Raw genomic sequence first — 57,671 nt, 5'->3', positions numbered from 1 at the left:
GACCGGGGTCGGCTTGCCGTCCGCGTCCGCGGTGATCACCTCCACGCCGGGAATGGCCCGCCCCGAGGTGGACGAGATGACCTCGGCCGAGTCGCCCTGCCGGCACATGGTGGCCGTACCGCACGACTCGGTCAGCCCGTACGCGGTGAGTACCGAGTCAAAGCCCAGTTCCTCCGCCATCCGGGTCACCAAGGACAACGGCACCGCCGCCGCGCCGGTGACCGCGAGCCGCAGCGAGGACAGGTCGTACCTGCCCGCCCCCTCGCGCGCCACCGCGTCCAGGAGCGAGGTGTAGATCGTCGGCGCGCCCGGCAGCACGGTGACCCGCTCCTGCTGGATCACCGCCATCGTGGCGTCCGGGTCGAAGACCGCCTGCGGGATCATCGTGGCGCCCTTGATCAGGCTCGCGATGATCCCCGCCTTGTACCCGAAGGTGTGGAAGAACGGGCTGACGATCAGGTACTTGTCGCCCTCGACGACTCCGACCACCGACGCCCACGTGTCGAACACGCGCAACGTCTGCGATTGGGTGGTCATCACGCCCTTGGGCTGCCCGGTGGTGCCGGAGGTGAAGATGATGTCGCCGATGTCGTCGGGGGTGACGCTCGCCTTGCGGGCGTCCACCTCGGCCGCGGTGACCCGGTCGCCGCCGGCCAGGAAGTCCGACCACGCGACGCAGTCGTCCGGCGCGGTGTCGGCCAGCACGACCACTCGTTCCAATTCGGGCAGGTCCGCGAAGACCCGCCCCTCGGCCGCGCCGCCGGCCGCCTGGCGGAGCATGCCGACGTAGGACGAGCCGAGGAACGTACCCGAGACGAACAACAGCTTGGCGTGCGTCTTGGCCAGCACGTACTTGGCCTCGGCGCCCTTGTACCGGGTGTTCATCGGCACCACCACCGCGCCCGCGGTCAGCGCGCCGAGCGCGGACACGATCCAGTCCAGCGAGTTCGGCGCCCAGACGCCGACCCGGTCGCCCTTGTGCACGCCCGCCGCGATGGCGGCGCCGGCGGCACGCCGGACGCGGTCCCGCAGTTCGGCGTAGCCGACCCGTACATTGCCGTCCACCACGGCCTCACGGTCACCGAAGCGGTCCGCCGCGCTGTCGACGAGAGCAGGGATGCTCCCCCACTCAAGATCCCCTTGCATGATCGCTCCCGGAGAGGCCAGAGGTTGATAGAACCTGACGGTACGTCAGATCATGGCGGCGTGGGAAGCGGCATCACGGCGATCGAGACGCAGACCACCGAGACGTGGTGGTCACCGATGATTGAGGGCTGAGGCATGCGCAAGTTCGAGACGCTGGGCTACGAGCAGGAGAACGGCGTCGCGTGGGTGACGTTGAACCGCCCGAACCGGCACAACGCGTTCGACATCACCATGATCGACGAGCTGCACTCGTTGTGGCGTGAGCTGCGGCACGACGACGACGTGCGGTGCGTGGTGCTCACCGGCGCGGGCGACAAGGCGTTCTGTACCGGCATCGACCGGGGTGTGGACATCCCCCAGCCGTCGTCGCCGTACATGATGGACGACCCGATGCTCAAGGTGGGACCGAAGTTCTCCGACCTGTGGAAGCCGGTCATCGTCGCGGTGAACGGCATGGCCTGCGGCGGCGCGTTCTACCTGCTCGGCGAATGCGAGTTCGTGATCGCGGCGGAGGAGGCGACCTTCTTCGACCCGCACACCACGTACGGCATGGTGTCCGGCTTCGAGTCGATGCACCTCGCGCAGCGCATGCCGCTCGGCGAGGTCATGCGGCTCACCCTGCTGGGCAACGCCGAGCGGATGAGCGCCAAGCGCGCCTACGAGACGGGACTGGTGTCCCAGGTGGTGCCGGCGGCCGAGTTGCTCGACACCGCCCGGTGGGCCGCCGAAACCATCGCCTCCTACCCCCCGCACGGCGTCCAGGGTTCCGTGCGCTCCATCTGGGCGGCCCGCGACCTCACCCGCGCCCAGGCCCTGAGCATGGCCCCCCACATGATCGAGCTGGGCAACCTCGACTGGTCCGAGCAGGCGGGCCTGTTCCAAAACCGCGGCAAGGACTTCCGGGTGCGCTGACACGCGCCGAGGGCCCCGACCCACCGAGGTGGGTCGGGGCTCGGTCGGACGACGGCCGCCTCTTGCGTCGTCCGGGTCTCGGGCGTCAGTACGAGGGCGTGGTGGGTGCCGGTGCGGCGCCGAGCAGGTCGGTTGCGATCCGGTCGCGGTGTTCGCCCGGGTCGCCCCACGCGGCGCCCAGTGCCCAGGCGCGCTTCATGAACAGTTGGAGGTCGTGCTCCTCGGTGTAGCCGATCGCGCCGTGCACCTGGAGGCAGTTGCGGGCCGCCAGGTCGGCCGCCTCGCCCGCGTAGATCTTCGCCATCGACACGTCGCGGTCCGCCGAGGGCAGGTCGCGGGCGAGCGAGTAGGCCGCACGCAGCACCACCGGGCGGGCGAACTCCAGCTTGATCAGCACGTTGGCCAGGTGGTGCTGGACCGACTGGTGGGTGCCGATCCGCACGCCGCGCTGGACCCGCTGCTTGGCGTAGTCCACCGTCATGTCGAGCATCCGCCGGGTCAGGCCCAGGAGCTGTGCCGCCGCGCCGAGCGCGCCGCGGTTCGCCGCCCGGGACAGCGCCCGTTGTGCGCCGGCGGCCACCAGGGTCTCCGGGGTCGGTTGGAAGCCGACCGTGTAGAGCTTGCGACTGCGGTCGACGGAACGTTGTGCGGTGAGTTCGCAGTCGCCCGGGTCGGTCACGTGCAGGTCGCCGTTGGCCAGCCCGATCACCAGCACGTCGGCGGCGGCGGCCTCGACGGCGAGTCGCCGACCGGGCAGCAGTACCGAGGCGGTGGCCCGGCCCGCCGCGATCTCGGCAAGCCATCCGGCGTCGGCGGCGAACTCGGCGAGCAGGCCGGCCGCGACCGCGGATTCGAGCAGCGGTTCGGGCAGCGCGGCGTAGCCGGTCTCCACCAGCACGGCGGCCAGCTCCTCGTCGCCCATGCCCAGGCCGTCGTGCTCCTCGGGGACCACGATGCCGGTCACGCCGATCTTGGCGAGTTCGGCCCAGCGTGCGGAGATCGCGCTGTCGGCGGCCCAGGCGGCGCGTACGTCCGAGCCGGTGCACCGGTCGGCGAGGAAGTCGCGGACGGTGTCGCGGAACAGTTCCTGGTCTTCGGTGTATGCGAGGCGCATCGTCGGATTCCTTCTACTTCGCTCGGGGCAGGCCGAGGATGCGTTCGGCGATCGTGTTCCGCTGGATCTCGTTGGTACCGGCGTAGATCGGTCCGCCGAGCGCGAACAGGAAGCCGTCCAGCCAGCCGCCGTCGCCGTCGTCCAGCTCGCCCGCCTCGCCGAGCAGGCGCAGCGCGGTCGCGTGCAGTTCGACGTCCATCTCGGACCAGAAGACCTTGTTGATCGAGGAGTCCGCGCCGATCGCGCCGCCCGCCTGGAGCTTGGTGACGGTGCCGAAGGTGAACAGCCGGTACGCCTCGGCGTCCATCCACGCGCGCACCACCGCGTCCCGCTCGGCCGGGCGCGGGTCCTGCTTGTACAGCTCGATCAGCCTGTTCGCGGGTGCCACGAAGCGGCCGGGGCTGCGCAGGTTGAGCCCGCGCTCGCTGCCGGTGGTGGCGATCATGATCTTCCAGCCCTCGTTCACCCCGCCGAGCACGTCGGCGTCCGGTACGAAGACGTCGTCCAGGAAGACCTCGGCGAAGCCCGGCTCGCCGTCCAGCTGCGGGATCGGCCGTACGGTCACGCCCGGGGCGGCGAGGTCGACCATGAAATAGGTCAGCCCGCGGTGCCGCTGTGCCTCGGGGTCGGTGCGGAACAGGCCGAACAGCCGGTGTCCGTACGTGCCGCGCGAGCTCCAGATCTTCTGCCCGTTCAGCAGCCACCCGCCGCGCTCGTCGTCGCGGTCGGCCCGCGAGCGCACGTTCGCCAGGTCGGAGCCGGCCTCCGGCTCGGACCAGCCCTGGACCCAAATCTCCTCGCCGGAGGCCATTTTCGGCAGGTAGCGGTCCTGCTGCTCCTTGCTGCCGAATTCGAAGACGGTCGGCGCGAACAGGAAGATGCCGTTCTGGCTGACCCGGCCCGGGGCGCCCGCGCGGTAGTACTCCTCCTCGAAGATCAGCCATTCGGTCAGACCGGCCTCGCGCCCGCCGTACTCCTGCGGCCAGGACACCACCGCCCAGCGCGCGTCGAAGAGCTTGCGCTCCCACGCCTGGTGGGCCAGGAAGCCCTCCCGCGTGTCCATCGACGGCAGTGGCTCGGCGGGCACGTTGGCGGCCAGCCAAGCGCGCACCTCCCGGCGGAACTCCTGCTCCTGCTCGGTGAATTCGAGATCCACTGGGCGACTCCCTCGACGGGTGTGAGACCGAGGACACACAGGTCGAAACCCGGTCGGACACGGGTAGCATAACTGACGGGTCGTCAGGTTAACCGTTCCGTGCGGTGTGGCGACACCGTGGACGGCGTGCGATCGGACACGCGGGCGAGCGAAATCGTCGGTCGAACGTAGGTCATCGGTCGTACGTCGCCGGTCGAACAATCGTCGGTCGAATACTCGTGAGTCGAACACTCGAGGATCAAAGGGGGCCCCAGTGGCCGAGGCATACATCGTCGACGCGGTTCGCACACCGGTCGGCCGCAAGAAGGGCAGCCTGGCCGGGGTGCACCCGGCCGACCTGGGCGCCCACGCGATCAAGGCCCTGGTCGAGCGCAGCGGGATCGACCCGGACGTGGTCGAGGACGTGGTGTTCGGCTGCGTGGACACGATCGGCCCGCAGGCCGGCGACATCGCCCGCACCGCGTGGCTCGCCGCGGGCTACAGCGAGGCGGTGCCCGGGGTCACCATCGACCGGCAGTGCGGCTCCTCGCAGCAGGCGATCCACTTCGCGGCGCAGGGCGTGATGTCCGGCACCCAGGACGTGGTCGTGGCCGGCGGCGTGCAGAACATGAACCAGATCCCGATCGGGTCGGCGATGACCTCGGCCGTGCCGCTCGGCTTCAGCGACCCGTTCTCCGGTTCCAAGGGCTGGGTGGCACGCTACGGCGACGAGCCGGTCGACCAGTTCTACGGCGCCGAGCTGATCGCCAAGCGCTGGGACATCTCCCGCGAGGAGATGGAGCGCTTCGCGCTCGCGTCGCACGAGCGCGCCCTGCACGCGATCGACAACGGGTGGTTCGAGAAGGAGATCGCACCGATCGACGTGGACGGCACCGTGGTCTCGGTCGACGAGCCGCCGCGCCGGGGCACCACGTTGGAGAAGATGGCGGAGCTGAAGGTGCTGATGGAGGGCGGCCGGATGACCGCCGCCGTCGCATCGCAGATCTCCGACGGGGCGGCTGCGCTGCTGATCGTCTCCGAGCGCGCCCTCAAGCAGTACGGCCTCACCCCGCGCGCCCGGATCCACCACATGAGCGTGCGCGGCGCGTCGCCGATCGAGATGCTCTCCGCGCCGATCCCGGCCACGGAGTACGCGTTCGCCAAATCCGGCCTGGGCATCGACGACATCGACGCGGTCGAGATCAACGAGGCGTTCGCGCCGGTGGTGCTGTCCTGGATGAAGGACATCAAGGCCCCGCACGAGAAGGTCAACCCCAACGGCGGCGCGATCGCCCTGGGCCACCCGCTCGGCGCCACCGGCGCCCGCCTGATGACCACGTTGCTCCACCACCTGGAGCGCACGGGAGGCCGCTACGGCCTCCAGACCATGTGCGAGGGCGGCGGCCAGGCCAACGCCATCATCATCGAACGCCTGGGCTGAGCACCCGGTCGACGCGAACGAGGCCCGCCGGTGCGCCGGCGGGCCTCGTCGTACGTGGGTCGGTCCGGATCAGGGCAGCGCCACCCGCAGGTCGCCGTTCGGGGAATCCACGTACTGGTAGAGGTCGTACATACCGACGATCTGTCCCGCGGATCGCCCGACGTGTTCGCTGACCACATCGGTACCGCCGACCACGACGAGGCGGTCGAGGCCGGTCCCCTTGCGGGCGATCAGGTAGTCGAGGGTGGCCACCGGCAGCGTGGTGGCATTCGCGAGCAGCAGCGGTCCGTGGCCGGCGATCAGGGCACCGCCGGTGAGGGCGTCCTGCCAGGTCGCCATGGTCGCCAACGCGGCGGCCTTGGGCCGGGCGAAGGAATGCTCGGCGAGCAGCCTGGCGGTGTCGGGCGCGGTACGACCGTCCGCCGTCGCATCGATCCGGATCGACGCCGAGTTCAACGCGACCACGGCCGGGCCGCCCACGGCGGTCACCTTGGTCTTCGTCCGGTCCAGGCCGCGCAGGTAGTTCGCGGTCGCGGCCGGCAGCGTGTCGCCCCATGAGAACACGACCGTCGCGGCCGGTGTCGAACCGGCCGCGGCGCCGGCGGCGAGGGCGTCGTAGTACTCGGCCGCCGTAGCGACGAACACCTCCTTCGGCGCCATGGTCAGCTCCTTGGCGATGGCAACACCCGTCTCCGCGACCGTGTTGCCCGCGAGCCGCTTCGGCGTCAGACCCAGCGCACGAATCTGCGTGTCCACCGCCGCGCTCACGACACCCTCGTCACCGAGCACGTACACCGTCGCACCCGGCGACAGAATCCGCGCCAACTCCGCCGACACCGCAGGCGCCAGACCCTCCTTCGGCGTGAGCAACATCGGGCCACCCTTGGCACCCGCAAGCCCCGCACCCGCAAGACCGTCATAGAACGCGTCCGAACGCGTCAACACCGCAACATTCGCCTTGCGCGCACCCGACGCCGACGCAGCCGCGTCGAACTTGAACCGCGACGTCGCCACACCCGTCGTAATCGCATTCGAGCCGTAGACCTGCGTCACGACCGCCCGCGAGACCGGAATCGGCCGCCAGATCGGGGTCGCGCCCGAGCCCAGATTGTTGATCTCGCCGGTGGCGATGTCGACCGTGCCGACCAGGCCCCCCGACGAGTCGCGGTAGGCGAGCGTACGGCCATCCGGCGACCAGTCCAGGCTGTCGGGCTGGTAGCGGGTGGCGGGCACCGTGGTCCGCGTGCGCGAGGCCAGGTCGAACAGTTCGAAGCCGACCATGTGCCCGGGAGCCGGCACCGTGAGCGCGATCCGGGTGCCGTCGGGCGAGATGTCGGGCTGCTTCTGGCGCACCGGCACCGAAGACCCGTCGGCGGCCGGTTCGGTGACGGGGGTGACCCCGCCGGACTGCGCGTTGTAGAGCATCACAGCAGGATCAAGACTCAGGTCGCACTCGCCGTTTGTGGTTCTGGGCACCCTGGAGAACGCGTAGAGCCCCACCTTGGAGGCGGATATGTCGAAGTCGCAGAAGGCGCCCGAGTAAAAGAACAACGGGCCGGGCGGACGGCCGCCGTCGACCGGCGCCTCGTACAGCCTCGCGCCGTTCGCCGCATCCCGAAGGGTCATCAGGATTCGGGTTCCGTCGGAGGAGAACTCCGGGGCGTCGTATCGCGCGGCCGTACCACTGCCGAAGTCGACCGGATACGCACCGTCCGGGCGTACCACTCGCACCCGACCGGACGGTCCACCGTCCCGAGGCTCCCCCGCCAGCAGGGTCACGTCCGGCGAGACGGCACTCACGGCGAAGTCGCGTACCGCGAGCTCGCCGCGCTGCCCCGGAACACTCGGTCGGGTGATGACGACTCGGTTCGCCGTCCCCGTCCCGGTGGAGTCGGTGTTCAGGTAGACCACGTCCACGGGTGGCAACAGCGGCGCGTCGGCGGCGGACGCGGGTGCCCCGACAAGTACCGCGCCCAGTACCAGCGCGGCCGAGGTGCCGATCACGACACCGGCACGCGCGGAAAGACGTCTCGTGTTGGTCAAGATGCCGCATCCTCGGATCGAGGCGGGGTCTCGGGCAGGCCCGGAACGGGGGCGTCCGACGGACGCCCCCTCATCGGGCTCCGCACACGAACACCCTCGACCCCTTGCCCCAAGGGCGTCCCGCCCCACCCCTCGGGAAGGCCCCGCCGCAGGCTATCGCCAGGTGACGACAACTCACCGAGGCGGAACGCCCCGTCGGATCGAGCGCGGCCACGCCGCAATCGAACAGGCCGCACGAAGCCCGAGTAGGGCTTCGTGCGGCCTCGGTGTTTTGTCGGGACATGGGGACCGGCCCGGCGATGCTCGGTCAGTTGAACGGGACGCGCACATCCCCATCCGGCGAGTCGACGAACCCGTGCAACCCGTACAGGCCCGTGAGCGCGACGGCCTGGTCGGCTACGCCGTTGGACACCACGTCGGAGCCGCCGACCACGATCACTCGGTGCAGCGGGTCGGTCTCGGCCCTCAGATACGCGGCCGTGGGCTGCGAGAGGGTCTGGTTGGCGGTGAGGAGCAGGGGCCCTCGACCGGCGATCAGCGCGCCACCGGTCAGCGCGTCCTGCCAGGTGCTCACGGTGGCGATCGCAACCGCCTCGGGGTGGGTGAACGACTGGCCGGCGATCAACTGCGCCGTGTCCGCGGCATCGCGGCCATCGGCCGTGGCGTCGGCCCTGATGCCCGCCCGGTTCAGCGCGACGACCGCCGGGCCACCGACTGCGGTGACCTGGGTCCTCGTCCGATCCAGACCGTTCAGGTAGGCCGACGTCGCGGCGGGCAGCGACTCGCCCCACGAGAACACCACGGCGGTGTCCGGCGTGGAGCCCGCCGCCGCGCCGGCGGCGAGCGCGTCGTAGTACTCGGCCGCCGTCGCGACCAGGACCCGCTTCGGGGTGGTCGTCATCTCGTTCGCGATTGCGATTCCGGTCTCCGCGACCGTACGTCCGCCCAGCCGCTTCGGCACCAGTCCCAGTGTTGCGAGTTGCCGGTCGACGAACGCGCCGACCACACTCTCGTCGCCCAAGACGTACACCGTCGAGCCCGGCGTCAGCACCCGGTGCAGTTCACTGAGCACGGAGGTCGGTACACCCTCCTTGGGCGTGAGCAACATCGGGCCGCCCTTGGCTCCCGCAAGCCCCGCGCCCGCGAGGCCGTCATAGAACGCGTCGTCGCGGGTCAGCACGGCGACATTCGCCCTGCGCGGCCCGACGGGTGTGTACGACGAGTCGTACTTGAAGCGCGATGTGGCGACTGCCGTGTCAATCGCGGTCGATCCGTAGACGCGCACGCCGATCGAGGGGCGAACCGGTCGGGGCAGCCATACGGGGGAGTGCACGCTTCCGCTGCCCGTGCTCCCGATGGTGGCGAGGACTCGCCCGGTCTCGATGTCGAGCCGTGCCATCTGCCAATCGGGCATCGCGAGCGCAACCGAACGACCGTCGGGCGCCCAGCTCAGATACTCGGCCAAGACCGCTTCCCCGGTGACCGTGCGCGCCCGCTTGGTCGTCAAGTCGAGAACGCGCAGCCCCGATCCCTTCGCCGGGAAATAGGCGAGCTGCTTCCCATCCGGGGAGAGCGCGTATGTCTTGGCGGTCAATGGGATCTCGGCGCCCTCGGCATCGATTTCGACGATCGGTGCGAGCGTGCGGGTGCCTACGTCGTAGGACATGATCGGGGACTCCGGGCGCACACCCCCTTGGCAATCGCGAGCCCGGCGGAAGACGAGTCGATCGGTTTCCGAGACCGACAGCGCGCCGTCACATGTCTGCGCCTGTTCCGGGAACATCGGTGTAGGCACGGCGCTCCCGTCGAGGGATGCCGAGACCAGCCGGCTGTCGACTCCGAACTCACCGGACCTCACCAGGTAGATTCGGCTGCCGTCGGCCGAGAACGCGCCCTCCGCGAAACGCACGCCCGGCGTGGCGAAGGTGACCGAGTGACCACCCTCACGCTCCGATACCCGGAAGGCACCGGACGCCTTGTCCCGGGGTCCGAATCCGGCCAGGAGCAGGCCGTCCGGTGAAACGTCCGTGAGGGCCGCCATGCCGAAGTCCGGCAGAGTCACCGGGTGCTTGTACGGACTCATTTCCACCAGCTTCGGCCTCGTGCCGCCGCCGAAATCGTGGACGTACGCCAAATCGACCGGATCGCCGGGCGCGGCTTGGGCGCTCGTGCCGGGTACCAGCGCCATGGCCAAGGCGCCGACGACGGCCATACTGGCGAGCGTCCCGAGCCGGTGCCGCCGCCGGCGGCCGTGGTTCGTTCCCCCACCGTCGTCTACCTCGAACTCGACTGTCATTGAGGCTTTTTCACTTCTTTCATGAGGTCCACCAGAGCACTGTGCACCGGTGCGCGGAATGTAACCGGCCATCCCCGACAGGGTGTCGGGGATGGCCGGTGCAGCAGACGGTCCGGGGCCGAAGGGTCAGCCGATGGAGACCTTGACGTCGCCGTTCGGCGAGTCGACGAAGTCGTGGAAGCCCTGCGGGCCGGTCAGCGACGCGGCCTGGGCGGCGACGGCGTCGTTGAGGACGTCCGAGCCACCGACGGCCACGACGCGGTCCAGCGAAGCGGCCTCGGCCGTGAGGTAGTCCGCCGAACCCTGCGGCAGGGCCGTCTGCGTCGCCAGCAGCAACGGGCCCTTGCCCGCGATCAGCGCGCCGCCCGTGAGGGCGTCCTGCCAGGTCGCCATCGTCGCCAACGCTGCGGCCTTGGGGTGGGTGAACGCGTGCTCCGCGAGCAACTTCGCCGTGTCCGGCGCGGTACGGCCGTCCGCCGTCGCATCGATCCCGATCGCGGCCGAGCCCAGTGCGACCACGGCCGGGCCACCGACCGCGGTGACCTTGGTCTTGGTCCGGTCCAGACCCCGAAGGTAGTTCGCGGTCGCGGCGGGAAGCGTGTTGCCCCACGAGAACACGACCGTCGCGCCCGGCGTCGAACCGGCGGCGGCACCCGCCGCAAGAGCGTCGTAGTACTCGGCGGCGGTCGCCACGAACACCTCCTTCGGCGCCGACGTCAACTCGTTCGCGATCGCGACACCCGTCTCCGCGACGGTGTTGCCCGCAAGGCGCTTCGGCGTCAGACCCAGCGCACGAATCTGCGTGTCCACCGCGGCGCTCACGACACCCTCGTCACCGAGCACGTACACCGTCGCACCCGGCGACAGAATCCGCGCCAACTCCGCCGACACCGCAGGCGCCAGACCCTCCTTCGGCGTGAGCAACATCGGGCCACCCTTGGCACCCGCAAGCCCCGCACCCGCAAGACCGTCATAGAACGCGTCCGAACGCGTCAACACCGCAACATTCGCCTTGCGCGCACCCGACGCCGACGCAGCCGCGTCGAACTTGAACCGCGACGTCGCCACACCCGTCGTAATCGCATTCGAGCCATACACCCGAACACCCACCGACGGCGTCACGGTCCGGTTCGCCCAGATCGGCACGGTCTGCCCAGCCCCGAGAGAGTTGACTTGGCCGGTCACCAGGTCGAGGCGCTTACTCGTGTTGAAGACGCCGAAGGCGAGGTAGCGGCCGTCGGGCGACCACCGCGCCGCCCACATGTCGGAGTCCTCGTAAAGGGCCTTGCTGCGCTTGGTGGCGAGGTCCAGGAGACGCAGCTCGGCGCGCTCGTCGCCAGGCAACATCCGCATGTAGGCCAGGCGCGTCCCGTCCGGCGAAATGCTCGGGAAGAAACCCCCGACGGGAGCCTCCACGCCCGCGTCGTTCAACTCGACGGCGGGCTCGACCGCACCCGTTTCCGGGGTGTAGAGCATGACCGACGACGCGCCGTCACAGCGGGTGCCGATCGGAGCCGTCCGGGTGAAGGCGTACCGACCTGTGGACGTGGACAGGAAACGGTCACACGAGACCGCCTGCGCCGGCAGCAGCGGCTGCGCGGTCGCGTCCCGATCCGCAGGAGCCACCAACAGGCGGGCTTGGTTCCCGTGATCGTCGGGAACATCGCCGTCCAGGTAGAGCTTCGAACCATCAGGTGAGAAGACCGGGTTCCCGCCGGAAAGATCGCCCGGAATCACGATGTTCGTGGGCTTGGTCCCGTCGACATCGACCGTGCGAATCCGACGATCGTTGACACCACTGGAACGACCGGCGAGCCGCTTGCCGTCCTTGGACACCGCATCGACGGCGTCGATCCCGTTCGGCGTGAACGGAGCCGTCCCGGCACCGTCCGCTCGGACCACGCTGAAGCCGTCGACCCACCCTTGGGTGTAGATCAACTCCACCGGATCACCGGGCGCAGCTGGCGTCGCCCTGTCCGCGTGTGCCGCCGGCGCAACGAGCACCGTCGCCGTGAGCACGAGTGTGGCCGTGGTGCACACGACACCGACGGCCCTGAAAGAAGCTTGTTTCAAGGTCAAAGCAGTCATCTTTCGCAAAGAGAATTGCCGGCCGGCAACGAGCCCGATCACGTCCCCCAACGGATCGCAGCAAACCCGGTGCCACACACATCAGCACGACGGGCCGACATCGACGCCCCCCAACCGACCGGACCGGCCCGCCGAGCGTAGCGCCCACATCTCAGCCGCGACAGTACGTTTCCGCGAACCCTGACGGAACATCAACACCCTTGCCGGACAGATCGGTTCGAGCTCCGCAACGGCGAAACGCCCGAAGGGCGCGGCCACCGGTGTGGTGGTCGCGCCCTTCGGGGTTCGCGGGGGGAAGTGGGGGCCGGGGGTCAGAGTTGGCGCTGGTAGATGTGCGGCTCGTAGTCGGTCGTGGAGTGCTGCGGGGCCGCGTGTTGCGGGGCGTGGATGCGGGGGATGCGGCTGGGCCACCAGTTGGCCCTGCCCAGGAGCGTCATCAGCGAGGGCAGGATCACGATGCGGACCACGATCGCGTCGATCAGGACCGCGGCGGCCAGGCCGATGCCCATCTGCTTCATGTCCAGCATGCTCAGCGTGCCGAAGACCACGAACACCGAGACCATCACGAGGGCCGCGCTGGTGATCACGCCGGCCGAGCCGGTGATGCCCTTCTCGACCGCGGCCTTGGTGGACATCCCCTGCATGGCCGCCTCGCGGATCCGGCTGACCACGAAGACGTGGTAGTCCATCGAGAGGCCGAACAGGACCACGAACAGGAACAGCGGCAGCCAGGAGATGATCGCGCCGCTGGAGTGGAAGTCCAGGATGCCCTCGGCCCAGGTGTGCTGGAAGACCACGACCAGGAAGCCGAAGGAGGCCAGCGCGGAGAGCAGGTTGATCGCGATCGCGGTGAGCGCGACGACCACCGAGCGGAAGGTCACCGACATCATCACGAAGGTCAGCAGCAGCACGAAGGCGATCACCAGGGGCAGCTTGTCCTGCACGTGGTCGGCGAAGTCCTTGTTCTCGGCCGTCTCGCCGGAGACCGCGAACTCCGCGCCCGTCACCTTGCCGACGGTGTTCGGCAGCACGCTCTCGCGCAGTTGCCTCAGCGCCGCCTTGGCCTCCGTCGAGCTGGAGATGTGCGGCGTGATGACGTCGGCCTTGAACGCGCGCCCGTCCGCGGAGACCAGCACCTCGACCGGGTCCTGGGCGAACAGCGGGTTGTTCCGGGTCTGTGCGACCGCCCTGTCCAGCGCGGCGCGGGTCTCCTTCTCCTTGCCGACCGGGGCCAGCGCGACCAGGTTGTACGGGCTGTGCTTGCTCGGGTAGGCGTCGGTCATCCGGTCGTAGGTCTGCATCGTGGCCATCGAGCGCGGGAAGTCGTCGCTGGAGGTGTTCTGCAGCTTCATTCCGAAGGCGGGCAGGGCCAGGGCGATCAGGGCGACCACCGACACCGCGAGGGTGATCGCGGGGTGGTTCAGCGCGGGGCGCAGCAGCGCCTTCCACACGCGCGGCTCACGGTCCTCGCGGGCGGTCAGCCGCCACAGGAGCGGGATCCGCGGCCGGTCGATCTTGTTGCCCAGCTTGGCCAGCAGCGCCGGCAGCACGGTGAGCGAGCCGATCATGGCGACCGCGACCACGATGATGCCGCCGGTGGCCAGGCTGGAGAAGACCGCGTCGTCGGCGATGTACATGCCGGCCATCGAGACGGCCACCGCGATCGCGGAGACCACCACGGCGTGCCCGGAGGTGGCCGCGGCGATCTCGATCGCGTCGATCCGGCCGCGGCCCTTGGCCCGCTCCTCCCGCTCGCGCTTGACGTAGAAGAGCGAGTAGTCGACGCCGACCGCCATGCCCATCATGGTGATCACGCTGGAGACGGTGCCCGAGTCCGGGAAGACGGCGGAGGCGAGTCCGTACAGACCGATCGAGGCACCGACGGCGGAGATGGCCAGCAGCACCGGCACGGCGGCGGCGATCATCGCGCCGAACGCGACCATCAGGATGATCAACGTGACCGGCAGGCTGAACAGTTCGGCCTGGCCCAGGTCCTTGCCGATCTGGTCCTGGATGCCCTTGCCGATCGACGCGTCACCGATCTCCTCGACCCGCAGGTCGGGGTGCGCCTTCTGGACGCTCGCCGTGGCCTTCAGCAACGGGTCGATGTGGTCCTGGGCCTTTTCGGCCGATCCCTTCATGGTGAGCGGGACCAGCAGCGCCCGGCCGTTCGTGGCCGGGATCGGCGCGGCGACGTCGGCCACCTCGGGCAGCGCCCGCAGCTTCGCGGTGACCTCGGCCGCGACCCGGTCCGCCGCGGCCCGGTCCAGCGTGCCGTTCTTCGCGGTGATCAGCACGTTCTCGCTCGCCGCGCCGTCGAGACCGTACTGCCGGGAGATCTCGTCGGCCCGGCCGGACTGGCCGGTGCCCATGTCCGCGCTCGTGGTCTTCTCGGTGCCCGCCATGCCCCCGACGACCAGGCAGATGGCGACGAAGGCGATCCACATGATGATCGCCCGCCACGGGTGGGTGGCACTCCATCGTGCGACGCGAACGGTCGCCGGCTGCTTGGCCATTGTCAGGTCCCCTCGTGCTCCGCTGTGTCCCGCTGACAGTTCGAGTCTGTCGGCGCGGCGGCCGCGGAACACTGCGTCGAACCCCCGATCCGGGGTGGGTCCAGACCCACCCCCGGGTGGGCGCGGACGCCGCGCGGAGGCGGCGCGGACACGGCACCAAAGCGGCACCTACGCGGCACGGCGGCAGCACCGACCCCGCGCAAAGGAGGCACGACGGCAGTCCGGACCCACCGCGAACGCAACACCGGCACCGCCCGAAAGGGGCGGTGCCGGCGTCGCGTTCGCGTGCGGTGCGGAGCGGTCAGACCCGGGCGGACTCCAGGTCGTAGAGGATCGCGCCGGCCTGCTCGGTGATCCGGGTGATCAGCTCGGCACACGAGGGCAGGTCCTCGATCACGCCGACCACCTGGCCCGAGGCCATCACGCCCAGGTCCGGACGCCCGTCCACCATCGCGGCCTTGAGCAACATCGGGGTGTTCGCCGCCATCAGCACCTGCGGCCAGCTCAGTCCCTGCGACTTCTTCATCGCCAGGCCCTCGCGCACCATGTCGGTGAGCCTGGTACCGCTGAGCTTTTGGAACTTCAACGCGTTGGCGATCGAGCGCGGATAGCGGGCGAGCACCGAGCGCTGTTCGAGCCGCTTGACGAAGTCGGTGGCCAGCACCCGGTGCGGGACGCCGTCGACCTCCTTGGACACGATCGTGCCGTTGACGTCGGTGGCCAGGTAGACGTCCTTGACCGCCTGTCCCACCGGGCTGTCCGAGGTGAGCAGGAAGCGGGTGCCCATCGCGATCGCGTCCGCGCCGTACGCCAGCGCGGCGACCAGGCCGCGCCCGTCGAAGAAGCCGCCGGCCGCGATCACTGTGACGTCGCTGCCCCGCAGCACGTCGGTCACCTGCGGCAGCAGCAGCGTGGTCGGGATCGAGCCGGTGTGCCCGCCGCCCTCGCCGCCCTGCACGATCACGCCGTCGACGCCCCACTCGGCGACCTTCTGCGCGTGCCGCTTGGCGCCGATCGAGGGCACCACCAGCATGCCCAGGTCGTGCGCGCGCTTGATCAGGTCCTTCTTCGGCGCCTGCGCGAACGAGGCGACCCTGATGCCCTCGCGGCCCATCAGGTCGATGCGCTCGGCCGCGTCCGGCGCGTCCGCGCGCAGGTTGACCGCGAACGCCTTGGTGGTGCTCTTCTTCACCGCCGCGATCGCCGCGACCAGTTCGTCGTAGGTCATCGTGGCCGAGGCCAGGATGCCCAGACCGCCGGCTTCGGCGGTGGCCGCGACCAGCCGGGGGTAGGACACGTAGCCCATCCCGGTCTGCACGATCGGATACTCCACGCCGAACTTCTCGGTGAACCCGTTGCGCAGCGCCGGGTGCAGCCCGCCCGCGCTCACGCCGGCACCTCGCGCAGCCGCATGCCGCGCGGGTCGAGCACGTCCCGCACGATCCGCAGTTCCTCGTCCGAGGGCACCCGCGACGTGGGCACCTCGGCCGGGATCACCAGCTCGAAGCCGGTCGCCTCGACGACCTCCTCGACGGTGACGCCCGGGTGCACCGAGCGCAGCCGCATGACCTTCGCCTCGGTCTCGAAGTCGAGCACGCACAGGTTGGTGACGACCCGTCGGACCTCGTGGAAGCGCCCGGCCGAGCCCACCGCGGCGGCCCGGTCGTACCCGACGCAGGAGACCATGTCCACCTTCGGCGTGAGCACGCGCGCCGAGTGCTTGGGGATCCAGTAACTGGTGGTGTGGTTGATCGTGTTGCCCGGACCGCCCCGCGAGCCGAGCACCTGGCGCTTGGGCCTGGCCCAGTCGCCGATCGCGGAGATGTTGGCGTTGCCGTGCGCGTCGATCTGCACCGGGCCCATCATCACGTGCCGCCGGCCCGAGGCGAGCACGTCCAGCACCTGGCGGTATGGAATCCAGCCGACCACGGCGAACTCGTCGGGCCTGGCGCCCAGTCGGGCGTCGCCCTCGAAGAAGTACGACTCGCCGTTGGAGAGCATCAGGTCCGGCTCGAACGTCGCGCGGGCCAGCCGGGCGCCGATCGTGGGCACGGCGCCCATCGGGCTGCCGATGATCTCGCCGTCGCCGCGGAAGCAGTCCGCGACGGCGGCGACGCACACGTCGGCGCGGGTGGCCTCGGTCAGGGTCTCGGTGCTCACTTGGCCGTCTCCTTCTTGAACTCCTCGACGGCGGCCTGGTACGCCGCCTCGCTCTCGACCGCGAGGAAGCGCTGCTCGAACGCGGCCCACGCCTCGGGGTCGGCGGCGGCGGTGACGTACGCCTTCTGGAACGCCTCGTCCCGGCCGTACTCCGGCGGGCACTCGGTGAAGTGCGCGCCGTTCGGGGCCTCGACCACGCCGTGTGTCATGTAGCGGTGCACGGTCAGCGTGTGCACGCAGCCGGCCTCCTTGAGCAGTTCCTCGCTCGGCACGATGCGCTCGGCCGAGACGTACGCCTTCTCGGCCGCGAGGCAGAACAGGTCGTCCATGAACTGGTCCGGGCCGGTCAGCGCGGCGTTGCCGCGCTCGTCGGCGACGTTCGCGTGGATCAGTGCGACGTCCAGGTTCAGCGCCGGCATCGCGACCAACGTCTCGTCGCCGTACGGGGATTCGATCGTCTTCAGGTGCGGCGAGACCTTGAGGATGTCCGAGCCCAGACCCGCGCGAGTGGGCAGGAACGGCAGTCGCTGGGCGGCGGCGCGCAGGCCGGTGAGGAACATGCCCTCGTCGTACTCGACCGCCTCGACCAGACCGTTCTCCCGCACGTACCGGAAGTTGGGCTCCAGCGGGATCGAGTCGAGCGACACGAACGCGTAGACGAGCTTGCTCGCCTTGCCTGCCCGGGCCAGCAGCCCGACGTCGGGGCCGCCGTAGGACACGACGGTCAGGTCCTTGAGGTCGGATCGCAGGATGGCCCGGACCAGGGCCATCGGCTTGCGCCGCGAACCCCACCCGCCGATGCCGACGGTCATCCCGTCGGAGAGCTGTGCGACGACCTGATCGGGCGTCATGCGCTTGTCAGCCATGGATGGTTGCTCCGTCTCTACTTCGAGGTGTCCGCTTCGCGACCCTCGGAACTGTGCCCGCCCGGGGGACAACCCCCGGACCCCCGGGAAGGGCCGGTGCCGCTCACTTCGAGGTGTCAGCTTCGCGACCCTCGGTGAAGGCGTCGCGCAGTTCGTCCGACACGCCGGTCAGGTTCAGTTCGAACGTGAAGCCCTGCTCGTAGCGGTACGAGCGCTTGACGTCGACCGGGTCGATGCCGTTCAGCGACGCCTTCGCGGCGCGGATGACGGTCGGGCTCTTCGTGGCGATGGAGCGAGCCACCTCGAACGCGGTCTCGACCAGCTTGTCCCGGTCCACCAGCTTGTAGATCGAGCCGTATGCGTGGAGTTCGGCCGCGGGGGCGTTCTCCGACGTGTAGACCATCTGTCGCATCCGGTGCTGCGGGACCAGTCGGGCCAGGTGGGTGGCCGCGCCGAGGGCGCCGCGGTCGACCTCGGGCAGGCCGAAGAACGCGTCGTGCGACGCGACGATGATGTCCGCGTTGCCGACCAGACCGATCCCGCCGCCGACGCAGAACCCGTGCACCGCCGCGATGACCGGCACCTCGCAGTCGTACACCGCGGCGAACGCGTCGAAGCAGCCCTTGTTGGCCGCGACCAGCGCGTCGAAGCCCTCGGTGTTCGACATTTCCTTGATGTCCACGCCGGCGTTGAAGCCGCGCCCCTCGGCCCGGAGCACCACGGCCCGGACCTGCGGGTCACGGCTCGCGTCGCGGAGTCGGTCCGCGAGCTCGAACCAGCCGGCGACGGTGAGCGCGTTGACGGGGGGTGCGTCCAGCACCACCTCGGCGATGCCCTCACGCACCTCGTAACGGATAGCCATGGCAACCAGATCCATTCGGCCGCGTGCGTCGGATCGGCCGGTGACGTCCCATGTACCGGCGGGTGCGGCCGACGCGGCCGTCCGGTCGTGAGAGGCACATCACCACCCGATCTGACTGATCGTCAGATTTCTGCCACCATAGTTGACCCCGAGCGACCCACGCCAGACGAAGCGAGCGTGGCGCCCACGACACCGCAGCCCGTCAGGAGCAGGCCATGACGTCCTCCCCCAACCCGCTCGACATGAGTGGACGCGTCGTTCTCGTCACCGGTGGCGGCAAGGGGATCGGACGGGGCATCAGCGAGCGCTTCCTGGCGGCCGGCGCCGACGTGGTGGTGTGTTCGCGCCGCGAGCCGGAGACCCTGCCCACCGCAGGCGGCCGCACCGCGGTGTACACCCCCGCGGACGTGCGCGACCCCGACACCGCCTTCACCGCCGTGGAGTTCGTCGAGGAACGCTTCGGTCGACTGGACGTGCTGGTCAACAACGCGGGCGGCGCGCCGCAGACCGACGCGGCCACCGCGTCACCCCGGTTCTCCAAGGCGATCATCGAGCTGAACCTGCTCGGCCCGCTGTATTTCGCGCAGGCCGCCCACCGCTTGATGCACCGTCAGGAAACCGGTGGGGTGATCGTGAACATCTCCAGCGTGAGCGGCGTGCGTCCCTCGCCCGGCACCGCGGCCTACGGCGCGGCCAAGGCCGGGATGAACTCGCTCACTCGCTCGCTGGCCGTCGAGTGGGCGCCGAAGATCCGACTCAACTCCGTGATCGTGGGCCTGGTCCGGACCGAACAGGCGCACCTGCACTACGGGGACGAGGCGGGCGTGCAGCGTGTGGCGGACACGATTCCGCTCGGCCGGCTCGCGGACCCCTCCGACGTCGCGGACGTGTGCCTGTTCCTCGCCTCGCCGATGTCACGGTACGTCAGCGGAGCGGAACTACTCATGCACGGCGGCGGGGAAATGCCCGCTTTCCTCCGTGCGGCGGACAGCGAGACCGATCATGCGCCCGTAAACTGACGGCATGACAGGACAAGTTCGCACCGTCGACGGCCGCGTCGCCGGGCGACGCGGACAGGCGACGCGGCAAAAGCTGCTCGACTGCCTCCGCGAGATGCTCGACACGTCTCCGTACCGGGACGTCAAGGTCATCGACGTCGCCCGTATGGCAGGCACCTCTCCCGCCACCTTCTACCAGTACTTTCAGGACGTCGAGAGTGCGATCCTCGAGATCGCGAACGACATGGCCAAGGACGGCCAGCGTCTGAAGACTCTCGCCGAGGACCAGAACTGGGCCGGCAAGGGCGGCTTCGCCGCCGCCGAGGCCCTGGCGGACGGCTTCCTCGAATTCTGGCGGGACTACGAGCCGATCCTGCGCGTCGTCGATCTGGCCTCGGCCGAGGGCGACAAGCGCTTCTACAAGGTGCGCCAGAAGATCCTGACGGCGGTCACCGGTTCGCTCACCGAGGCCATCGAGAACATGCAGGCCAAGGGCAAGGTCGGCGACGACGTGCAGCCGAACGCGATGGCGGGCACCCTCGTCGCGATGCTGGCGGCGGTGGCCGGGCACCAGAAGGGCTTCGAATCCTGGAACATCAAGATGAAGGACGTCCGCCCGGCGCTGTCCACGCTGGTCTTCATGGGCGTCACGGGGAAGAAGCCCCCGACGCGTTAGGCCGTAGGCCTGTCGTCGAGTCGGAAGCGACGAACCGGCGGCCCTGTGCCGTGCGCCGCCCTCGAACGCCGGACGAGCTGATGTCGGCCCGTCCGGCGTTCGAGGTCGAGCCTGGCTAGATCCCGGCCAGCTCCGCGATGCGCTCGCGCTGTGCGCCCCGGTCACCGAACAGGTGCGCGGACGTGATGGCCCGCTTCAGGTACAGGTGGCAGTCGTACTCCCAGGTGAAGCCGACCCCGCCGTGCAGTTGGATCATCTCCTCGGCGACATGCCGGTACGCGGCGGTCGCCGTCGTCATCGCCAGCGGTGCCATCACCGCCAGTTCGCCCGGCGTCGCGAGTCCCGCCGTCTCCGCCTCGGTGGCCGCCCACGCCGCGTAGTACAGCGCCGAACGGGCCGTCTCGACCTCGACGTACAGGTCCGCGCAGCGGTGCTTGATCGCCTGGAACGAGCCGATCGGCCGACCGAACTGCACCCGCCCCCTGGTGTACTCCACGGTCGCCTCCAGGCAGCGCGCCGCCCCGCCGACCGCCTCCGCGGCCACCGCGATCTCGGCGAGCGCCAGGACCCGTTCCAGGGCCGCGTCCGCGCCGGGAGCGCCCAGCAGCCTGGCGGGGGTGTCCACGAAGGTCAGCCGGGCCTGCTTGCGGGTCTGGTCCAGCGTCGGCAGCGCCGTGCGGGTCAGCCCGGCGGCGTCCTTGGCCACGGTGAACAGCGCGAGGTCGCCGCCCACCCGTCGCTCGCCCCCGCTCTCGACGCGCGCCACCACCACGATCAGATCCGCGATCAGGCCGTCGATCACGTGCGTCTTGACGCCGTCCAGGCGCCACCCGTCGCCGTCGGCGCGCGCGGTCGTCTCCACCACACGCACGTCCCGGCGGCCCGGCTCGGCCAGCGCGAGCGCACCGAGCGTCTCACCCGCCGCGATGCCCGGCAGGTACTCGGCCCGCGCGCCCTCGTCGCCCGCGTGCACGAGCGCATACGCCGTCAGCACCGACGACGCCAGGAACGGTGAGGGGAAAAGCGACCGGCCCATCTCCTCCAGGGCCACGACCAACTCGGTGAAGCCGAAACCGACCCCGCCGTACTCCTCCGGAATCGCGAGACCGGGCAGCCCGGTCTGTTCGCACACGCGTCGCCACACCTTGGCGTCGTAGCCCGTCTCGGTGGCCATCACGGCCCGGACGGCGGGCGAGTCGCTGTGCTTGTCGAACACGTCCCGGAGTGCTCTGCGGATCTCCTGCTGCTCATCGCTGAACTCGACGTCCACGTACCGCAACTCCTTGGCACTCATGTCGTGCGGGTCGGGACGGTTGCCCGGCCCGAGTTCCGGTCGGCTCCATTGACGATCCGGCAGCCCGCGAGCACCAGTATCTGACACACCGTCATACCCTTGGAACATTGCTTTCGTCACACCTCCGAAACGTCGCGTTACCCCGGGCGTGTCGTGTTGTGTGGCATACACCACCCCCACGCCGATACTTCGCGCGCAGGCCGAAGGGACCCGTTGTGACCGTTCTCGCCCAGGTGCTTCGTGAGGCCGCCCGACGCTTTCCCGAGCGTCGGGCCCTCGTGCACGGCGGAAGCGGGTTCACCTACGGCGGCCTGGACGCGGTGACCGACCAGGTCGCCGCCGGGCTGGCCGGGCGCGGTGTCCGGCCGGGTCATCTGGTCGCCCTCGTGCTCCCGTCCGGGCTCGAGTACGTGGTCGCCTACACCGCCCTGGCCCGACTCGGCGCGATCACCACCGGCGTGGGACCGCGCTACACCCCCGCCGAGCGGGCCGCGATCCTGGACCGGGCCGCGCCGGATCTGGTGCTGGCCACCGAGGAACTGGCCGAGGGCATCCCGGCCGGCCCCGAACACATCCGCTGCGTACCGGCCGCCGGCGCGCACGAGGTCTGGGCCGAACTGCGGCGGGACGAGATCCCGCCCGCGCCACCGGTCACCGGCGAGCAGGATCCGAGCCTGCCCGAGACGGTCGTGTTCACCTCGGGCACCACGGGCACCCCCAAGGGCGCCCTGTTCACGTCCCGGCAGATCGCCGCGATCACCGCGATGGACACCGGCGACCGCTGGGGCGAGGGCGGTCCGCAACTGATCGCCACCGGCCTGCCGCACGTCGGCTTCATGACCAAGCTGGCCGGCTACCTCAAGATGGGCGCGACCCTGCACGTGCTCGGCCGCTGGCGGGCCCAGGACGCACTGCGCCTGGTCGCCCGCGAGAAGATCCCCTACCTCGGCGGCGTGGCCGCGCAGGTCTCCCTCCTGCTCGGCCGACCCGAGTTCGACCGCTACGACCTCACCCACGTACGCGGACTGATCGTCGGCGGCGGGCCGTCCCCCGCCCCGCTCGTGCACGAGGCCCGGACCCGATTCGGGGCGGGCTACTCGATTCGCTACTCGTCCACCGAGTCCGGGGGTCTGGGCACGCTCACCGCCTTCGACGCCCCCGACTCGGAGGCGCTGCACACGGTCGGCCGGCCCCGGCCGGGCACCGAACTGGAGATCCGCGACCCGCGGACCGGCACCGTCCTGCCGGTCGGCGAGGAGGGGCAGATCTGCCTGCGCTCGCCCGCCGTGATGGCGGGCTATTGGCGCGACCCCGAAGCCGGCGCCGCCGCCTTCGACGGCGACGGCCGGCTGCACACCGGCGACCTCGGTCGGATCGACGAGGCCGGCTGCCTGCGGATCACCGGGCGGATGACGGAGATGTACATCCGCGGCGGATACAACGTGTATCCGCAGGAGGTCGAAGCGGTGCTGCTCGACCATCCCGACGTGGCCTCGGTGGCGGTGGTCCCTCGACCCAGTCGGGTGATGGGCGAGATCGGCGTCGCGGTCGTGGTGTCACGTGCCGCATCCGAGCCGTCACTCGCCGCGTTGCGCGAATTCGCGGCATCACGGCTGTCCGCACACAAGCTCCCCGAGGCGATCCGGATCGTGCCGGAGCTGCCGCTCACCGGGATGGACAAAGTGGACCGCAGATCCTTGACCGAACGCGAGAAGTCCTTCGGGGACGTTTAGTAACCGCGCGATGACCAGCAGATATCCACAATATGTTTGACCAAGTCAGCAAATGTCCAGGTGATCGGACAGATGCGTCGGGACCGGGCCGGTGAGACAGTGGACAGCCCTGACGTCCCATCAGCAAGCTAACTGACTAACCGTCAGCTCGATTCCAGTGTCGATCGGATCTGGCGGCGACGAAAGATCGAAAAAGGGACGGGCGCGATGATGCTTCACGACAGCAGAGGACACCACTTCCCGGGGCACACTCGAACCAGCGTCACCGTGAACGCGGATCCGTCGGCCGAACTCGACGTGACCGGCCGACCACTCGCGCTCCGCCCCGCCGACCTGGACCGCTTCTTCCGACCTCGCACGGTCGCCGTGATCGGCGCCTCGGACACCGAGGGCCGACCCGGCGCCCGAATCACCGCGCAACTGATCGCGTGGGCCGACCGGGTGGGCGCGCGGTTGTTCCCGGTCAACCCCAAGCACGAGCGCATCGCCGGCCGGCCGTGCCACGCGGACATCTCGGCGGTCCCCGAGCCGGTCGACCTCGCCGTCGTCCTGGTCGGCGACCCGGCCGAGGTACTGGAGCAACTCGCGGGCGCCGGCGTGGGTTTCGCGGTCGTGTTCGCGTCCGGCTTCGCCGAGGCGGGCGCCGCCGGGGCCGAGGCGCAGGCCCGGCTCGCCCAGCTCACGTCGGGCGGCTCGCTGCGCCTGCTCGGGCCGAACACCAACCTCAACGCCTTCGAGGAGTTCCGCACCGACCTCGAAGGCCCCGCGATCGCGTTGATCACCCAGAGCGGACACCAGGGCCGCCCGGTCTTCGCCGCCCAGGAGATCGGCATCCGGGTGTCCCACTGGGCCCCGGTCGGCAACGAGGCGGACCTGGAAATCGCGGACTTCGTCCGGCACTTCTCCGATCAGGAGGAGGTCGGCGTGATCGCCGCGTACGTCGAGGGGTTCAAGGACGGCCGCACCTTCGCCCTGGCGGCCGACCACGCGGCCCGGCAGGGCGTACCGGTGGTCGTGGTCAAGGTCGGGCGGACCGAGACCGGGGCGCGGATGGCCCAGTCGCACACCGGCAAGCTGACCGGCGGCGACCGCACCGCGTCGGCGGTGTTCCGCCAGTACGGGGTCACCCGGGTCGACGGCCTCGACGAGCTGATCGACACGTCCCAGCTGTTCGCGCGCACCAGGACCCCGCTCGCCCAGGGGGTCTGCGTGTACTCGATCTCCGGCGGCACCGGCGCGCACATGGCCGACCTCGCCGCCGCCGAGGGCCTGTCGGTGCCTCAACTGGACCGGGCCACGCAGGAGAAGCTGCACGCGTGGATACCGCCCTACCTGACCGTGTCCAACCCCGTGGACAACGGCGGCCACCCGGCCGGCGACGAGCGAGGCCGCAAGATCATCGACACGATCCTGGCCGACCCCGGGATCGGCGTGCTGGTGTGTCCGATCACCGGCGCGTTCCCACCGATGAGCGACCGGCTCGCGCAGGACCTGGTGGACGCGGCGGAGGCGACCGACAAGGTGGTCTGCGTGGTCTGGGGCTCGCCGGTGGGCGACGAGAGCGCCTACCGCGAGATCCTGCTCAAGTCGAACCGGGTGGTGGTCTTCCGCACGTTCGGGAACTGTGTGCGGGCGCTGCGGGCGTACTTCGACTACCACCGCTTCCGCACCCAGTACTCGTCGCCGTTCGAGGACGTTCCGCGCACCGCGTCGCCGGCCGCGGCCAAGGCCAAGCGGCTGCTGTCCTCGGGCAAGCCGCTGTCCGAGCACTCGGCGAAGCAACTGCTGCGCACGTACGGGATCCGGGTGCCGCGCGAGCAACTGGTCACCTCGGCCGCCGCCGCGGTGCGCGCGGCCGGGCTGATCGGCTATCCCGTGGTGATGAAGGCGTGCGGCCCGCAACTGCCGCACAAGAGCGACCTGGGTCTGGTCAAGCTGGGCCTGCGCTCGGCGAGTCAGGTACGGGACGCGTACCGCGAGATCACCGACGCGGCCAAGGAGGCGGGCGCGGGTCGGCTCGAAGGCGTCCTGGTGTGCCAGCAGGTCGATCGCGGCGTCGAGATGGTGGTCGGGATCTCGCACGACGACCTGTTCGGACCGACCGTCTCGGTCGGCCTGGGCGGCATCTTCGTCGAGGTCTTCGACGACATCGCAATCGGGGTACCGCCGTTCGGCGCCTACGAGGTCAAGCGCATGCTCGGCGAACTCCGCGGCCTCAAGTGCCTCCAGGGCATGCGCGGCCAGCCGCCCGCCGACCTGGACGCGCTCGTCGACGTGGTCATGCGGGTGCAGCGCATGGCGCTCGAACTGGGCGACGAACTCGCCGAGTTGGACATCAACCCGCTGATGGTGATGCCCCGCGGCGGCGGCACGGTAGCCCTGGACGCCCTCGCGGTGGCCCGCTAGGGCCTGCGGCCGGGCACGCGGGTTCGCCGCCGGCCTCCGGCCGAGGTGTCCTCGAGCGCCGGACGGGCTGCTCTTCGGCCCGGCCGGCGTTCGAGGCCACCTCTCAGCCCGGCCCAAGGCAATCCGACAGCCCGGCCGGTGTTTGAGGCCAACCCAACCCGACCAACGCTCAACGCCGGACGAAAACCATCCAGCCCGGTCGGCGCTCAAGGCCGACCGACCCCAGCAAGGAGCCGACACCCACATGACCACCACCGACACCAAGCAAGAGTTGCTCCACCACATCGAGAACGGCGTCCTCTGGCTGACCCTCAACCGCGCCGAAGCCAGCAACGCCATCACCTGGGCCCAACGCGAACGCCTCATCGAACTCCTCGGCGAGGCATCCGCCACCGAGGCGGTCCGCGCAGTCGTCCTCACGGCCGCAGGCCACAAGCACTTCTGCACCGGCATGGACCTCCGCAGCAGCCCGGGCACCAAGTCTCTGCTCGCCGAGGCCGCGGCCACCGACGAGGCCGCCGCCGATGCCATCCCCGAGCCCCCCGCCCGCCCCACCGGATACGCAACCCGGATGATGAAGACCGGCGTGCAACGTCTGACCAATGCCGTCCTCGACTGCGAGAAGCCGGTCATCGCCGCGGTCAACGGCACGACCGCCGGCTACGGCATGAGCCTGGCTCTCGCCTGCGACCTGGTCCTGGCCGCCGAGTCCGCTCGCTTCATCCAGATCTTCACCCGCCGGGGCCTCGTCCCCGACGGCGGCAGCGCCTACCTCCTCCCCCGTCTGGTCGGCCCGCAGAAGGCCAAGGAGCTGATGTTCTTCGCCGACGATCTGCCCGCCGTCGAGGCGCTCCGGATCGGTGTGGTCAACCGCGTCGTACCGGACGACGAACTGCAAGCCGTCACCCGCGAGTGGGCCGAGCGTCTGGCCACCGGCCCGACCCGCGCCTACGCGTACACCAAACAACTGGTCAACCGTTCCCTGGACACCGACCGCGTATCCGCCTTCGACGAGGAGGCGCAAATCGTCGAACTGAACATGACCTCCCGCGACGCAAACGAGGGCGTCGCGTCCCTCATGGAACGCCGCAAGCCGGAGTACTACGGCTGGTGACCAACCGCCCCACGGCCGCCGGCACCTCCCACCACGACCCGCCGACGGGCGGATGTGCCTTACGCCACAAGGCAACTGACGAGTCGTCAGGTGTGACGAAGGACCCCCTCCCCTTTGATTGACGCAAGGAAATCGGGTGACGTAGCGTCACAGACCCGACGCCCCAAGACACCTGCGAGGAAGTCCATCATGGGCCAGATCGACGCAGCGAGCACGAAGCCCGCGGATCCCGCGGCCATCGCCCTGCCGGAGGGTGAAGGCATCGTCGAGGCAGCCACGTTCCGGCACGTCCTCGGCCACTTCGCCAGCGGCGTCACGGTGATCACCGCGCTCGACGGCGACACCCCGGTGGGCTTCGCCTGCCAGTCGTTCGCGTCGCTCTCGCTGGACCCGCCGCTGGTGACCTTCTTCGTGGCCAAGACGTCCACCACGTGGCCGCGCATCCGCCCGGGCGGCCGGTTCTGCGTCAACGTGCTCGCCGAGGACCAGGAACTGCTCTGCCGCGGCTTCGCGGTCAGCGGCGCGGACAAGTTCGCCGGCGTCGCCCACAGCCCGGCACCGACGGGTTCGCCGAAGCTGGAGAACGTCCTCGCGTGGATCGACTGCACGCTGGAGAGCGTCGTCGACGGCGGCGACCACGAGATCGTGATCGGCCGGGTCCAGGCCCTGGACGCACCGCGGATGGAGTGTGCTCCACTGCTGTTCTACAAGGGCCGGTTCGGCCACCCCAGCGACAACGCGTGACACCGATTCGGACCCGGGCCGAGGCCGCGGGTCCGAATCGGTGCCTGCCGCGCCCGCTCAGTGCGCGCCGGCTCCGGTCAGCGCCCTGACCTCCAATTCGGCGAACTTGCGGTCGTCGTCGTCGGTCCGGCGACGCCGGGCGGACATCGCGCCGATCGCGGCACACGCGAAGCCGACCGGGATCGAGATGATCCCCGGGTTCTCCAGCGGAATCGGTGCCGGCGTCGTACAGCTGAACAGCGCCGTCGCGTTGCCCACGTCCTTGCGGTCCTTCGACACGTTGCAGTCGTCCGCCTGCTTGGCGTTGAGCTGCTTGATCGCCGGCTTGGTGTCGGTGGCCCCGCCCCAGCAGATCGGGGACAGCGCGACCACCAGGACCGAGGTGACCAGGCCGCCGTAGATGCCGAACACCGCACCGCGGGTGTTGAAGTTCTTCCAGAACAGCGAGAACACGATGGCCGGCAGGTTGGCCGAGGCCGCGATGGCGAACGCGAGCGCGACCAGGAAGGCCACGTTCAACTCGCGGGCGAACACGGACAGGACGATCGCCGCCGTGCCGATCACCAGCGCCGCGATCCGCGCGACCTTGACCTCCTCGGCGTCCGTGGTGCGGCCCTTGCGGAACACGTTCGCGTACAGGTCGTGCGCGAACGACGAGGACGACGCCAGCGTCAGGCCGGCCACCACGGCCAGGATGGTCGCGAAGGCCACGGCGGCGATGAAGGCGAGCATCAGCGCGCCACCGGTGGTACCCGCCCCGCCGCCCAGGTGTTCGGCGAGCCGGGTCGCGGCCGTGTTGCCGGTCGGGTCGGCCTTCTTGATCTCCTTGCTGCCGATCAGCGCCGCCGCGCCGAAGCCGAGGATCAGCGTCATCAGGTAGAACACGCCGATGATGCCGATCGCCCAGGTCACCGACCTGCGCGCGACGCGGGCGTTGGGCACGGTGTAGAAGCGCACCAGGATGTGCGGGAGGCCGGCCGTACCCAGCACCAGCGCGAGCCCGAGCGAGATCAGGTCGATCTTCGACCAGCCGTCCGTGGCCCCGTACTTGAGGCCCGGCTGGAGGAACGACTCGCCCGAACCGGACTTGCTCGCCGCGGTGCCGAGCAGGTCGGCGACGTTGAAGTCGAACTTCGCCAACACCCACACGCACATCACGAACGCGCCGACCATCAACAGCCCGGCCTTGACGATCTGCACCCAGGAGGTGCCCTTCATGCCGCCGACGGTGACGTACACGATCATCAGCGCGCCCACCGCGGCAATGACCGAGATCTGCGCGGTGTCACTCTTGACGTCGAGCAGGAGCGAGACGACCGAGGCGGCGCCGACCATCTGGGCCAGCAGATAGAAGATCGACACGACGATCGTGGACACGCTCGCGGCCATCCGTACCGGGCGTTCACGCATCCGGTTCGCGAGTACGTCGGCCATCGTGTATCGGCCCGAGTTGCGCATCGGCTCGGCGACCAGCAGCAGGGCCACCAGCCAGGCGACCAGGAAGCCGATGGAGTACAGGAATCCGTCGTAACCGGACAGCGCCAGGATGCCCGCGATGCCCAGGAAGGACGCGGCCGACATGTAGTCGCCGCCGATCGCCATGCCGTTCTGGAGGGCGGAGAACGAACGGCCACCGGCGTAGAAGTCCGACGCCGTGCGGTTCTTGCGACTGGCCCAGAAGGTGATGCCGAGGGTCACCACGACCAGCACGGCGAACATCGCGAAGGTCCAGCCTCGGTTGCTGGACTTCGCGGCGAGTTCGAGAGAAAGGTTCACGCTTCGAGTTCCTCTCGCAGTTCGGTGGCGACGGGGTCGAGTCGGGTGCGTGCGAATCGCGAATAGGCCCAGGCGATCACGAACGTCGAGACGAACTGGAGAAGGCCGAACACCAGCGCGACATTGATGTGGTTCATCAGCTCCTTGGCCATGAAGTCACGCGCGTAGGCGGACATCACCACGTACAGCAGGAACCATGCGAGGAACGCGGCGGTGACCGGGAAGATGAAGGACCGCTGGCGCTTCTTGAGCCCCCCGAATCTCGGGTCCTGTTCCATTTCCAGGTAACCCGTGCGGTCGTCGACGTACGGGGCGCGCTGCGCCGGGACGGAGGGGTTCTCGCTTGCCGACGTGGGGTGGGGTTCGGAATCGGACGTGGACTCGGGCTCGGGCTCGGGAGGGCGATCGTGCGGGTCGACGTGCGGAGTCGGCATGGGGCGGTAGGGCTCCTCTCCAGCGGACACCCCGCGCGTGGCCCGAGGCGCCGATCGGGTACCTGACCGCGGTCCGTGGGACCTGGGGCCGCAGCGGAGCGAGTTTAGAGGTGCCGCCAGGACGCGCGGAACCTATCCGATCAACTGAAAGCGGGACTGACGGGTTACGCGGATAACCCACGATTTCCCACCGCTCCGAAGATTGATCGAAATTGCCGATGGGATTGCCACACGCGACCGAACCAATCTCGAAACCGCCCACACGAGAGCGCCACGATCAACCCGAGTCACATCCGAAACGCATCGATCACTCCCATCCCGGGCCCGTCCAGGCACGGAATCCGGCGGCGATTCGACGCCGAACGCAAGATTCGCTTATCACCGTTCGCCAGGCGGTGACCTGCGCGTGCCACCGAGTCGAGGCATCAGGGCGGAGGAATGTGGCTTACTTCGGTCACGTCCAGCCACCACACGTCATCCGGTCCGCCCCATCGCACGACGACCGTCTGCTCGTTGCGGTATCGGCCGATGCCGACGACCACACCGGCGGGCCGGCCGTATTGCAGTTCCCGGGTGGCCGGGGCGACCCAGTCCCCGACGATGACGGTGCCCCGGCAGCGGTAGCAGGTGCACGGTGGCCAGTCGTGTGGCGATTTCGTCGGCGGAAGTCCGGTGGTGTTCGGATACGCCTCGAACCCCACTTCTCGAGGCGGCGATTGCGCCCGACCGGACGAGTCGACGCGATACACCCGGAGGAACATGAATCGCCGCTTGGATGGCAGGGTGACAGGACCGCCGCCGTCCATCTGCCCGTTTGTGTCCATAACGGGAGGGAATCAGCCGGCGCAGCACCCCGGGGGCACAGTCTGTATCCCCTTGCTTACGCGACCAGCCCGGTGGCCGTCGCCAGATCGCGCGCGACACTTTGCACGGAGGGCGGCCCGTCGAGCAGACCCCGAACCATGTGGTGCGTCTCCTGGTTCCACCGGGGAGTTTCCGGAGCAGCTTCGATGGCGGTGGTCAACAGACTCGCCACCTCACTCACCCGACCCTTCAAAGCGTGCGCCCGAGCCACCTCCACCAGATGACGCGCTCGACGCGGCCGGGCGGGAATGCTCTCCGGGGCAATCTTGTCGGCCCAACCCAACGCAGTCCCCACCTGGCGCAGTTCGACCGCCACCGTAACGCCGTGAATCGGGACCACTTTCGGTGAAGTGGACGTCGGCGCCGACCACCAGGTGGAAGGCAGAGTACGGGCGATGGCTGCTGCTCGATCGAACCAGTGCCAGGCATCGCCCTGTTCGCCCGCACGCGCGTGCGTGATGGCAGCGTGGAAAGCCATGTCCACCCAGGCAGAGGCAAGTTCGGGGGAACGACGACGTAGAGGATCCAAGAGCCGAAGAGCTTCTTCGGTCATCGTCTGCGCACTTTCCCACTGGCCCGCCGCACGGAACGCCTCCACCAGGAACCAGGCGGCCTGGCCGATGGCGACGGGGTCACCCGAGGCTCGGGCCGTGGCAAGGGATCGTTCGGCCACACGCCAAACGAGGTTTCCGTCGCCTTGGTAGGCCGCGAACATCTGGACGAGATTCAGCGTGGACGCGTACATCACCTGCGCACGGCGGCGATCGGAGCACTCGGGATGCGAGGCCGCCACCGAAGCGCACGCCACCAAGCCGGGGAGCGCTTCCCCCAATGCGGTGCGATGGTCGCCGCGCGTGATCCGCGACCGCCAGGCCGCCGCAAGCGCAGCCGCAACGTGCTCGACGTCGGGCGCGCTGCCGACACTGGGCCCCAACGGAGCGGTATCCACAGCCCGCCTGACCACGGGCAAGGCCGGGTGCTCCGACCCACAGAACAGTGAAGTCGGCAGCGACACGCCTCCCAGCAAATCCGAAAGGTCCCGGACGCCCAAGTGTTCGGCGAGCTTCACGAGCATCGGCAGGCGCGGCGGCAACAGACGGCCCTTCTCCACCGCCTTGAGCCAACCCTCGGACCTGCCCACAAGGCCGGCCAACACAGCCCGCGACTTTCCGGACCGCTCACGCAAGACTTGGATGCGTTCCCCGACCGACAACGACGGATCAAGTTGAGTCCCCATATCCGGCAGCGTAGACCGGTATGTGGCTTGGATCACTGGCTGTTCGGAGACCCGAAAGCCGGCTGCCGCAGCCGACGACGTCACGCTCGTTGAAGAATCCGTCCCAGCCACAGAGCAGTTCCGCGATCCATGCGCATGATCGCGCACCAACTGTGAGGAGAGTTCCGATGCAAGACATCGCGTGGGAAGACCCGTTCTGCGCCGAGGGAAACTCGTGCTTCCGCCTCGGCACCGATGGCGAAGGCAACGCCTACATCGCCGTCAAGGGCCAGGAAGACCATTACCTCACCGACACCATTGACGCCCTCCGCACCCTCATCCGCGACATCAAGGCCGGCCGGGCCGACCATCTCCTCTAGGCCGTAACGTCGTTGTGGCGGAGGAGCCGGTCGACGGAGCCCGTTGACGGTCCGAACCGGCGCCCCGCGGGCGAGACTTCCTCCGCGAACGCGGCCCATGGGCTCTTCCGGCGCGAGCGCCGGTGATGTGTCGGCGCGTGGACGGCCGCGTCGACGGGCCAACGGGCACGGGCCCCACCGCTCGTGCGGTGGGGCCCGTGCCCGTGGCCTTGCCCAAGGTCTTCCAATGCGTGTGGGTCAGCCGCCCTGTCCGGCGCTGCCGATCGGGCCGACCTTGACCGGGGAGCCGGCGCCGTCCGTGACGGGCAGCGTGGCGGCGCCCGGCCAGCGCACGGTGATCGACTTGGTCTCTCCGGGCGGGGTCACCAGCAGGCCGGTGATCCGGACGCCGGAGCCACCGGTGTCGTTGCTCGGGTAGGTGATGCCGAAGGACACCGACGCGTCGCTCTTGAGCGTGAACGGGTCCGCCGACTGCCCCGTGCGCTTCGCGGACAGCGGCCCCTGGTTGGTCTCCAGGTCGACGCCAGCGAATCCGGACATCGTGCAGTTGTGGCCGATGTTCTTGAACGTCACCGCGACGGTGCGTTCGGCGTCGCCGGTGATGGTGGCGTCCTGCGCGGTGGCCCTGAGGTCGTCCGTGCGGCACTTGCCGATCGAGCCGTTGTCGCCCGCACCCCCGCCGGCGCCTCCGGCGGCGGTCGCGCCCTGCCCGCCGGAGCTCTTCCCGGCGGGGGGCTGCGCGGCGGGGGCCGTCCCGCCGCCCTGGTTGCCGCCCGTGGTCGCGGAACCGGGCGCTGCGGGCGGAGCGGCTTGGGTGTTGGCCGCCGGAGCAGCGGGCGCGGTGCCTTGACCGGCCTTCGAGTTCGAGTCCGACTCCTGGCACGCCGTCGTCAGCATGGCGCCGCCGACGATGGCTGCGGAGACGAGGAGGGCGGTGCGACGGTTGCCGAACATGAAGAACCCCTTGGTATCAGGTGATTGGAGCCGAAGCGGTTCCGGCTCGTCGGTGCCTGCCTGATCACTATGTAGGGGCTGCGAGCCGACGCGATACGGGAGTCGATGCTCCACGACGCCGCTGTCGCAGTTCGGTGACATGGTCACGAGAAGGAACGAGGGTGGGCCCGGCACGCCCCGCTCGACGCCCCGGCAACGCTACGTTTGCCCTGGTCACAGCGTTCCCGGCCCGGCTCGGTGGACAGTGTTACAGGAGTCGCGCCGTCCCACGGTGCAGCCCCCGTGCCCACCCCACCGTCGGCGCGGTGTCGCGCGGCCCCATCGCACGTGTTTCCCCGCAACCGTCGGCCCGATCGCCGCCAAGCCGCCATGCGGGACCAACACCTCCACGCGTAACAGCCATTCGCTGATCGGATGATCCGAGGGAAGCGACCTGCGGCGCGTATCGGACGGGCCGCCGGAACTCCGAGCCGTGTGCGCGAAGATCGGCGCGACTCGGTGGTGTCGGGCGTGAAGATCGGGAAGGCTCACGCGCATGGTCTCGGTATTGCAGAACGTGGCGATCGACTGTGCGGATGCCTACGAGTTGGCTCGGTTCTGGAGCGGTGTGACGGGCCGTCCGCTGCATCCGGAGGACAGACCGGGTGACCGGGAAACCCAGGTGATGCTTGCGGAGGGCCCGGTGCTGTACTTCAACCAGGTGCCCGAGCCCAAGACGATCAAGAACCGGATCCACCTGTGTTTGCGCCCCGAGACCTCGCGCGATCAGGAGGTGGACCGGCTGCTGGGCCTCGGGGCCACCTTTGTCGCCGATCACCGCAACCCCGACGGTTCGGGCTGGGCAATCCTCGCCGATCCCGAAGGCAACGAATTCTGCGTTCTGCGCAGCGAATCCGACCGAGCGACCGTGGACTCCTGACGCCCCACCGCCCCGGGCCGGTATCGCATGGCAGCTTGTCACGGCCCGCATCCGCGGGCCGTGGACACCCGGCCTAGTCGCCGTCCGGCCACAGCCGCGGGGGTGCGACCTTGGCCAGGTACGCCTGGGTCTCGGCGCCGTCCAAGAGCGCTTCGAGGGTGAGGTCGCCGGTGATGTGCGGGTAGAAGCGGCTCGCGTTCCAAGTCCGTTCGTACGTCGGCGGGTCCAGTACGAGTACGCGCTCGCCGTCCACGATCGGAATGTCCGCCGGGCAGCCCTCGTTCCAGATCCACGCGCCGTCCGCGCCGGCCAGATTGAACGCGCCGGTCGTCGTCGGCGCGCTGTCCGGGTCGAACGCCGCGTCCCGGGACGCCGCCACCGCCTCGGCCGACGGCGGGTCGCCCGCGATGTGCCCGCCGCCGATGAGGATGTGCCGGATCAGCGTGTGCAGTTGGAAGTTGTCGCCGATGCGGGTGACCCGCATCCGGTAGCCCGTCCCCGTCGGCCGATGCAGCACGACCAACGGCTCGTCGTCGAACATCTTGAGCAGATAGCGCAGGCACTTGAGGTCCGCGTCGCCGAGCGCGGCCTCCTCGGCCGACGCGACGAGCGTGCCGTCGGCCTGTGCCGCCCGGCGTATCTCCTCGTGCGACAGCATCGCAACGGCCGCCATCTCCCACAGCGGCAACTGCATCCACGCGGACACGGCGGCGAACCGTCCCTCGTCCAGTCCGCCCGCCGAAGCCGCAACGCGTTCGATTACCTCGCCCAGGGCGAGATGGTCGCGCTCGGGCAGGTCGTCGCCGACCGCCTCCGCCCACAGCGCGGGGAAGCCCGCGACGTCGCGCAGGGCGTCCCGCACACCGGCGAGAACCGGTCCCGAACACGCCTGCGGATCCGCGCCGTTCTCCACACAGGCGCCGATCATGACGGCGAGGATCGCTCCCGCCCCCAGAGGGGTTCGCGGCAACAGGGCGGCCAGTCGCGGCCCCACCTCGGCGCTGCTCTTCGGCTTCGCCTCCTCGAACGCGTCGCGCAGTTGCCCGTACGCCTCGTTCAACAGGACGTCGTCCCGCTCCGCCAAGGCCCGTTCGAGTCGGTCGACCGCCGTGTTCAAGCCACGCCCGCGAAAGATCATCCACGCAACGTAGCGACCCGCACCGTCATTGCCATGCGCATGCGGCAATCGGGCGATGCGCCTCGCCCCGGCCGGCTTCGGCCGGCTGCCGCCCGGCCACCTCACCCGGTGCCGCGCGCCCGGTGGCAATCGGCACCGGACGCACTCGCCCACGGCAAAGCGCCCCACTCGTCGGAAGCGATCGGCGCGCCGGGTCACGACGGCGCGCGAGCGAGGAATGGAGTCAGTTGAAGGCGTCGATATACACCGAGCAATTCCCAGGCGCCGCCGGTGTCTGCACCAGCATCCTGGTGAATCCCTTGCCTTCACGGGAATAGGCCACTGTGGAACCGATATCCGGACGCCAGCCGTGCCTCGTGGCAAAGTCCCGGACGTACCTGTTGTCGACATCATCCACAGCAGTCGGGGCGCCCGGCTTCGCCTCGGCAAGCACGGCCGGAACCGCCCCACAGGGGATCCGATAGGTGAGCGACAAGCTCGTCCCCATCATGTTTCCCCCGGCGGAGAAGTGAACATCGACGGCCTCCACCGGAAGGGTGGTGCCGGTCAGCCGCAACGACTTCTTCAGGGAAAAACTGGGATCGCTCCCCGCATCGGCACGCGAATCATGTCGGTCCGGCGCCCATGGATGCCAACGATGGATCTGGTACACCCCCATCGTCACGAGGCTCAGAACCAGCATCCCGACCAGAAAAGCGGCACCCAAGAACAAGGCCCGGGAAACGGAATCCTTCACCCTGCGCACCGCACCACCAAGGTTCACGACCCGGGCTGCGGAGCCGCATAGAACGTCGTGCTGCCGACGATATCAAAATCGTGCGCCAGCCCCGTCTCGTTGAGCCGAGCCAAATCGTTCTGAGGCACACCCTTGATATCACCCCGGGGCACGCCGCCCTCCGGATTCCCCCAGTTGTAGCGCTTGTAGATATCCACCCGCACCTGCCCCACCGGTTTCCCGTCGACCATTTTGAAATCGGATCCGACGATCCGGTACTGATAACCGTTCATCGTGTAGTACCAGTCGAGCAGCTGCTTCTGACTTCCGGCCGACTCGGGGGCTTTCATATCATGATAGATACTCCCCTGTTGCCACCCGGTATCGAAGCTCCCCTTCGGGCCGGCGGAGAGGATGGTCTGCGTCACCAACTTCTGGAGGGCGGGATTCTGATTGATCAGCTCCTTCGCGTCGAACTGGACGTCCTGCCCGTTCCCTTCGAGCCAGTTCTTCATGTAGGAGGCCGCACGCGGATTGTCGAAATACGCGTCCTGCCCGGCAACCATGGCCTTCGCGGCCAGGCGCGTCGCCTGGTCCTTGGCGGTCGGGTCGGTTACGTCGAACTCGCGTTTGGGACCTGTGTCCTCCCGGTTGACCGGTGGCTTCGTGAAGTAGGGCGGAATGGTGCTCGACCCCGCCGGGGTCATCGTGTTGCGGTCCGGCAGGTGATCGGCGAAGCCGCGGATCTGCTTGGCGAACGTTCCGGCCGATTCGTCGTGCTGCTTCTTCAGGCCCTCCGCGGCCTTGATGATGCCCTCCAATTCGTCCTCCGCCCGATCCACGGCCTGTTTGGCCAGGCCGTGACGTTGCAGGAGGGCTTCGAGGTCGCCGCCGGAGCGGGTGACGATCTCGGTGAAGCCCAGATCGACGTCCGGGTTCGCCTTCGCCTCCTTCACCCGGGCTCGGGCCGCCACTGCCTGAGCCTCCAGGGTCGTTCGCGAGCGCTGGTACTCGGCGAGGAGGTACGACCACTCACCCAGCGTGTGGTCGACACCGTTCAGGGCGTCGTGCATGATCCACACTTCCGGGTAGATCCCCTGGACCGCGTCGTGGCAGCTTGCGCCGGCCAAACCGGTCCACGCTCCGGGATCGCGCAGCGTGCGCTCCAGTTCCGCCCGCACGGTGCCCAGTTGCCCCGCCGCCTGACGCACCTTCTCGGCCAGCTGACCGATCGCCGGCACCAGCCCCGGAGTCGGGTCGAACCGTAACCCGGGAAACTCCTTCGAGGCCGAGCTCATGCGAACGCCCCACCGATCCGACTCCGCCCCGGAGTCGTGGGCGGTGCGCTCGACGGCACGGATTTGCCATGTGGATCCAGGATGGAACGAAGCGGAGACCCGGGTTCCGCCGGCGACGCGGGGGGCATCGGGGGCGACGTCGGAGCGCCGCCGGCAAGCCGAGTCATGGAAGCACCCACATGCTCTTCGGTCACCCCGTATGCGGCTTTGGATTGATCGACCGCCGACCGGAACTCGCCGATCCGGCCACGGAATTCCTTGACCCGCTTATCCCACTTTTGCTTGAAATGGTCGCACGCGGTATCAAGATCCTTGTGCCCGGTCCGGATCGGACCCGTCTCGTGCAGTGCTTCGAGTGCCGCGTCCGTGGCGCGGGTCGAGCCGTCGAACGCGGTTGTCAACGCGTCCAGCCAGCCGAAGTCCACCGAAAACCGTTCAGCCATCACACACCCCCCGGTCAGTGCGAAGAGCCGATTGTATCCCGTCGATTGCACAGGGCAACCAAATCCGGTCGATCTGACGAGGTGCGGGCCCCGTACGCCGAAGCGCGCCCCTCGGCGTGAGGAGCGCGCTTCGCACGGAAGGTGATCCGACGACCGATGCCGGGTCAGAAGACGAAGACGCCTCGCGCGATTTTGCCCGCCTCCGCGTCCTCGACCGCGTGGTGGAAGTCGTCCAACGCGTAGGTCCGGGTGACCAGTTCGTCGAGCTTGAGGCCGCCGGTCCGGTACAGGTCGGCGTAGCGCGCGATGTCGTACTGCGGGCGGGAGGAGCCGTAGCGGCAGCCCATGATCGACTTGTCCAGGAACATCGAGGACACGTGGAAGGACGCCTCGGCGTCCGACGGCGCGACGCCCAGGATGATCGCCTGGCCGGCCCGCCCGAGCATGTCGATCGCGTTGCGGATCACCGCGACGTGCCCGACGCACTCGAACGCGTGGTCCACGCCGCCCGGCACCAGGGCCTGAACCGCCTTGACCGAGTCCTCGACCGCCCGCGCGTCGACGAAGTCGGTCGCGCCGAACTCGCGCGCCACCTCCTCCTTCGCCGGGTTCGCGTCCACGGCCACGATCCGCACCGCGCCCGCGAGCTTCGCGCCCTGGATCACGTTGAGGCCGATGCCCCCGGTGCCGATCACCGCGACGGTGTCGCCGGGCTGTACCTTCGCCCGGTTCAGCACCGCACCCACGCCGGTCAGCACACCGCACCCGATCAGCGCGGCGGACGCGAGCGGGATGTCCTTGGGGATCTTGACCGCCTGGACGCCCTTGACCACGATCTTCTCCGCGAACACCGACAGGCCCGCGAAGTTGTAGACCGGCTTGCCGCCGCGCGTGAACGGCTGGTTGAGCTGGCCGAAGCTCTTGGCGCACATGGTCGGCCGGCCGCGGTCGCACTCGCGGCACGCACCGCACGAGGCGAGCGTGGACAGCGCCACGTGGTCGCCGGGCTTGACGTGCGACACCAACTCGCCGACGGCCTCCACGACACCCGCACCCTCGTGTCCGAGCACGACCGGAGGCGGGAAGGGGATGGTGCCGTTGATCACCGAGATGTCGCTGTGGCACAGACCGGCAGCGCCGATCTTCACCAGGACCTCGTTGGCCCCGGGTGCACGCACCTCGAGGTCATCGACGATCGAGGCTTCCTTGCCGTCGAAAAGAACGCCCTTCACCGGTTCCTCCTCCATCGGAAATGGGCTGACGAGCCGGGGCGCTCGACGGCTTACCGGCCGGACCGGCTCCGGAGCTCAAGCGCGCACGCGTACCCGCGCGGCACTCTAGCCCGGAACTGATGAGCAGTCAGCCGGTTGTGACAGTCCTCTCGTCACCCCCCGAAACCGCCTCTGAGCAGCCCGTCGATCACACACGTGTCGCATCGACGCACGGTTCACCACCCTTGCCGGCACGGCCACTTCACACCCCGCGCGGCACGCCGGCGGCATCCAGGATCCGATGCATCACCTCGACCGGCAGCGCCGGATTGCGCGCGGCGTACGGGCCGAGTTCGGGATCGTCCAGCAGCACAAGCAAGCGATCCACCGGCACCGCCGGATGCCGCGCGAGCGCCGTCCGCACACATCGCTCCGGATCCGCGAGCAGGCCGAGCACCACCTCCGCCGAGGCCCCCGGATCACGCAGCACGAGTTCCCGCATGCCGGGATCGGGATCACCCGCGAACCGCGCGAGCCCGTGCGTCGGGAAGCCGGGGCGATACGTCAGCCGATTCCGGTGGCAACCGTGAAAGTCCCGATACGCCCGCAGCAGCAACTCCGGTGCAACACCCACCTGGTGACGACAGGTCAGCACCCGCACCCCGAGATCCGGGTCCACGGCCAGGGCGTCGCGCAGCTCGTCGGCAAGTGCACCCGCGTCCGACCGGGCACGCCCTTGCCCACCCGAGCACGCCGCGCGGCGCCGCAGTGCGGGATGCCGTGAGCGCGCCCACTCCTCCGGCGTCCCCACCAGGCACCGCGGCACGAGTTGCATCGGGTCGTCCAAGTCCGCCAATGCGGGCACCTCGTAGTCGATAGCGGCCCGCTGACCTTCCGTCAACTCCGGCCGAATCGACACCCGATAGCGAATACGCGGATCGGGATCCCGGGCGAGCACCGCGACCAGATCGGCCGGCAGATGCGAATTCCCGGCGGCGTAGGGCCGGTAGTGCGGGGGCGCGTCGCCCAGGACGATGCGTTCGGCGTCGGCGCGGGTAAGCGGGCGGTGGGAGATGAAGAACTCGCTGCCTCGGCCGGTCGGTGACCAGTCGATGTCGGTCAGGCATCGGCGTACGTCGAAGGCCGCGCGCCTCGCCCGACGGCGCACCCCACGCACGGGGTCCAGGGTCAGCGCCACCCGATCGACCATCACGTGGCTCTCCCACCACCAGCACGCCATCAACCGCAGTTCCGCCTCCGGTCGCCGGGCGAACGACCGGTAGATGTGCGAGGGCGTGTCCGGGGAGGCCACGAGTTCCTGCATCATCTCGTCCCGGGTCAGCAGATCACCGTCGGGATCGCCCTCGGACCACATCACATGCGAAAGAAACCGCGCGTACGCATCGTCCGGCAGCGGTCGCGGATCCCCGTCCGGATGCCGGCCCCCGCGAACCGTCCACACGGCCACCACTCGGTCCGGATCGGTGACCAACCGCGCCCGCTGCACCGGATCCACATGCGGATTGCCGGCCAACGCCATCCGCACCCGGCGATCGGGATGCCCGACCATCACCTCGATCACCTCCTGCGGGAAGGCCGTCGCCTCGGCAAGCCCGTTGCAGGCCACCCGCCCCAACTCACCCGTCAACGCCCGTAACAAAGCCTCCCCCGGCACCGCCGGATTCCCGAGCACACCCGCAACCAGCCCATCGATCCCCGACATCGCCCGTCACCCCCGGCCCGGAACGCCCGTCGCGTCCAGGATTCGGTGCATCGCCTCGACCGGAAGCGCCGGGTTACGCGCCGCGTGCGGTGCGAGTTCGGCGTCGGCGAGCAGCGTGAGCAGATGTTCGGTCGGCACTGCCGGATGCCGTGCGAGGGTGGTTCGTACGCAACGCTCCGGGTCGGCGAGCAGCCCGAGCACCACCTCGGCCGGCGCCTGCGGGTCGAGCACGACGAGTTCGCGCATGGCCGGGTCCGGGTCGGCCGCGAATCGGGCGAGCCCGTGGGCGGGAAAGCCCGGCCGGTAGGTCAGCCGCCACCGATGGCGACCGCGAAACTCCCGATACGCGCGCAACAGGTCCTCGGCCGGCACGCCGATCTGGTGACGGCACGTCAGAACCCGTACGCCCATGTCCGGGTCGGCCAGCAGCCCGTCCCGCACCTCGTCCGGCAGTCCCGGCGCACACGCCGCCTGCCGCCGCCGCACCGGGTGCGCGGAGCGCGCGTAGTCGACGGGCGATTGGGATGGGGCCAGGTACGGATACCACGCGACCTCGTCGAGGTCGGTCAACTCCGGCACTCGATAGTCGATCGCGGCGCGCTCCTCCTCGGTCAGCTCGGGCCGAAGCGAGACCCTGTCCCGGACGTACGGATCCTCGTCCCGAGCCAGGACGGCTACCAGGTCCGGCGGCAGGTGCGGGTTCCCGGCCAGCGCGCTGCGGTAGTGGTCCGGGCAGTCCTCCCCTCGAACCACCCGCTCCATCACCTCCCGTTCCACGAGCCGACTGCTGAAGACCCAACTGTGGCCCCAGTTCTCGGGATTCCAATCGATATCGATCCCGGCGTAGACCTCCGCGTCGTCTTCGGCCACCTCCCGAGCCTCCGCGCGCACGTCCGGGTCCGGGTCGGTCAGCAGCGCGGCCCGATCCTCGGCCGACAGGCCGAGCACGAACCGGGCCGCGAACCGGCGCAGCCCCGGCTGGGGATGCCGGGCGAGCGCCTGTCGCAACCGATGCGGCATGCTTGCGCACCGATTCATCGCCTCCAACAGCCCCAGTTCATCCCAGGGTTGGTCCTCACGCGCGACGTTCGCCCACTGCCGAGCGGCGAAGAACGCCTCGTAGGCGGCATCCGGCAGCGGTCTCGGCTCGCCGTCGGGGTGCGTGCGGTATCCGAAGAGATTCGCGAGCACCACCCTGCGCCGATCGTGCACGAGCCGACCTCGTTGCTCGGCGTCGATGTACGGATTCGCGGCGACTGCGGCCCGCACACTCTGATCCGAGTGCACGAGCATCACCTCCACCACGTCCCGGGGCAGGCCCGGCGCGTGGCGGAAGGCCCGTCGCAGTGGTTCGTCCTCGGTGCTCAGGAGCACCCGGAGCAGCACCGCGCTCGGTACCGCCGGATTCTTGATCACGCATTCCGCGAGAGATCGTGTCCCGAACATTCAGTCCCCCGTCACCTCACACCCCGGAGGAACAGCCTGCCGGCTCGGGCCGTTTTCGGAGCTTCACGACGATCGTGCCCGGCAACCTTCAGCCGCCCGCGGCGCCGAGGGCAGAGGGCATCGCCTCGATGCTCGGAATGCCCACGACGCCCGGGATCCACGGCCTCACCGCAACCGAAATGGCGAACCCTCCTCCCCGCCACCGACCCGCCCGAGTCGGTTCATCCGCCTCAAGCAGCGTGCGGCGTGAAGACGACGGTCGATGTGTCCTCGTCCAGGGCGATGTTCAACGATGCGTCGAGCGCCTTCGCCAGGCGGGCGAGCAGCGGGAGGGTCGGCACCGTGCCGCCGAGTTCGAGCTGGGAGATCTGCGGCTGGGTCATGTCCGCCCGCTTGCCGAGTTCGCTCTGCGAGATGCCCAGCTCGGTCCGCCGATCCCGAACCGCTCGGCCGAGCACCGAAGCCATGCGGATCTCCGCGCGCATGGACTGGACCTCGGGCGATTCGATGTCGCCGGCCACAAGCCTCCAGTCCCGAGTGAGCTTCCAGCGCGTGTGGCTCATGAGGATCCTCCTTCGCGCAAGGATCATCCGGATACAAGTGTATAGCCGGGCATCCGAGGCCCGGCGGCCGCGCGCGGCAGCCGCGGAGAGGGTGACCTCCGCGAGTGCCGGCGCGCCGTCCGAGTCCGGTGGAGGCCTGGCGTCGCCGTGGCGCGATGGCGGATGTACGGACGAATCGTGATCGGGGAAGGGAAATCGGTGCCCACAGGATATTGACGCCTCGTCCGACACTGATCACCCTGAGTGTGGCGGTCGTTCGCGAGGGGACGACGAGGCGCCCGGGAAGTGCCCCGGGTTTCCTCGACGAAGTGGGACCGTCATCGTTCCGGGCCTCGTCGCGGTGCCCGGAGCGCACGCGGGCCCCGGGACAGGACAATCCTGTCCGGGGCCCGCATGCCGTCCGGTCTACGCGTGTTCGAGGGCCGCGCCCGACCCGGGCCGGATGCCGACCCGACGCACGCCGCCGCTTCCCGGACCTACTTGATCGCCACCGGGTTCACCGGTGTGCCGACGCCGCCCACGAAGGGCTCCGGCGAGGCCTCCAGGAAGAACTCGTACACGCCGTCCGCGGCGCAGTCCTCGGACAGCTCCTCCAGGTTCCAGTTCTGCCCCTGGAGCATGCCCATCTCCACCAGGTGCAGCGCGTGCACGGCCATGAAGCAGTCCTCGATCTCCGGCGGGAAGACCTCGAACGTCACGGTGTCGTTGGCCACCGCCGCGACATCGCGCGCGTGGAACCACTCGGGCGTGCGCACCGACAGGCCCGGGCCGTAGAAGTACATGTCCTTCTCGCCCGCGAAGTACTGCCGGATCTGCCCGGTGCGCACCAGCACGATGTCGCCCGCGCGCACCTTCACGTTGCCGAACTCCTCGGCCGCCTCCAGGTCCGCGGGGGTCACCGCGTACTCCGGGGGCAGGATGTCCACGCCCTTGGCCCGGGCCACGTCCAGCAGCACGCCGCGCGAGACCAGCGTCTTCACGTTGTGGATGCCGAGCCGGCGGGCACCCTCCTCCGCGGTGACCGTCTCCTTGGCCGAGTGGCCGTTGTACAGCCGGTCGTCGTAGGTCGCGTGGGTCAGCCCGTCCCAGTGCGTGCCCGCCTGGATGCCCATCACCACCGAGTCGTCGCTGGTGGCCACCGTGCCGGGGCCGAACACCTCGTGGTTGACCAGGAACGTGGTGCGCTTGGGGTTGTCCCGGCCCGGGATCATCCCGTTCTGGATCCCGTCCTCGCGCAGCTCCACGGCCAGCGAGAAGCGCTTGCCGGTACGCACGCAGGCCGCCGCGGCCTTGACCACGTCGGCCGTGATCAGGTTCACCGTCCCGATCTCGTCCTCCTGGCCCCACCGGCCCCAGTTGTTCACGCGTGCGGCCAGTTCATGGAACTCGGGGGGCAGCGACATGGGGGAGCCTCCTCCAGGCGGTGGTGACACGTGCCGATGAGCACGAATACCGACAGGCGCACTCTCGGAAGCCGACGACCGCGCTGTCAAGTGTTGTCAAGAACTGTGCATGGTGCTGTGTGCTGCGGCACTCTACCCAGGAAAACTAACGGATCGTCAGATAATGTCGAGAGGGCGTTCTCACAGGCCGCGCACCTTGCGTCCGCAAGGCGGCAAGGCCGCGACGTCGCGCACGCCTGCCCGGGTCCCGCCCGCGCAGGCGCGCGAAGCAGAGCGGTCGAAGCGGCTCGGGTCGCACCGACCGCGGAGCGCGCCACGACCGACCCGACCTGGGCCTCGGCCCTCGATTTCCGGGGCCTACCGACGAGGCCACCGACAAGGAGCGGACAACACATGGGTGACTTCCTCACGGGCAAGGTAATCGCGGTCACCGGCGCCGGCCGGGGCATCGGCCGCGCCGTCGCCCTCGCCGCCGCCGCGCACGGCGCCAAGGTGGTCGTGAACGACTACGGCGTCGCGATGGACGGCAGCGCGCCGACCAGCGAGGTCGCCGACGCCGTGGTGAAGGAGATCGAGGCGCTCGGCGGCGAGGCCGTCGCCGTCGCCGACTCCGTGGCCACGATGGAGGGCGGCGCCCGCATCGTGCAGGCCGGCGTCGAGAAGTGGGGCCGGATCGACGGTGTCGTCACCGTCGCGGGCAACCTGCGCGAGCGCATGCTCTTCAACATGACCGAGGACGAGTGGGACAGCGTCATCGCGACCCACCTCAAGGGCACCTTCACCGTCGTGCAGGCCGCGTCCAAGGTGATGAAGACCCAGGGCTTCGGCTCGATCGTCGGCTTCACCTCCGGCGTGTACGCGCTCGGTTCGGTCGCCCAGGCCAACTACGCCGCGGCCAAGGGCGGCATCGTCTCGTTCGTGCGCTCCGCCGCGCTGGGCCTGAACAAGTACGGCGTCAACGCCAACTGCGTCGCGCCGGTGGCCCGGACCCGGATGTCCGAGGGCGTCCCGCAGACGCTCAAGGAGATCGGCGACCCCGAGGACGTCGCCGAGCTGGTGGTGTTCCTGCTCTCCGACCACGCCAAGAACATCACCGGTCAGGTGTACACGACCGCGGGCCCCAAGATCGCGTTGTGGGACCAGCCGCACGAGATCAAGACGATGTACGCGGCCGACCGCTGGACGGCCGAGGAGATCGCCGAGAAGCTGCCCACCCAGATCGGCCAGGACCCGATGCCGGTGCTCGCCCAGCTCAAGGAGTACGCGGCCGCCGCGGCGAAGAAGAAGGCCGCCGAGGCCGCTGCCGCCGCCGGCAACTGACCCAGCCCTCGGCAGGCGTCACCCGCGCGGGGTCCGGTGTCCCCAAACCCCGCGCGTGGCCGCCGACCCTCGGAAGACGAGATTGGACACGCTGTGGATTTCCGGTACAGCGCCGAGGACGAGGAGTTCCGGGCCGAGGTCCGCGAGTGGCTCCGGGAGAACCTCTCCGGTGAGTTCGCCGCGGCCGTCGGTACCGGCGGTCCCGGCAGCGAGCACGAGCACTTCGAGATCCGTCGGGCCTGGGAACTGCGCCTGGGCGAGGGCGGCTGGATCGGCCTGGACTGGCCCAGGCGGTACGGGGGGCGCGAGGCGTCCCTGATGCAGCAGGTGATCTTCGGCGAGGAGTACGCCCGCGCGCAGGCGCCCGGTCGGGTCAACCACATGGGCGAGAACCTGCTCGGCCCGACCGTGCTCGCGTTCGGCACCGACGAGCAGAAGGCCCGCTTCCTGCCCGCCATCGCGCGCGGCGAGGAACTGTGGTGCCAGGGCTACTCCGAGCCGGGCGCCGGCTCCGACCTGGCCAACCTGCGCACCACCGCGACCATCGACCCGGAGACCGGCGACTGGCTGATCACCGGTCAGAAGGTGTGGACCTCGCTCGCGCACGAGGCGAACTGGTGCTTCGTGCTGGCCCGCACCGATCCCGCGTCGCAGCGGCACAAGGGCATCACCTTCCTGCTCGCGCCGATGGACCAGCCCGGCATCGAGATCCGCCCGATCGTCCAGCTCACCGGCACCAGCGAGTTCAACGAGGTGTTCTTCGACAACGCCCGGGCCGGCGCCGAGCACGTGGTCGGCGAGGTCGGCGCGGGCTGGGGCGTGGCGATGGGTCTGCTCGCGTTCGAGCGCGGGGTGTCCACGCTGGCCCAGCAGATCGGCTTCGAGATCGAGTTGGACCGGGTGGTCGCCCAGGCCAAGGCGAACGGCGCGATCGAGGACCCGGTACTGCGCGATCGGCTGTTGCAGAGCTGGATCGACCTGAAGGTGCTGCGCTGCAACGCGCTGCGCACGCTCGGCTCGCCCGACCCCGGCGCCGCGTCGGTGGCCAAGCTGGTGTGGGCCGGTTGGCATCAGCGCCTGGGCACGCTCGCGATGGACGTGGCCGGCGTCGAGGCCACCCTGGCCGCCGAGGCCCCGTACGAACTGTCCGCCGCACAGCGCCTGTTCCTGTTCACCAAGTCCGACACCATCTACGGCGGGTCGAACGAGGTGCAGCGCAACATCATCGCCGAGCGCGTCCTCGGCATGCCCCGTGAACCGCGAGGAGACGCCAAGTGAGCCCCACCCCCGCCCCCGCCTACGTCGAGGGCCACGGCCTGCTGGCCGGCAAGACCGTGCTGATCACCGCCGCGGCGGGCACCGGGATCGGCTTCGCGGCGGCCAAGCGTGCCGCCGAGGAGGGCGCCGTGATCGCGATCAGCGACAAGCACGAGCGCCGACTCGGCGAGGCCGCCGACGAACTCGCCAAGCTGATCGGGACCCGGCCGCTCGCCGTCCCGTGCGACGTCACGGTCGAGGAGGACGTGCAGAACCTGATCGACACGGCCGCGCGCGAACTCGGCGGCATCGACGTGCTGATCAACAACGCCGGGCTCGGTGGCGAGGCCAACCTCGTCGACATGACCGACGCGCAGTGGGACCTGGTCATGAACGTGACCCTGAACGGCACGTTCCGCTGCACCCGGGCGGCGCTGCGGCACATGCAGCCGCGCGGCAAGGGTGTGATCGTCAACAACGCCTCGGTGCTGGGTTGGCGGGCGCAGAAGGGCCAGGCGCACTACGCCGCGGCCAAGGCCGGCGTGATGGCGCTGACCCGTTGCTCCGCCGTGGAGGCGGCCGAGTTCGGTGTACGGGTCAACGCGGTCGCGCCGAGCATCGCGATGCACGCGTTCCTGGCCAAAGCCTCATCCGAGGAGTTGCTCGAAGAGCTCTCCTCGCGCGAGGCGTTCGGCCGCGCGGCCGAGCCGTGGGAGGTCGCGAACGTGATGGTCTTCCTCGCCTCGGACTACTCCTCGTACATGACCGGCGAAGTCGTCTCGGTCAGCTCGCAACGCGCCTGACGGCACGACGGGCCCGACCATCCCACGCTCTCGCCTGACGACCCGTCATCTCACCGACACCGAACGCCACAACGCATCCTGACGACACGTCACCTCGCGCGGCGACCCAGCGCACCGCGCGCCGCCTCGCTGACGCGTCGTCAATAGCGGCGCCTGGGCCCGGGTATCAGTCCCCGCAGGGACCGGCCCGGGCTTTCGCGCGCGCCGGCCCGATCCGGACCGTGCACACCGGCCCGATCCGGCCCGCGGCTGCCGCGGGCGAGGAAGTCGAGGATGTCGGGCAGCAGTTCGCCGACCCGATACGGCGGCCCCCCGGCCTCGCCGTCGACCGGTTCCGGGCGGTCCGCGTCATCCGGCCCGTAGGCCGACCACTCGACCTCGCACCATGGGTGCTCCCGACCACATTGCGGGCAAGCATTTCCGCTCATGTCCACCCACGATAGGTGGTCGATCGCGGACGCGCCGTAACTTTTCCGGACTTGTCCAGAACCGGTCCGTCGGTCGCGCCCGGATCACGCCCGGCGCGCACGCGGGAGCGGGCCGCGAGCGAGACGGGGCCCACACATCTATTGCCGACCGCCACTCGAAATGAACCCTGGCCGGTGTTACTTTGATCTGACTATCCGTCAGGTTCTGTGCCGGCTGCCTCACCTGCACGTACACAGGTGAGGCTGCCGGCATGGGCGCGCCCCGAAAGGCGACCCGTGGACTTCGACTTCTCCCCCGACCAGACCGCGTTCAGCGAGACGGTCGAGCGGTTTCTCGACGCCAATCCCGACCCTGAAGTGTTCGATGTCACCCGGGAGAACATGGCCCAGGTCGTCGACACCCCCGCCCGCCGCGCCTACATGCGCAAGATGGCCGACCAAGGCTGGCTCGGCATCACCTGGCCCGAGGAATGGGGCGGCCAGGACGGCGACGGGGTCTACGAATACCTGCTCAACGAAGCCCTCGCCGGGCGCGGTGGACCGCAGATCGGCAAGGGCGTCGGCATCATCGGCAAGACCCTGCTCGCGCACGGCAGCGACAAGCTCAAGGCCGAGTTCCTGCCCAAGATCCTCAAGAACGAGGTCGAGTTCGCGGTCGGCTACAGCGAGCCGGAAGCCGGCTCCGACGCCGCCTCGATGAAGCTGCGCGCGGTCCGCGACGGCGAGGGCTGGCGGCTCAACGGCCAGAAGACCTGGACCACCTCCGCGCACTTCGCCGAGTGGTACTGGGTCGGCGCGCGCACCGACCCCGACGCGCCCAAGCACCACGGCATCACCCTGTTCCTGGTGCCGATGGACCACCCGGGCATCACCGTCCGGGGCATCTGGACGATGGGCGACGAGCGCACCAACGACGTCTTCTTCGACGACGTGTGGGTCTCCGACGAATACGTGGTCGGCGAGCTGAACAAGGGCTTCCAGTACATCTCCCAGGCACTGGACCTGGAACGCTTCACGATGTTCTCGTTCGCCCCGATCCAGCAGCGGCTGAACGTGCTCACCGAGTACGTCAAGGAGGCCACCCGCGACGACGAGCCGCTGCGCGAGGACCCGATCGTGCGCAAGCAGCTCGCCACGCTGGTCACCGAGGCCGCCGTCGCCCGCCTGCTCGGCCTGCGCGTGGTGGCCGCCGCGGCCGGTGGCGGAAAACCGCCCACGGTCGAGGCGTCCGGCTACAAGCTGTACGCCACCGAGCTGTCCAAGCGGCTCGCGAACGCGTCGATGGACATCGCCTCGCCGGGCACCCAGCTGCGGGTGGGCACCGAGGACGCGCCGATGACCGGTCGCGCCGACTCGACCTACCGCTACACCGTGCTCGACACCATCGGCGGCGGCACCTCCGAGGTGCAGAAGAACATCATCGCCCGCCGCGGTCTCGGCCTTCCCAAGAACTTCTGACGGGGCCGCGGTCATGTCCGGAGAGTTCCTGGAAGGCGTCACGGTGCTGGACCTCGCGAGCGTGGGCCCCGCCGCCCGCGCCTCGCGCTGGTTGGCGGACTACGGGGCCGAGGTGATCAAGGTCGGCCCGGTCCCGGCCAAGAGCGGCGTGCAGATCGCGCCGCCCTACTACTCGTACAGCGCGCATCGGCGGATGAAGCGCGTGCTGGTCGACATGAAGGCGCCCGAGGGCCGCGAGGCGTTCCTGACCCTGGTCGAGGGCGCCGACGTGGTGATCGAGAGCTTCCGCCCGGGTGTGGTGGACCGGCTGGGCATCGGTCCGGAGGCGGTCGCGGCGCGCAATCCGTCCATCGTCTACTGCTCGACGTCCGGCTTCGGTCAGGACGGCCCGCACGCCCAGCAGGCCGGGCACGACCTGAACTACCTGGGCGTGGGCGGCTTCCTGCACATGTCCGGCCCCGGCCCGGACGGCGGTCCGCCGATCCCGGGCGCGACCGTGGCGGACAGCGCGGGCGGCGGGATGCACGCGGTGATCGCGATCATGGGCGCGCTGTTCCGCCGGCAGCGCACCGGCGAGGGCGCCCGCCTGGACGTCTCGGTGGCCGACGGCATGCTCGCGCTGATGGCGCTGGGCGTGGACGAATACCTGGCCACCGGCGTCGAACCGGAGCCCCGGCACGGCATCCTGACCGGCCGCTACGCGTGCTACGACACCTATCGCGCTCGGGACGGCAAGTGGCTGGCGGTGGCCGCGATCGAGGGCCGCTTCTGGGCGAACCTGTGCCGGTTGACCGGGCTGGACAAGTGGGCACCGCGTCAGCTCGACGACGACGCCCAGGACGCGATCCGGGCCGATCTGGCGGCGGCCTTCGCCACCCGCGACCGGGACGACTGGGTGGCCGAGCTGGCCCCCGCCGACACCTGCGTGTCGGCGGTGCTGTCCGTACCGGAACTGCTGGCGGACCCGCAGTACCTGGCCCGCGGCGCGTTCGCCACCGCCGAGCACCCGGTCCAGGGCGAGTTCCGCCAGGTGGGGCCGGTGCTGGCCGGCCAGCAGGCGCCCACGGACCCGTACCCGGTGCGGGACTCCGGGATCACCGACACCGACGAGCTGCTCGCCGCGGCCGGGCTGGGCCCGCACCGCATCGCCGAGCTTCGCGCTTCAGGAGTGGTCGCATGACGGCACAAGACACCGCGCTGCCCGAGGACGTGGCGGCGCTCATCGGCAAGGTCCAGTACGAGAAGCGGGGTGACTTCCCCGCCGAGCGCGGCTACATCTGGACCTCGTGCGCATCGGTGCAGAACGGCAACCCGCTGTTCTGGGACGAGGCGGTCGCCGAGGAACTGACCGGCGGCCCGATCGCCCCGCTGAGCCTGCTGTCCGCATGGGCCCGGCCGCACTACTGGGCGCCCGGCGCGGAGGGCGAGCAACTCTCCCTCCAGGTGCACTTCGACCTCAAGATCCGCTTCGAACTGCCCGAGGCGATCATGACCGACAACACCAACGTGTTCTACGAACCGGTGCGCCTCGGTGACATCGTGACGTCGCGTCAGGTGCTGAAGTCGGTGAGTCCGGAAAAGCGCACCAAGCTCGGGATCGGCCGCTTCTGGGTGATCGACGTCGAGTACCACAACCAGGACGGCGCCCTGCTGGGCACCGAGTCCTACACGGGCTACGGCTACCGGCGGGAGGCCACCGGATGAGCGACCTGACCCTCGATCAGCTGGCCAAGGGCGACGCACTGCCCACGTTCGGCGTGGACGTCACCGCGACCACGGTCATCCTGGGCGCACTGGCCAGCCGCGACTGGCGGCCGATGCACCACGACTACAAGTTCGCGGTCGAGCGCCAGGGCGTGCAGGACATCTTCCTGAACACCCCGAACCAGGCCGCCTGGTTCGAGCGCTACCTCAACGACTGGACCGGCCCGAAGGGCCGGATCGGCCGGATGGTGTTCCGAATGACCAAGCCGGTCTTCCCGGGCGACCACATGCTGCTCACCGGCACGGTGGACGACGTCTCGGTGGACGAGGCCGGTTGCGGCTGGGTCCGCGCCGAGATCTCGCTGACCGTGGACGGCGCGGCCCGCACCACGGCCACCGCGCGAATCGCGTTGCCCACCACCCCCGACGACAACCCGTGGGACCGGCGCGGCGAGCGCTGGAAGCCCTAGAGGAGACGCGCGATGGACCTCGATTTCACCCAGGAACAGGACATCCTCCGGGAGACCGTGCGCGGCCTGACGGCCCGGCACGCCGACCTCGGTGTCGTTCGCGAATTGGAGAACGACCCGGTCGGGTACCCCGCGGACTTCTGGAAGAAGCTCGGCGAGTCCGGCCTGACCGGCCTGACGCTGCCCGAGAAGTGGGGCGGGTCGGAGATGACCACGCTCGACGCGGCCGTGGTCTACCAGGAGTTCGGGCGTTCGCTCGCGCCGACTCCGCACTTCGTCAGCTCGGTCCTGGTCGGCGGCGTCCTCGCCGCGGCCGGATCCGACGACCAGCGGCAGAAGTACCTGCCCGGCATCGCGGCCGGCACCACCATCGCGAGCGTGGCGTGGCTGGAGCCGGACCGCGGCTACGGCGGCAAGGGCGTCGCGCTGGCCGCCCGCGCGGACGGCGACGCATATCTGCTGTCCGGCACCAAGCGGCACGTCGCATACGCGTCGGCGGCCGACGTGCTGCTCGTGCTCGCCCGTACCGGCACCGCGGGCACCCCGGGCGACCCGGCCCAGGGCATCTCGCTGTTCCTGGTCGACCCGAAGGCGTCGGGGGTGACCCTCACCCAGCAGCAGACGATCGCCTCGGACACCCAGTACCGAGTCGACCTCGCGGACGTGCGCGGCGAGTTGGTCGGCTCGGCCGGAGCCGGCTGGCCGATCTGGTCGGACGTACTGCACGACGGCCTGATCCTGCTCGCGGCCCAGGCCGTCGGCGGCGCCAAGCGCGCCCTGGAGATCACCGTCGAATACGCCAAGCACCGCAAGCAGTTCGACAAGCCGCTCGGCGCCTTCCAGGCGATCGCGCACAACCTGGCCGACGCCTCGACCGCCGTGGACGGCGCCGAGACCCTGGTCTGGGAGGCCGCCTGGTCCCGGGACAAGAGCCGCGACACCGCGCGCCTGGCCCCGATGGCCAAGCTCTTCGCCGCCCGCACCTACCGCGAGGTCACCGACCTGGCGGTGCACGTGCACGGCGGCATGGGCTTCACCCTGGAGTGCGACGTACAGCTGTACTTCCGCCGCGCCAAGTCGCTCCAGCTCAACTGGTGGGACGACCGCTACCTGGAGGAACTGATCGCGGCCGACGTCCTCGACAAGGGCTGAACCCCGCGCCGGGGCCCACCGCGACGCCACGACACACCCCCGGCAACACCGCACCACCCGAAGGCGGCCCCCGACCCACACCGGGAGCCGCCTTCGTCGTGGGGACGCTGCGAGACACCGCCCGTGCGCAAGCAACAGGCCGCTGCCCCAGTCCGGAGCACCCCGTGTCGAACCGTGCACGGCACCACCGACCCGGCTTCCATCCCGCGCTGCACACCCGCCCAGCCCTGACCCGACCCGGCCGCGTAGCGGCCGAGCACCCCGGCGCGCAGCGAACGGACCCACCCCGGCCACGGAGTGGACGAGCAGCCCGGACACGACCCACCCGCACGCCACCCCGGCCGCGTAGCGGCCGAGTCTCCGCCACCCGGCACAGCTGCGCCCGCCGATCACCCCCACGCAATCCGACCCACCACCCGCGCCGCCCGCGCAGCGCATCGCACACACCCCACGGTCACGGATCACTCGAAAGTGGGGTTTCGAGGCATTCGTCCGAGTGTGTCGCCCGTCATCGTCACCCTGATGCCATGGGCAACCTTCGGCGTTCGGCTCGACGTGCGGCTCGACGTGCCGCTCGGTGTCTGCTGGTGGCGTGTGTCGGCCTGCCGGCCGTGGCCGGCTGCGGCGAAGCCTTCGCCGACGAACGCATCACGGTAACCGTGGAAACCGGCCCCGGTCCGGCCGAACCCACGGGCCCACGTACGGAGGTGCACACCGGCCGGGTGCACGTGGTGTACCACCCCGGGGTGGTGACCTCCGTCCGGCTCGGCGACGACGTCGCGGTGACCGTGCGTCCCGGCTGCGGATGCCCGACCGAACCGCCACCGCCCACCGCCACCCGACCGCCCCCACCGCCACCGCCGCCGCCCTCACGGCCCCGGCCTTCGGCCCCCGCACCGACGGTGACCAAGGCGACCGAACGCGCCCCCGTCGCCCCGACCCCGACCCGGCCGCCTCCGGCCGCGCCTGCCCGCCCGTACATCCCGGTCGTCCTGATCAGGCCGGTCGTCCCGGTCGTCCCGCTGCCCCGGCCGCCGAGTCCCCCCGCATCGGTGGCCGAACGGCCGCCCACGCCAAGGCCGGTGCGGATCGCCGCCGCGCCGCCGGACGACGATCCGTCACCCCCCGGCTTCGCGGACGGGATCGGACCGGCCCTGATCGTGTCGATCCTCCCCGCCGCGCTCGCGGCACTGCTGCCCCATCCCGGCAGACGAGGAGCGCGCTCGTGATCACCTGGATTCTCGGTGCCCTGGTCGGCGCCGGCATCGCAGCGGGAGCCCTCGTCCTCCTCAGCCGCAGCGAGCACGCCAAGGCGAGCGGGGTCGACGGTCAACTGCTGTCCTTCTGTGGCGGAGCCGTGCTGTCCTCCTTCGTGTTGCTGACGAGCTTTCAGATCGTCGGGGCGTGGGAACTCCAGTCCACGGTCCGCCAACACGCGAGCGACGAGGCCCGCGTACTGACCAAGACCTACGCGGCGGCGGGCAGGCTTCCGGCGCCGGACCGCGATGCGGTTCGCGCCGGGCTGCGCGACTACACCCGCACGGTGATCGACAAGGAATGGCCGGCGATGGCCGACAAGCACGACAGCCCGCTCGCGTGGCGACAGCTCGACGTGATCGCGGCCCGCGTCGCCGCCGCCTCCGCCACGGCGCACGACACGGCCGCCGACACCGAGGCGGCCGTGGCCGACCTGTACGTCAAACGCCATGCACGGCTCGCCGATCCGGCCGCGGTCGCACCGTTCGTGCTACCGGTCGCCATGGTCGTCGCCGGCGTGTTCGCGATCGTCTTCCCGGCCCTGGTCGGCCCGACCACGGATCGCCGCCACGTCGTCGCACTCGCCTTCGTCGGCGCGATCGTCGCCTTCGGCATCCTGTTCGTCCTGCAACTGCGCAGCCCGTACACCGACCCCCTCGCCGTACACCCGAGCGCCTTCCGCGTCGCCCTGACCCGCTACACCCAACTGGGCTGACCCACGAGGCCCGCCCGGCGCCTCGCCCTCCCCGCCGGGCCTATCGCCGCGCCGCGTAGTGCAAAAGCACGACCCCGTTACCGAAGCCCCGGGTCTCCGCGAGCCGCAGATCGGTCGTGCCCTCCATCGGCCGGAACATCGGCCTGCCGCGTCCGATCAACACCGGATGCACGTAGACCCGGTACTCGTCGATCAGGTCGAGCCGCCTGAAGGTCGCGGCCAGGTCGGCGCCCCCGAGCACCAGATCCCCGCCCGGCTCGGCCTGCAGTGCCCTGATCTCCTCGACCACCACGTCCCGCTTGATCGTGGTGTTCCAATCCGCGCGCTCCAGGGTCCGCGAGAACACGATCTTCGGCATGTCCCGCCAGATCCCGGCGAATTCGACCATGGCCGCCGTACTCGCCGGATCGGCGTCCGCCGTCGGCCAGAAGTCCGCCATGAGCTGATGGGTGACCCGCCCGCTGAGAAACGCACCCATCGTGCCGAGCCACTCGTTGAAGTGCAGATGCAGCTCCTCGTCGACGCGATGCCAGCCGATGTCGTGGTTCGGCCCCTCCATGAAGCCGTCCAGGGACACCGACATGGAGTAGACGATCTTCCGCATCACAGGCACCTCATCGATCTCGTCCGAGACCGGGCGGCCTCCCCCGAGCGACTCCCCACGGCCCGCACCGGTTATGCCGACCGCGGTCACAGCGCCCCAAAGTCGCAGGTGGCCCGCAGTCGCAGGGACGCCGGTCGCAGGTGACCCGCAGTCGCGGGGCCCCGCGGCAGACGACCGCGGTCGCACGTGACCTGCGGTGGCGCCCGTCCACCCGACCGAACCGGGCACGGAATGTCGGGTCCGACAGGCGTGCCCCTTCCTAACGTGGTGCTCGCAAGCGAGGGAAGGAGTCCGTGGTGCTGGAAGGGCTGAACCGGGCACTGGATCACATCGAGGCGCACCTCCACGAACAGCTCGACATCGGCGAGGCGGCCCGGATCGCGGCGACGTCGGAGTACCACTTCCGCCGGCTGTTCTCCGCCCTGGCCGGGATGCCGCTGTCGGAGTACGTGCGACGCAGGCGGCTCACACTGGCCGGCGCCGAGGTACTCGCCGGCGAGCGGACCCTGCTGGAGATCGCGGTGCGCTACGGCTACACCTCGGGCGAGGCGTTCGCCCGGGCGTTCCGCACGGTGCACGGCGTGGGACCCGGCGAGGTCCGGCAGACCGGTGCGGCGCTGTACTCCCAGCCACGGATGTCCTTCCGCCTCATCGTGGAAGGAAGCAGCAGCATGCAATATCGGATCGTACGCAAGGACGCGTTCCACGTGGTCGGCAAGAAGGCCCGTGTCCCCCTCGTCCACGAGGGCGTGAACCCGGCGATCGCCGAGTTCGTCCGGGGCATCGCCCGGGAGACGACCGACCGCATCAAGTCCCTGTCCGACCAGGACCCGGACGGGATCGTCGCGGTCACCGACGACATCGACCCCAGCCGCGCCGAGGGCACCGAACTCGACTACTACCACGGGGTGGTGACGAGCACTCAGGTCCCCGTACCCGAGGGCCTCGACACACTGACCGTCCCGGCCGGCATCTGGGCGGTGTTCGAGAACTCCGGCCCCTATCCGCAGGCACTCCAATACCTGTGGCGCGACATCTTCACCCAGTGGTTCCCGTCCAACCCGTACCGGAGCCGCCCGGGCCCGGAGATCCTCCGGGTCCGCCCGTCGGCCGACGGCACCACGGCGGACGCGGCGCTGTGGATCCCGGTGGAACCGGCCACGCCCTGAACCGAGTTCGGGCATCGAAGCGCAGGAGCGATGCCGAGGTCCGCCGACCCGGGGCCCCTCCGCGTCGCTCACCCCGTCGACGTGGAGGGGCTCTTCGCGCGGGGCTGCGTGTTACCGGGCCGTGGGTGGGACGGCGGCTGCGCCGCAGGTCCGCCAAACGGTTGTAACACTGTCCGTCGGATCGAGCCGTGGTGGCTGTGACCAGGGCAAATGTCGTGTTGGCGGGGCGCCGGGCGGGGTGGGGCGGGGCGCTTCTCGTTCCTTCTCGTGACCATGTCACCGGTCTGCGACAGCGGTGTCGTGGTGCGACGACTCGGGTATCGCCGGGGCCGGCGGCTCGGCCAGGGTGGTCGAGCAGGCACCGAGGGGCCGAGAGCGTTTCGGCTCCAACCACCGCATACCAAGGGGTCGTTCATGTTCCGCAACCGTCGCACCGCCCTCCTCGTCTCCGCGGCCGTCCTCGGCGGCGCGATGTTGACGACGGCGTGCCAGGACACGGACTCGAACTCGAACACGGGGGCCGCGCAGGGCTCCTCGCCCGTCGCCCCGCCGGCCGCCCCGCCCGGGGCGTCGACCACCGGCGGCAACGGAGGCGGCAACCCGGGAGGCAGCGGGGGCGGCGGCGGGACCGAACCCGCCGGGAAGGTCACCCCCGGGAAGGACTCCGCCGGGAAGAGCTCCGGCGGACAGGGCACGACCACCGGCGGCGGGGGCGGTGGCGACAACAGCTCGATCGGCAAGTGCCGCACCGACGACCTGAGGGCCACCGCCCAGGACGCCACCATCGGCGGCGACAACGAACTCACCGTCGCCGTGACGTTCAAGAACATCGGCCACAACTGCACGATGTCCGGATTCGCGGGTGTCGACCTCCAGACCGCCAAGGGGCCCCTGTCCGCGAAGCGCGTGGGCGCCCCGGCCGACCCGTTCACCCTCAAGAGCGACACGTCGGTGTCCTTCGGCATCACCTACCCCTCCGGTGCCACCGGCGACTACGGCGTCAAGATCACGGGCCTGGAGGTCACCCCGCCCGGAGAGACCAAGTCGATCACCCTGCGCTGGCCCGGCACCCCCACCCTGCCGGTCATCGACGGCGCCGGCTCCCCGGTCGACGTCGGCCCCATCGGCAGCGCCGGCCAGGGCGGCTGACCACCCGACTCGACAGACCGATCAAGAACTCGGGCGCGGGCCCCCCCCCCCCCCCGGGGGGGGGGGCCCCCCCCCCGGGGGGGGGGGGTCGCTGGGCGGGTGTATGCGGGGCGGGGGGGGCCGGGGCACCCCCCGTCCCGCGCGGGGGGCGGGGTAGG

At 69.9% G+C, this 57,671-nt stretch carries 50 protein-coding genes (1 of these 50 cut by a window edge); 22 read left to right on the top strand and 28 right to left on the bottom strand.

Going from position 1 to position 57,671, the window contains the following annotated elements:
• Positions 1–1,146: the 5' portion of a FadD3 family acyl-CoA ligase gene (locus ACIBM5_RS40270; protein ID WP_396011651.1), read on the bottom strand. It extends 486 nt beyond the left edge of the window; only the first 1,146 of its 1,632 coding nucleotides appear in the window; it begins with the start codon at positions 1,144–1,146; its stop codon lies beyond the left edge, outside the window.
• Between the two features lie 135 nt (positions 1,147–1,281).
• Here ACIBM5_RS40270 and ACIBM5_RS40265 point away from each other — a divergent pair, with 135 nt between their 5' ends.
• A complete protein-coding gene (locus ACIBM5_RS40265) occupies positions 1,282–2,058 on the top strand; it encodes an enoyl-CoA hydratase/isomerase family protein (protein ID WP_396011650.1) in 777 nt (258 codons plus the stop codon).
• 85 nt (positions 2,059–2,143) lie between these two features.
• On the opposite strand, the gene ACIBM5_RS40260 is transcribed toward ACIBM5_RS40265, so the two are convergent.
• Together ACIBM5_RS40260 and ACIBM5_RS40255 are read right to left on the bottom strand one after the other, a co-directional pair.
• Positions 2,144–3,172, bottom strand: coding sequence for an acyl-CoA dehydrogenase family protein (locus tag ACIBM5_RS40260; RefSeq protein ID WP_396011649.1), 1,029 nt, complete (start codon positions 3,170–3,172; stop codon positions 2,144–2,146).
• 13 nt (positions 3,173–3,185) lie between these two features.
• Entirely contained in the window at positions 3,186–4,328 is a 1,143-nt protein-coding gene (locus ACIBM5_RS40255) for an acyl-CoA dehydrogenase family protein (RefSeq protein WP_391586547.1), read from the bottom strand.
• Positions 4,329–4,581: 253 nt separating this feature from the next.
• On the opposite strand from ACIBM5_RS40255, the gene ACIBM5_RS40250 reads away from it, so the two are divergent.
• Positions 4,582–5,748, top strand: coding sequence for an acetyl-CoA C-acetyltransferase (locus tag ACIBM5_RS40250; RefSeq protein ID WP_391586546.1), 1,167 nt, complete (start codon positions 4,582–4,584; stop codon positions 5,746–5,748).
• A gap of 69 nt (positions 5,749–5,817) precedes the next feature.
• On the opposite strand, the gene ACIBM5_RS40245 is transcribed toward ACIBM5_RS40250, so the two are convergent.
• From ACIBM5_RS40245 to ACIBM5_RS40210, 8 genes are all read right to left on the bottom strand, one after another.
• Positions 5,818–7,791 (bottom strand): cell wall-binding repeat-containing protein, encoded by a 1,974-nt coding sequence (locus ACIBM5_RS40245; protein WP_396011648.1) that lies wholly within the window; start codon positions 7,789–7,791, stop codon positions 5,818–5,820.
• A 307-nt stretch (positions 7,792–8,098) separates the two neighbouring features.
• Positions 8,099–10,003: a cell wall-binding repeat-containing protein gene (locus tag ACIBM5_RS40240; protein ID WP_396011647.1), complete on the bottom strand. Its 1,905-nt coding sequence runs from the start codon at positions 10,001–10,003 to the stop codon at positions 8,099–8,101.
• A gap of 210 nt (positions 10,004–10,213) precedes the next feature.
• Positions 10,214–12,031, bottom strand: coding sequence for a cell wall-binding repeat-containing protein (locus ACIBM5_RS40235; RefSeq protein WP_396011646.1), 1,818 nt, complete (start codon positions 12,029–12,031; stop codon positions 10,214–10,216).
• 455 nt (positions 12,032–12,486) lie between these two features.
• Entirely contained in the window at positions 12,487–14,691 is a 2,205-nt protein-coding gene (locus tag ACIBM5_RS40230; protein WP_396011645.1) for an MMPL family transporter, read from the bottom strand.
• 301 nt (positions 14,692–14,992) lie between these two features.
• The gene (locus ACIBM5_RS40225; protein WP_396011644.1) at positions 14,993–16,081 is read right to left on the bottom strand and encodes an NAD(P)H-dependent flavin oxidoreductase; all 1,089 of its coding nucleotides are present in this window, start codon (positions 16,079–16,081) and stop codon (positions 14,993–14,995) included.
• Entirely contained in the window at positions 16,078–16,851 is a 774-nt protein-coding gene (locus ACIBM5_RS40220) for a CoA-transferase subunit beta (RefSeq protein WP_396011643.1), read from the bottom strand. Before ACIBM5_RS40220 ends, ACIBM5_RS40225 begins: the two co-directional genes overlap by 4 nt.
• Positions 16,848–17,717, bottom strand: a complete 870-nt coding sequence (locus ACIBM5_RS40215; RefSeq protein WP_396011642.1) for a CoA transferase subunit A — start codon at positions 17,715–17,717, stop codon at positions 16,848–16,850. Before ACIBM5_RS40215 ends, ACIBM5_RS40220 begins: the two co-directional genes overlap by 4 nt.
• A 103-nt stretch (positions 17,718–17,820) precedes the next feature.
• Positions 17,821–18,579 (bottom strand): enoyl-CoA hydratase family protein, encoded by a 759-nt coding sequence (locus ACIBM5_RS40210; RefSeq protein ID WP_396011641.1) that lies wholly within the window; start codon positions 18,577–18,579, stop codon positions 17,821–17,823.
• A gap of 215 nt (positions 18,580–18,794) precedes the next feature.
• Here ACIBM5_RS40210 and ACIBM5_RS40205 point away from each other — a divergent pair, with 215 nt between their 5' ends.
• Together ACIBM5_RS40205 and ACIBM5_RS40200 are read left to right on the top strand one after the other, a co-directional pair.
• Complete coding sequence (locus tag ACIBM5_RS40205) at positions 18,795–19,598, top strand: SDR family oxidoreductase (protein ID WP_396011640.1); 804 nt, start codon at positions 18,795–18,797, stop codon at positions 19,596–19,598.
• 4 nt (positions 19,599–19,602) lie between these two features.
• A complete protein-coding gene (locus ACIBM5_RS40200) occupies positions 19,603–20,253 on the top strand; it encodes a TetR/AcrR family transcriptional regulator (protein WP_391586536.1) in 651 nt (216 codons plus the stop codon).
• Between the two features lie 115 nt (positions 20,254–20,368).
• Here ACIBM5_RS40200 and ACIBM5_RS40195 read toward each other — a convergent pair whose 3' ends face one another.
• Complete coding sequence (locus tag ACIBM5_RS40195; protein ID WP_396011639.1) at positions 20,369–21,547, bottom strand: acyl-CoA dehydrogenase family protein; 1,179 nt, start codon at positions 21,545–21,547, stop codon at positions 20,369–20,371.
• A gap of 215 nt (positions 21,548–21,762) precedes the next feature.
• On the opposite strand from ACIBM5_RS40195, the gene ACIBM5_RS40190 reads away from it, so the two are divergent.
• The 4 genes from ACIBM5_RS40190 (at position 21,763) to ACIBM5_RS40175 (ending at position 27,544) form a co-directional block, all read left to right on the top strand.
• Complete coding sequence (locus tag ACIBM5_RS40190; protein WP_396011638.1) at positions 21,763–23,280, top strand: class I adenylate-forming enzyme family protein; 1,518 nt, start codon at positions 21,763–21,765, stop codon at positions 23,278–23,280.
• A gap of 210 nt (positions 23,281–23,490) precedes the next feature.
• On the top strand, positions 23,491–25,686 hold the full coding sequence (locus ACIBM5_RS40185; protein ID WP_396011659.1) for an acetate--CoA ligase family protein: 2,196 nt from the start codon (positions 23,491–23,493) through the stop codon (positions 25,684–25,686).
• A gap of 244 nt (positions 25,687–25,930) precedes the next feature.
• On the top strand, positions 25,931–26,800 hold the full coding sequence (locus ACIBM5_RS40180) for an enoyl-CoA hydratase/isomerase family protein (protein ID WP_396011637.1): 870 nt from the start codon (positions 25,931–25,933) through the stop codon (positions 26,798–26,800).
• 189 nt (positions 26,801–26,989) lie between these two features.
• On the top strand, positions 26,990–27,544 hold the full coding sequence (locus ACIBM5_RS40175) for a flavin reductase family protein (protein WP_396011636.1): 555 nt from the start codon (positions 26,990–26,992) through the stop codon (positions 27,542–27,544).
• Positions 27,545–27,601: 57 nt separating this feature from the next.
• Here ACIBM5_RS40175 and ACIBM5_RS40170 read toward each other — a convergent pair whose 3' ends face one another.
• From ACIBM5_RS40170 to ACIBM5_RS40155, 4 genes are all read right to left on the bottom strand, one after another.
• Positions 27,602–29,263 carry a cation acetate symporter gene (locus ACIBM5_RS40170; RefSeq protein WP_396011658.1) on the bottom strand — a complete coding sequence of 554 codons (1,662 nt, stop codon included), beginning with the start codon at positions 29,261–29,263 and terminating at the stop codon, positions 27,602–27,604.
• Positions 29,264–29,316: 53 nt separating this feature from the next.
• Positions 29,317–29,754, bottom strand: coding sequence for a DUF485 domain-containing protein (locus ACIBM5_RS40165; protein WP_396011635.1), 438 nt, complete (start codon positions 29,752–29,754; stop codon positions 29,317–29,319).
• Between the two features lie 425 nt (positions 29,755–30,179).
• The gene (locus ACIBM5_RS40160) at positions 30,180–30,578 is read right to left on the bottom strand and encodes a hypothetical protein (protein WP_396011634.1); all 399 of its coding nucleotides are present in this window, start codon (positions 30,576–30,578) and stop codon (positions 30,180–30,182) included.
• Between the two features lie 56 nt (positions 30,579–30,634).
• On the bottom strand, positions 30,635–31,855 hold the full coding sequence (locus ACIBM5_RS40155; RefSeq protein ID WP_396011633.1) for a helix-turn-helix domain-containing protein: 1,221 nt from the start codon (positions 31,853–31,855) through the stop codon (positions 30,635–30,637).
• A gap of 167 nt (positions 31,856–32,022) precedes the next feature.
• Between ACIBM5_RS40155 and ACIBM5_RS40150 the strand changes: the two genes are divergently transcribed.
• Complete coding sequence (locus ACIBM5_RS40150) at positions 32,023–32,214, top strand: hypothetical protein (RefSeq protein WP_396011632.1); 192 nt, start codon at positions 32,023–32,025, stop codon at positions 32,212–32,214.
• 237 nt (positions 32,215–32,451) lie between these two features.
• Here ACIBM5_RS40150 and ACIBM5_RS40145 read toward each other — a convergent pair whose 3' ends face one another.
• Positions 32,452–33,168, bottom strand: coding sequence for a DUF4232 domain-containing protein (locus ACIBM5_RS40145; protein ID WP_396011631.1), 717 nt, complete (start codon positions 33,166–33,168; stop codon positions 32,452–32,454).
• Positions 33,169–33,703: 535 nt separating this feature from the next.
• Between ACIBM5_RS40145 and ACIBM5_RS40140 the strand changes: the two genes are divergently transcribed.
• On the top strand, positions 33,704–34,087 hold the full coding sequence (locus ACIBM5_RS40140) for a VOC family protein (protein ID WP_396011630.1): 384 nt from the start codon (positions 33,704–33,706) through the stop codon (positions 34,085–34,087).
• 73 nt (positions 34,088–34,160) lie between these two features.
• Here ACIBM5_RS40140 and ACIBM5_RS40135 read toward each other — a convergent pair whose 3' ends face one another.
• The 9 genes from ACIBM5_RS40135 to ACIBM5_RS40095 form a co-directional block, all read right to left on the bottom strand.
• Positions 34,161–35,225 (bottom strand): hypothetical protein, encoded by a 1,065-nt coding sequence (locus tag ACIBM5_RS40135; protein WP_396011629.1) that lies wholly within the window; start codon positions 35,223–35,225, stop codon positions 34,161–34,163.
• Between the two features lie 223 nt (positions 35,226–35,448).
• Positions 35,449–35,961, bottom strand: a complete 513-nt coding sequence (locus ACIBM5_RS40130; RefSeq protein WP_396011628.1) for a hypothetical protein — start codon at positions 35,959–35,961, stop codon at positions 35,449–35,451.
• A 23-nt stretch (positions 35,962–35,984) separates the two neighbouring features.
• Positions 35,985–37,238, bottom strand: a complete 1,254-nt coding sequence (locus ACIBM5_RS40125; protein ID WP_396011627.1) for a hypothetical protein — start codon at positions 37,236–37,238, stop codon at positions 35,985–35,987.
• Positions 37,235–37,681: a hypothetical protein gene (locus tag ACIBM5_RS40120; protein WP_396011626.1), complete on the bottom strand. Its 447-nt coding sequence runs from the start codon at positions 37,679–37,681 to the stop codon at positions 37,235–37,237. The genes ACIBM5_RS40125 and ACIBM5_RS40120 overlap by 4 nt, the downstream gene beginning before the upstream one ends.
• A gap of 164 nt (positions 37,682–37,845) precedes the next feature.
• Positions 37,846–38,913, bottom strand: coding sequence for a Zn-dependent alcohol dehydrogenase (locus ACIBM5_RS40115; protein ID WP_396011625.1), 1,068 nt, complete (start codon positions 38,911–38,913; stop codon positions 37,846–37,848).
• A gap of 241 nt (positions 38,914–39,154) precedes the next feature.
• Entirely contained in the window at positions 39,155–40,615 is a 1,461-nt protein-coding gene (locus ACIBM5_RS40110; protein ID WP_396011624.1) for a hypothetical protein, read from the bottom strand.
• A 6-nt stretch (positions 40,616–40,621) separates the two neighbouring features.
• Complete coding sequence (locus ACIBM5_RS40105) at positions 40,622–42,031, bottom strand: hypothetical protein (RefSeq protein ID WP_396011623.1); 1,410 nt, start codon at positions 42,029–42,031, stop codon at positions 40,622–40,624.
• Positions 42,032–42,291: 260 nt separating this feature from the next.
• On the bottom strand, positions 42,292–42,624 hold the full coding sequence (locus tag ACIBM5_RS40100) for a helix-turn-helix transcriptional regulator (protein WP_396011622.1): 333 nt from the start codon (positions 42,622–42,624) through the stop codon (positions 42,292–42,294).
• Between the two features lie 476 nt (positions 42,625–43,100).
• A complete protein-coding gene (locus tag ACIBM5_RS40095; RefSeq protein ID WP_396011621.1) occupies positions 43,101–44,027 on the bottom strand; it encodes a cyclase family protein in 927 nt (308 codons plus the stop codon).
• A gap of 393 nt (positions 44,028–44,420) precedes the next feature.
• On the opposite strand from ACIBM5_RS40095, the gene ACIBM5_RS40090 reads away from it, so the two are divergent.
• The 3 genes from ACIBM5_RS40090 (at position 44,421) to ACIBM5_RS40080 (ending at position 47,407) form a co-directional block, all read left to right on the top strand.
• Entirely contained in the window at positions 44,421–45,347 is a 927-nt protein-coding gene (locus tag ACIBM5_RS40090; protein WP_078976656.1) for an SDR family oxidoreductase, read from the top strand.
• Between the two features lie 93 nt (positions 45,348–45,440).
• On the top strand, positions 45,441–46,625 hold the full coding sequence (locus ACIBM5_RS40085) for an acyl-CoA dehydrogenase family protein (RefSeq protein ID WP_396011620.1): 1,185 nt from the start codon (positions 45,441–45,443) through the stop codon (positions 46,623–46,625).
• On the top strand, positions 46,622–47,407 hold the full coding sequence (locus tag ACIBM5_RS40080) for an SDR family oxidoreductase (RefSeq protein ID WP_391586512.1): 786 nt from the start codon (positions 46,622–46,624) through the stop codon (positions 47,405–47,407). The genes ACIBM5_RS40085 and ACIBM5_RS40080 overlap by 4 nt, the downstream gene beginning before the upstream one ends.
• A 140-nt stretch (positions 47,408–47,547) precedes the next feature.
• Here the strand turns inward: ACIBM5_RS40080 and ACIBM5_RS40075 are convergent, their stop codons facing one another.
• Positions 47,548–47,835 carry a hypothetical protein gene (locus ACIBM5_RS40075; protein WP_391586511.1) on the bottom strand — a complete coding sequence of 96 codons (288 nt, stop codon included), beginning with the start codon at positions 47,833–47,835 and terminating at the stop codon, positions 47,548–47,550.
• Positions 47,836–48,111: 276 nt separating this feature from the next.
• Between ACIBM5_RS40075 and ACIBM5_RS40070 the strand changes: the two genes are divergently transcribed.
• From ACIBM5_RS40070 to ACIBM5_RS40040, 7 genes are all read left to right on the top strand, one after another.
• Positions 48,112–49,293, top strand: a complete 1,182-nt coding sequence (locus ACIBM5_RS40070; RefSeq protein ID WP_391586510.1) for an acyl-CoA dehydrogenase family protein — start codon at positions 48,112–48,114, stop codon at positions 49,291–49,293.
• Positions 49,294–49,306: 13 nt separating this feature from the next.
• Complete coding sequence (locus ACIBM5_RS40065) at positions 49,307–50,473, top strand: CaiB/BaiF CoA transferase family protein (RefSeq protein WP_391586509.1); 1,167 nt, start codon at positions 49,307–49,309, stop codon at positions 50,471–50,473.
• Complete coding sequence (locus tag ACIBM5_RS40060) at positions 50,470–50,997, top strand: MaoC family dehydratase N-terminal domain-containing protein (protein ID WP_391586508.1); 528 nt, start codon at positions 50,470–50,472, stop codon at positions 50,995–50,997. Before ACIBM5_RS40065 ends, ACIBM5_RS40060 begins: the two co-directional genes overlap by 4 nt.
• On the top strand, positions 50,994–51,467 hold the full coding sequence (locus ACIBM5_RS40055) for a MaoC/PaaZ C-terminal domain-containing protein (protein WP_020549685.1): 474 nt from the start codon (positions 50,994–50,996) through the stop codon (positions 51,465–51,467). Before ACIBM5_RS40060 ends, ACIBM5_RS40055 begins: the two co-directional genes overlap by 4 nt.
• A gap of 12 nt (positions 51,468–51,479) precedes the next feature.
• Positions 51,480–52,619, top strand: a complete 1,140-nt coding sequence (locus ACIBM5_RS40050; RefSeq protein ID WP_396011619.1) for an acyl-CoA dehydrogenase family protein — start codon at positions 51,480–51,482, stop codon at positions 52,617–52,619.
• A gap of 527 nt (positions 52,620–53,146) precedes the next feature.
• On the top strand, positions 53,147–53,848 hold the full coding sequence (locus ACIBM5_RS40045; RefSeq protein WP_396011618.1) for a hypothetical protein: 702 nt from the start codon (positions 53,147–53,149) through the stop codon (positions 53,846–53,848).
• Positions 53,845–54,591: a hypothetical protein gene (locus tag ACIBM5_RS40040; RefSeq protein ID WP_396011617.1), complete on the top strand. Its 747-nt coding sequence runs from the start codon at positions 53,845–53,847 to the stop codon at positions 54,589–54,591. Before ACIBM5_RS40045 ends, ACIBM5_RS40040 begins: the two co-directional genes overlap by 4 nt.
• A 40-nt stretch (positions 54,592–54,631) precedes the next feature.
• On the opposite strand, the gene ACIBM5_RS40035 is transcribed toward ACIBM5_RS40040, so the two are convergent.
• Positions 54,632–55,195, bottom strand: coding sequence for a dihydrofolate reductase family protein (locus ACIBM5_RS40035; RefSeq protein WP_396011616.1), 564 nt, complete (start codon positions 55,193–55,195; stop codon positions 54,632–54,634).
• A 296-nt stretch (positions 55,196–55,491) separates the two neighbouring features.
• Here ACIBM5_RS40035 and ACIBM5_RS40030 point away from each other — a divergent pair, with 296 nt between their 5' ends.
• On the top strand, positions 55,492–56,364 hold the full coding sequence (locus tag ACIBM5_RS40030; RefSeq protein ID WP_396011615.1) for a GyrI-like domain-containing protein: 873 nt from the start codon (positions 55,492–55,494) through the stop codon (positions 56,362–56,364).
• A gap of 414 nt (positions 56,365–56,778) precedes the next feature.
• Complete coding sequence (locus ACIBM5_RS40025; RefSeq protein ID WP_396011614.1) at positions 56,779–57,513, top strand: DUF4232 domain-containing protein; 735 nt, start codon at positions 56,779–56,781, stop codon at positions 57,511–57,513.
• Positions 57,514–57,671 lie beyond the last annotated feature (158 nt).

This window comes from Embleya sp. NPDC050493 (assembly GCF_044458105.1).
Lineage (GTDB): Bacteria > Actinomycetota > Actinomycetes > Streptomycetales > Streptomycetaceae > Embleya.
The sequence above is the reverse complement of the archived record's forward strand: the minus strand, read 5'-3'. Positions and strand labels throughout refer to the sequence as shown.

Excerpts from the sequence above, each read along its gene's own strand:
- ACIBM5_RS40150 (WP_396011632.1), top strand. The coding sequence starts at position 32,023 with ATGCAAGACATCGCGTGGGAAGACCCGTTCTGCGCCGAGGGAAACTCG.
- ACIBM5_RS40170 (WP_396011658.1), bottom strand. The coding sequence starts at position 29,263 with ATGTTCGCCGTGCTGGTCGTGGTGACCCTCGGCATCACCTTCTGGGCC.
- ACIBM5_RS40195 (WP_396011639.1), bottom strand. The coding sequence starts at position 21,547 with ATGAGTGCCAAGGAGTTGCGGTACGTGGACGTCGAGTTCAGCGATGAG.
- ACIBM5_RS40060 (WP_391586508.1), top strand. The coding sequence starts at position 50,470 with ATGACGGCACAAGACACCGCGCTGCCCGAGGACGTGGCGGCGCTCATC.
- ACIBM5_RS40095 (WP_396011621.1), bottom strand. The coding sequence starts at position 44,027 with ATGTCGCTGCCCCCCGAGTTCCATGAACTGGCCGCACGCGTGAACAAC.
- ACIBM5_RS40035 (WP_396011616.1), bottom strand. The coding sequence starts at position 55,195 with ATGCGGAAGATCGTCTACTCCATGTCGGTGTCCCTGGACGGCTTCATG.
- ACIBM5_RS40205 (WP_396011640.1), top strand. The coding sequence starts at position 18,795 with ATGACGTCCTCCCCCAACCCGCTCGACATGAGTGGACGCGTCGTTCTC.
- ACIBM5_RS40240 (WP_396011647.1), bottom strand. The coding sequence starts at position 10,003 with ATGGCCGTCGTCGGCGCCTTGGCCATGGCGCTGGTACCCGGCACGAGC.
- ACIBM5_RS40090 (WP_078976656.1), top strand. The coding sequence starts at position 44,421 with ATGGGTGACTTCCTCACGGGCAAGGTAATCGCGGTCACCGGCGCCGGC.
- ACIBM5_RS40260 (WP_396011649.1), bottom strand. The coding sequence starts at position 3,172 with ATGCGCCTCGCATACACCGAAGACCAGGAACTGTTCCGCGACACCGTC.
- ACIBM5_RS40185 (WP_396011659.1), top strand. The coding sequence starts at position 23,491 with ATGCTTCACGACAGCAGAGGACACCACTTCCCGGGGCACACTCGAACC.
- ACIBM5_RS40125 (WP_396011627.1), bottom strand. The coding sequence starts at position 37,238 with ATGAGCTCGGCCTCGAAGGAGTTTCCCGGGTTACGGTTCGACCCGACT.
- ACIBM5_RS40180 (WP_396011637.1), top strand. The coding sequence starts at position 25,931 with ATGACCACCACCGACACCAAGCAAGAGTTGCTCCACCACATCGAGAAC.
- ACIBM5_RS40120 (WP_396011626.1), bottom strand. The coding sequence starts at position 37,681 with ATGGCTGAACGGTTTTCGGTGGACTTCGGCTGGCTGGACGCGTTGACA.
- ACIBM5_RS40025 (WP_396011614.1), top strand. The coding sequence starts at position 56,779 with ATGTTCCGCAACCGTCGCACCGCCCTCCTCGTCTCCGCGGCCGTCCTC.
- ACIBM5_RS40215 (WP_396011642.1), bottom strand. The coding sequence starts at position 17,717 with ATGGCTGACAAGCGCATGACGCCCGATCAGGTCGTCGCACAGCTCTCC.
- ACIBM5_RS40140 (WP_396011630.1), top strand. The coding sequence starts at position 33,704 with ATGGTCTCGGTATTGCAGAACGTGGCGATCGACTGTGCGGATGCCTAC.
- ACIBM5_RS40265 (WP_396011650.1), top strand. The coding sequence starts at position 1,282 with ATGCGCAAGTTCGAGACGCTGGGCTACGAGCAGGAGAACGGCGTCGCG.
- ACIBM5_RS40050 (WP_396011619.1), top strand. The coding sequence starts at position 51,480 with ATGGACCTCGATTTCACCCAGGAACAGGACATCCTCCGGGAGACCGTG.
- ACIBM5_RS40110 (WP_396011624.1), bottom strand. The coding sequence starts at position 40,615 with ATGTCGGGGATCGATGGGCTGGTTGCGGGTGTGCTCGGGAATCCGGCG.
- ACIBM5_RS40065 (WP_391586509.1), top strand. The coding sequence starts at position 49,307 with ATGTCCGGAGAGTTCCTGGAAGGCGTCACGGTGCTGGACCTCGCGAGC.
- ACIBM5_RS40135 (WP_396011629.1), bottom strand. The coding sequence starts at position 35,225 with ATGATCTTTCGCGGGCGTGGCTTGAACACGGCGGTCGACCGACTCGAA.
- ACIBM5_RS40045 (WP_396011618.1), top strand. The coding sequence starts at position 53,147 with ATGGGCAACCTTCGGCGTTCGGCTCGACGTGCGGCTCGACGTGCCGCT.
- ACIBM5_RS40160 (WP_396011634.1), bottom strand. The coding sequence starts at position 30,578 with ATGGACACAAACGGGCAGATGGACGGCGGCGGTCCTGTCACCCTGCCA.
- ACIBM5_RS40210 (WP_396011641.1), bottom strand. The coding sequence starts at position 18,579 with ATGGCTATCCGTTACGAGGTGCGTGAGGGCATCGCCGAGGTGGTGCTG.
- ACIBM5_RS40055 (WP_020549685.1), top strand. The coding sequence starts at position 50,994 with ATGAGCGACCTGACCCTCGATCAGCTGGCCAAGGGCGACGCACTGCCC.
- ACIBM5_RS40175 (WP_396011636.1), top strand. The coding sequence starts at position 26,990 with ATGGGCCAGATCGACGCAGCGAGCACGAAGCCCGCGGATCCCGCGGCC.
- ACIBM5_RS40165 (WP_396011635.1), bottom strand. The coding sequence starts at position 29,754 with ATGCCGACTCCGCACGTCGACCCGCACGATCGCCCTCCCGAGCCCGAG.
- ACIBM5_RS40100 (WP_396011622.1), bottom strand. The coding sequence starts at position 42,624 with ATGAGCCACACGCGCTGGAAGCTCACTCGGGACTGGAGGCTTGTGGCC.
- ACIBM5_RS40155 (WP_396011633.1), bottom strand. The coding sequence starts at position 31,855 with ATGGGGACTCAACTTGATCCGTCGTTGTCGGTCGGGGAACGCATCCAA.
- ACIBM5_RS40200 (WP_391586536.1), top strand. The coding sequence starts at position 19,603 with ATGACAGGACAAGTTCGCACCGTCGACGGCCGCGTCGCCGGGCGACGC.
- ACIBM5_RS40230 (WP_396011645.1), bottom strand. The coding sequence starts at position 14,691 with ATGGCCAAGCAGCCGGCGACCGTTCGCGTCGCACGATGGAGTGCCACC.
- ACIBM5_RS40075 (WP_391586511.1), bottom strand. The coding sequence starts at position 47,835 with ATGAGCGGAAATGCTTGCCCGCAATGTGGTCGGGAGCACCCATGGTGC.
- ACIBM5_RS40145 (WP_396011631.1), bottom strand. The coding sequence starts at position 33,168 with ATGTTCGGCAACCGTCGCACCGCCCTCCTCGTCTCCGCAGCCATCGTC.